Here is a 57,671-nt window from a genome sequence, read left to right as displayed (position 1 = left end):
AATTCGAAAAACATACTTATATTACAGAGAAATTAATATTCAAATTCGTACGAGATTATCCGCTCCCCTCTTATGAGAAAGCCCGAAATAAACAATGGCAACAATATCAAAAAGACATTCAAAAAATAAAGGAAGACAAATACGAGCGTCAACTCCTAAAGACCTTCGATGTTCTATCTTGGATCGAGAACAAAATAACCCGCCGATCTTTAGCGGAAATTCTCGCAGAAAAAAGTCAATCTTATTAAGTCCACCTTTGCTTAACCCTTTTCTTAGACCTTCAAGTCATGACGTATGTAAAACCCGGCTTTCCATAATACCACTCATCTGCTGCAACGCCCAATCCACCAATCCTTGGATATGGGGAATAAGACTTAATCCTCTTTCCGTTAAGCAGTATTCTACTCGGGGAGGAACTTCCGCATAGACCTTTCGTTCGATCAGACCATCCGATTCCAGCGTACGCAAGGTTACGGTCAGCATACGTTGCGATACATCCGCGATGGTTTTATGGATATCACTAAAACGCATGGTACCGTTAGCACTTAAAGTGATAAGCACTAGCATAGACCATTTATCTCCTAGCCGGCTCAATACGTCTCTCACGGGGCAATTCCCCGTCGGATGAAAGTTTTTCATTTTTTAACCTTTTCTATTTACTTGAATCTCAACAATGGTTACATCCATGTAAGTTCCTTATTTATAAGTGCCTTCTTGTTTTCTCTAAAAAAGGGGCTTACTTTTACGCCACAAAAGTAATAAACTTACGAAAAATAACTATTGTATCACTTAATAATTTACGATTATGGCAAAGAAAGTAGCAGTTTTAGCGGTAAATCCAGTAAATGGATTTGGTTTGTTCCAATATTTGGAATCATTTTTCGAGAATGGCATTACTTATAAAGTATATGCGGTAGCCAATTCAAAAGAGATCAAAACGAACTCTGGCATAGCTTTGACAGTAGACGATGTGATCGCTAATTTAAAAGGGCATGAAGATGAATACGACGCAATGGTATTCGCTTGTGGCGATGCGGTTCCTGTTTTCCAGCAGAACGCTAGCAAACAATACAATATCGATCTAATGGATGTGATTAAGAATTTCGGGGAAAAGGGTAAAATTATGATTGGACATTGCGCTGCCGCTATGCTCTTCGACTTCACCGGAATCACGGAAGGAAAGAAGCTAGCGGTACATCCGTTGGCTAAGCCTGCCATTAGCAAAGGACAAGCAACAGATGAGGATTCCGTAGTCGATGGCAATTTCTTTACAGCGAAAGAAGAACATTATATCTGTACTATGATGCCTCAAGTTTTGGAGGCCTTGAAGAAATAAGTTCTAGGACAAATAAAGCCAACTATTTGAACAAGACAAAATGTAAGGGAGGGACTATTCGCATAAATCCTCCCTTACAAATTTCAAATTAGTTAGAAAAATCGGTTACAATCCAATACCTTATCTGTACTTCCAAAGTATCTTAGCTTCATCAGCAAAGTATGTTAAGTCACTTTGCCGATAAAGTTAACTTCGTTGCCGATGTAAGTTGTCTATAACATATCCACCGGATTCTCATTCGCCGCCCTCCAACTTTGGAACGTGACCACTCCTACCGTCAGGATACTGATCCCTAGCAATGCGACAAAATAAATCAAATAACTGACAGGGACTTTCTCCATAAAATTACTGCCCCATCTCTCCATAAAATAATAGGAAACTGGAATCGCGATAACAAAACTAATGAGCAAGACCTTTAAATAGACTTTATTCAAACGATATAGTATCTCACTCACGGAAGATCCATACACCCGCCTTATACCAATTTCTCGCCGCTGATAGTGGACATCAAACAATACCAGACTTAAAATACCTGCCAATGCCATCCAGATAGATAAAACACTGGATAAAATAACCCGGTCGCCAAACTGGATTTCTTTTTCATACAGATGCCGGGAGAATGTATCGCAAAACTCAAAATCAGGTAAACATGAAGGGGAAAGTTCGTTGAGCATATTCCTAATATAAAGTAAAACATTCCCTTTATCAGCCCCCGGCATCAACTTTATATAAGCGTAAGGCATATATAATTCTTCATTCGTCACAAAAGCGACAGGATAAGTAGCTAGCGACTCCGATGCTTTATGTGTGGAAGCGATCACCACCTCATCCGTAAATCCTAATGCCCGGGCATCATTCCCCCAAAAGGTTTTCATACGGTCACCCACATGAAGGTTTAATTGCCTTTTCGCTTTTTGGTCAAAAACCAAAAGCAACTCTTTATTCCTCGCATCTTCCATCCTTGAGACACGTCCCTCGTTCGCGGTAATATCCATAAGGGATAAAAAATTAGGTGATACATTCAAATAATAGAAATAAATAGTCTCTCCATTAAACTCTGCGGCCCCGCCACGATTCTCATTGGTCGCTCCTATCTTACTAGCGGCGAAAGCCACATCCTCAATTCCCGCATAACCACGCAAACGGTTGGTAAGATTCTCTTTATATTTCTCGGTTATCTCCTTATTCAGCTCTACGACCACCACATTATCATTCCCGAAACCAAAGGAATGACTCCGCATTGTCTCTATCTGCTTATAAATAAACAGTGACAGGACGATCAATATAATTGAAACCGTATACTGAAAACCAACCAGACATTCCCGCATTCTTTTTCCCTTTGGAGACAAACCGAAAGAACCATTCAGCACGATTCGCTGAGGAATAGAAGTCGCATAAATAGCCGGATATGCACCGGCCAATAGTCCCGCACACAAAGCCATAAATAATCCACCCCCAAAAACTATTCCCTTCATATGAAAGCCTCCTCCAATGCAACCTTCATAAACCAATAACAGCAACAAGGATATAGCATAAGACAATAGCGCAAAAAGAAAAGACTCTAACCAAAGAAATCCACGCAACCGCCATACCGAGTCCCCTAGAATTTTGCGGATGTTAATACTTTTTATTCTTGCCGGAACCAATGCCATTGTAAAGTTTATAAAATTAATCACTGCTATCAATACCACTAGAAACGAAGCGCTAAACAACAAATCCGTTTGTCTTTTATTCCCTGATTTTATGTAAGTAACACTATTCATATCATTCATATAATAAATATCGCATAAATTCACCAAACGGGTCTGTACCTCTTGGAGCCTCTCGTATTGCTTGAAGGGAAATGCTTGGTTAAACTGGGAGCAAATGAGATCTTTTTGTGACGGATCATCTAAAAGGACATAACAAAGGAAAATCCAGTTATCCCAATCATCCATACAATAAGTCGACGATAAAGAAGTATAAATGGCATTATTCAATTGTGTGTTTTCCGGGAAATCTTTATAAACTCCTCCTACGACTAGTGATTTTCGTTCCTTGCTCCAAATCTCTTCTTCCGCAAGCAACTCCTTACCAATAGCCGATGACTCGCCAAATATCTTCCGGACCATACTTTCCGGCAAAAGGCATTTCTCCGGATCATCTAAGCAATCTAGTGAACCTTCCACCAATTGGAAGTCAAATATAGAAACGATCCCCGGAGTACAGGTTATCACCGGTTCCTTATAACCTTTGAGAATCTCGTCCCTCCCGATCGTAAAATAAACTTCCCCTACGTAAGGATTTATGATCGTACTTACCAATATATGTGGAGAAGACGAGGCAAATGCTTGGGCGAAAGGCAGGATTTGCGTAGGCCATTGACTTTTACTCGTTACACAATCCAATCGATAAATAACCTCGGCTTTCGAGTGTATTTTATCAAAAGTTCGTTCGGATTCCGTACGGATAGCTACGCTATTAAATAAAGTAAAGGCGATTACGAGGCCGCATATATTTAGTGTTGCCGCCATTTTATTTGCCTTCAACGTGATAATAAAATTTCGATATATAGAGTTCATGATACGCTTGTTTTTCGTATAAAATAAATTGACACAACTCTCCTCTATGCCCTTGAAGACAGGGCATAATCATGTCTAATTCAGCATACGACAAAGCACATAGCAAGAGTATCGTTCTTGCCAAAAGACGGATTTTAATCGAACATAACTTACCCTCCGTTCGTAAAACAACAAAGCTACCGACAGGGTAAACAAAGCGAGGAAAAAAGTCAATGAGGCAATAAGGTACAAAAGTTTCTCCCCAAAAGCGGAGAAAGACGTCAAAGGAGTTATGATTTCTTGAAAAGAGATGAAAGCAGCCGGCTCTTTATTCGCTATTGAAAATAAAGATGTAGAAGCACACACCCGTACCTCCTTTTGGGAGAAAGAATCGTTGGCGACCACAGTCAATGCGGCAAAAACGACCATGCACAAAAACATTGCCCTTAACCATTTCATAACAAGAACAAAATTGATCAAAGGCAAATGTATGGATTTTCACTCAATAAATCCAAACAATAAGCATGCAAATAACACGAATATGTAAATCATTGATTATCATCATCCTTAAAAACATGATTATATTTCTGAAAAAACACGTACATGTTTTCCACAAAAGTCGTACATCTTTTTCGGAAAACACGTACACGTTTTTACCGGGTCATACGACAGAAGACAAGAACAAATATAGAAATAGACAATAACCCTCCTTATCATGATGAGAATTTCCCTCATCAGTCCCGTGTAAGTTTGAGGCTATATCAAAACCCAAGCCCCAACTCAAAGGCGAACCGGAAACTATCCGTCGAGCCGAACCAAGAATATTTAGTGGTGAACTTATTCAAGAAAGTAAGCCAAATCCCGCCACCATAGGAAGTATGCCAACTATGGGAGCGCTCACCGGGAAACCAGACCCTACCATAATCAAAGCCCGCGAATAGACCATATTTTAAGGGAGTGAACGGATTCTTTAGTTTTCCCATGTCCAAGCGTAAATCCGAGTATTGGTAAAAGGATTGCTTTCCGATAAAACGGTTCTCACGGAATCCCCTTAAATCAATCGTGGCGGCTTGATAGAACTCATAGTCATTATCGAATAATACCGTTCCCTTCATCAAGGAGGCCCAAGTAAAACGATCCGAGAACCGTACGTTCCATGAAAGGCTTCCCTGCGCATAGGGGAAATTGCGTTCCGGCTTTTTCAAATTCATTTTCCATCCGGCCGTCCATTCGGTTTCCAATAGGGGAAGCCACGAATAAGGCTGTTTCGTTATCCGGTAAGTAGCACCAAGACCTACGAAATAATTCGTGCGGAAAATAGGATGATCTTCTCCATAAACCGTATAAATATATCGATCATCCGTACGTTTAGCCTTGTACATATCCAAAGAGCCAAAGAATGTCATCACCTCTTCTTTCCTCAAATCCATCTCGAAGGATGGATTAAACATATACGTCCGGAGCTTCACCCGGTTATAATTCTTTTTCTCCTCTTTATAGCCCGCCGTATTATTTCCAAATCCGAAGAAGTTCTCGAAGTTACGGGGTGAAGAGATGGAGGCATTTAGGTATAAACGTCTCCGGCCGTCATAATTAGGGAAGATACCTGCATACATGAACCCTTTCAAATAATTATACCCGATCCGATGCTGATAGGTGAATGGGGCTCGTTTAAAGCCATACATCGTATATGTAAAGAACGTACCCAAACTAATACCTTTATCCGAATCATATATTCCCCACGGGGTAAAAGATATCTTATGGTATTTTATCTTCTGGTAATCATATTTATAATCTTTATCATAGACATGTATTTTCCGGTTATGATTCAATTGGTATTGGTTCTCCCCCTCTCCGGAGATCAAGTATATCGGAAAATCTTTCCGTGTATTTCCCTTCACTTCAAACGTATCGTTTCCCGCAAGCCCATATAACCACAGTTCCTTGGTTTCCTTGCCGGAGAATTGTTGTTCCAACCTACAGTCTCCGGTCTCGGGATCATAAATCCGTAAAACAGTCCGGTCCGGCGCTTGCCGCTCGATCAAGAAATAATCGGATTGATTGGTTCCGGCAACCACTGGCGTACGTTGCAATAAGAGATAATATTGACTGGCAACCGCTTCCAACTCTAGCCTCCTTCGTTTCAACTTTCGTTTAATCAGTTCTATCTCATCATGTTTTACACCTTCCGGCAAATAAGTAAAAGCGCTATCGATCAAAGAGTCGGTCATCTGTCTCCGAATTTCTTGGGCTTGGCGTATCCAAACCGACTCATCACTGCGGCCTGCTACCGCCATATCCAGCGCAAAAGCTAGCTTATTGATTTTCTTTGTATCTTTTAAAATCAGGCTATCATAATTACAGATAAAATCCAACGATAACATCTTCAACATTTGCTTGAACAATACTCCGTCCACCTTCGTGAAAGCATGATTCCTATCGATCACGATCGGGGTATAAATTACGCTATCATTGACGGTATGTGACTGCCACTCCCAGTTTTCGTTCATCTTATTCCAATCTCCGGTCCACATATCGAAAATACGTTCCCGAATGTATAGATTTTGATCCGCCATATAGTTTTTACTCACTTGAAGGCTGTCTAGAAAGTCTTCCGTGGTATACAAATTAGACCTTAAATTAATATCCGGAACATTGATTAGATTGACCAGCCTATCTTGTATATCGCTGCCGTCCGCAACTGTGTCTTTCCGTATGTGGGAAGGAATATAGTAAATACGGGAGGGAGAAAAACTCAATCCCGCGGACTTCGCTAAATAATCTGCGACCAAAAAGGTATAGGGATTGATAATCGTATAAGCATCTCCTAAGAACTCATCCAAATATGTATTCTTAAAATCAGTCTTATTATATATTTCCCGGAAAAACTTCGACTCCAAGAAACTCGTAGAGCCACCCAAGGGCTTTAGTAAATACAATTGCTTACGCTTATTCTCCAACAATAATCCGTGAAACCCTTCCGCTTGCCCGACGATGTCCATCCCACCCCCCAACGTTTCTATCGTAGCCGAAGAAACCCTGATCGGGATCGTATAAAGGTGACGATAATGCCTCCCCCACATCCAATTATAGATCTTGCTTTTACCACTATCCGCTTGCGGATAAATGGACTTACGTACCCAATCTTGAGATTGGGAATAAAGCAAGCCGGGCATAAGCACAAAGAGTATGAGTATGATATATTTATAGGACGACCGCATGGACAATTTCTTTCTATCTCTGTTTTACTAATAACAGGGGTAAGACAAGAGTTGTTTTGTTTTTTTAGCCTAAGAGAAGAATCAAGGACTTGACGTATAAACAAGCGATAATTATATATTTTTGGTAGACAAATCTAAAATCATGCTATAAAACATTATTCAGAAAGGTTATAAATACAAAGAAGAAAGTTACTTTTACACGCAATTTCAATAATATTGATACGCATGAAGAACATAAATACACTGTCGGGCTTGTCTGTTGCTAACTTCAGCAAGCAAATTGACGGGAAAGAAACGGCGCTTTATACCCTGTGTAACAAGGTTGGAGCAGAGCTAGCGATCACGAATTATGGAGCGAAAATCGTCTCACTGATGGTTCCGGATAAGAACGGAAAAATGACCGATGTCGTTACTGGCCATAATTCGATTGAAGAGTACTTAACATCAGAAGAACCTTATTTCGGTGCCATTTGCGGTCGTTATGGAAATCGTATCGCCGCTGGAAAATTCACGATCGACGGTATTACTTATGACAAATTAGCCATAAATAATGGCCCCAATAGCTTGCATGGCGGAATCAAGGGATTCAATGCGGTCGTATGGGACGCCAAACAAATAGACGAGCAAACCATTGAGTTGAAATATACCTCCGCCGATGGTGAGGAAGGTTTCCCCGGAGAACTAAAGACAACCGTAACTTATCATCTGACAAATGAGAATGAGGTCGTTATCTCCTATCAAGCCTCTACGGACAAACCTACGGTCTTGAATCTAACCAATCATTCTTATTTTAACCTATCCGGTGCGGGAGACCCTTATATAGGAGACCATATCCTCACGATCAACGCCGACTATTACCTGCCTACAGACAATACGGCAATCCCGTACGGACCTAAAGAGAAGGTAGAAGGTACACCGATGGACTTCCGGACTCCTCATGAGGTAGGCGAACGAATCAATGACAATTTCGAACAGCTTATATTCGGTAAGGGATATGACCACACGTACATATTAAATAAAGAGGACAACGAACTTTCTTACTGCGCTCGCTGCTCCTCCCCCAAGACCGGTATCGTAATGGAAACTTATACGACTCAACCGGGCGTGCAATTATACACAGGTAACTGGATGACTGGGAATTTCGAAGGTAAGAACGGACAACGCTACCCGGAACGGGCCGCTTTATGTCTGGAAACCCAGCATTTCCCCGATAGCCCCAACAAACCGGAATATCCGACAACGGAACTCCGCCCGGGCGAGGTTTTCCAAAGTACTACTATTTATAAATTCAGTGTAGAATAAGAGAATAATTTAAGTAATCTAATAATCTAAAACAACAAAAAAGAAATGGAATCAACAGCAAAAAAGAATTACACATTGCCTATTATCATGATGGTGGCTCTCTTCTTCATGATATCTTTCGTGACGGGTCTACAGAACCCATTCGGTATCATCGTTAAGAACCAGTTCGCTGCCAGCAACTTCATGTCGCAGCTGGGTAACGCGGCTAACTTTATCGCCTATGCCTTCATGGGTATTCCGGCCGGTATGTTATTGCAGAAGATCGGTTACAAGAAAACCGCTTTGTTAGCGATCATCGTAGGTTTCTGTGGTGTAGGTATTTCTTATCTTTCCGGTGTGGCTGGTAGCTACGCTGTTTATTTGACAGGTGCTTTCGTGTCCGGTTTCTCTATGTGTATGTTGAATACCGTAGTAAACCCGATGTTGAACACGCTAGGTGGTGGTGGAAACAAAGGTAACCAATTAATTCAGGTTGCCGGTTCCGTGAACTCTATCGGCGCTACGATCGTTCCGGTATTGGTTGGTTATTTGATCGGTGACGCTGCTAAGGCTCAGATCAGTGACGCTAACCCGGCATTGTTCTTGGCTATGGGTATCTTTGCCATCGTATTTATCGTATTGTTCTGCATGCAAATTCCGGAACCGCATATGGTTAAGGAAAATGAAGCCAAGACTCCGGACAAGCACAGCGCACTTTCTTTCCGTCACTTCATTTTAGGTGCCATCGCAATCTTCTTGTATGTGGGTGTTGAAGTAGGTATTCCTAACTTCATGAACTTGTTCGCTACTTCTCCTGAGATCGGTATCGATCCTACAGTAGCCGGTTCTATCGTGGGTACATATTGGTTCTTGATGATGATCGGACGTCTGTTCGGTGCCTCTTTCGGAGCTAAGATCTCTAGTAAGGCGATGTTGTCATCAGCCGCCACGGTAGGTATGATCTTTATCTTGATCGCTATCTTCGCCCCTGCTACGACAAAAGTTAGTATGCCTGTATTCTTGTCTGATATCTCTTTCGGTATGGTTGAGGTTCCGGTTGGAATCATGTTCATGGCTCTTTGTGGTTTATGTACTTCCATCATGTGGGGTGGTATCTTCAACTTGGCAGTAGAAGGTTTAGGTAAATATACGGCAGCCGCTTCCGGTATCTTCATGGTAATGGTTTGCGGTGGAGGTATTCTTCCGTTGATCCAAGGAGCTGTAGCCGACGCTGGCGGTTTCATTACTAGCTTCTGGGTGGTATTCCTAGGATTGGCATATTTGCTATATTACGCTTTGATCGGTAGCAAGAACGTAAACAAAGACATTCCTGTTGAATAATAAGGACAGGACATAATATGATAAAGAAGAAATTATCCGGCAGAGTTATCTGAATGGGTAATTTCTTCTTGTTTATTCAATTATTTACCTTAATCAAATTAAGTATCATGCAACAAAAAATCAGAACTAAATTTAAAGAGTTATTTAATACCGAAGGTAGCTTATACACATCCCCGGGACGTATTAACTTGATCGGTGAACACACTGATTATAATGGAGGTTTCGTTTTTCCGGGTGCTGTAGATAAAGGGATGATCGCCGAGATCAAACCGAATGGGACGGGTAAAGTCCGGGCGTTCTCCATCGACTTAAATGATTACGCTGAATTTGGCTTGACCGAGGAGGACGCTCCTTCCGCAAGCTGGGCAAGATATATCTTTGGCGTATGCCGGGAGATTATTAAACGAGGTGGTAATATCCAAGGTTTCGATACCGTATTCGCTGGAGACGTACCTCTGGGCGCTGGAATGTCTTCTTCCGCCGCATTGGAAAGTACTTATGCTTTCGCATTGAATGACTTATTCTCATTGAATATCGATAAATTCGAGTTGGCTAAGATCGGTCAAGCTACAGAACATAATTATTGTGGCGTGAATTGCGGTATCATGGACCAATTCGCTTCCGTATTCGGCAAGGCCGGAAGTTTGATCCGCTTGGATTGCCGTTCTTTGGAATATAAATATTATCCGTTTAATCCGGTTGGTTACAAACTCGTGTTATTGGATTCGGTCGTTAAGCATGAGTTGGCATCCTCAGCCTACAACAAACGCCGTAAATCCTGCGAGAACGTGGTAGCCGCCATTCGCCGCAACCATCCGGAAGTAGAGTTCTTACGTGACGCTACGATGGAGATGCTGAACGAGGTAAAAGCGGATGTCAGCGCAGAGGATTACATGCGTGCCGAATATGTTATCGAGGAAATCCAACGTGTACTCGACGTATGTGCCGCTTTGGAGAAAGGCGACTATGAGACTGTCGGCGAAAAGATGTACGGCACGCATCAAGGTATGAGCAAGCTTTATGAAGTTAGCTGCGAGGAACTGGATTTCTTGAACGATATCGCCAAGGAATGTGGTGTAACGGGTTCTCGTGTCATGGGTGGAGGATTCGGCGGTTGTACGATCAACTTGGTTAAGGATGAGTTGTACGACGATTTCGTGAAGAAAGCCTTCTCCGCTTATAAAGAGAAGTTTGGCCGTGAACCTAAATTATATAATGTAGTAATCAGCGACGGAGCACGCAAGCTCTGTTAATCTTTAAAATCCATAAAACGATGTCAGCAGCTTTTTATCAAGACGAAGTAAAATTCTATGTTGCCGTAGATTGTATCATTCTAGGGTTTAACAATAAGGAGTTGAATGTTTTATTATACAAACGTTCGTTCGAGCCGATGAAAGGACAGTGGTCTCTTATGGGAGGCTTCGTGAAATCCGGGGAAAGCGTGGATGAAGCAGCATCACGGGTATTAACCGATTGCACGGGCATCGAGCATCTTTTTATGGAACAAATAGGGGCTTACGGAGATGTATCGCGTGACCTAGGGGAGCGGGTTATCTCCGTAGCTTACTATTCCTTGGTGAATATGAATGATTTTAGTCCCGAGATCTTGGAAAGCCATAACGCTACTTGGACCAAGATATCCGAGCTTCCCGACTTGATTTTCGACCATAACCAAATGATAAACGATACGTTGTCCGTCCTTAAAAAGAAAGCGGCAAGCCGCCCTATCGGTTTCAATTTGCTTCCCGAGCAATTTACCTTGCCCCAACTACAGACATTGTATGAGGCCATCTACCAAACCCTTTTAGACAAACGAAACTTCCGCAAAAAGCTAAACGCCATGGATATTCTGGAAAAACTGGATATCAAAGACAAGAAAAGTTCTAAACGAGGAGCTTTCCTCTACAAATTCAACGAGAAAAAATACAACAAATGGGTTGAACAGGGTTTTGACTTCTCGCTCTAATCCGAATGATGTATACCCGCAAGAATAAGGCGCTCAGCGGGCTATCTTAAATATCTCTCAATTTATCAAAAATATAAGAAGATAGGAACCTTTACCGAAAAGGAATTGTTTGATTGATATAACGGCTCTTACAAAGAGTTTGATTATCTTTGCAGTCAAATAAATAATTCATCTGATAAAATGAACGATATTCAAGTAATGAACAAAGCAGCTGATAACATCCGTATACTGGCTGCGTCAATGGTGGAGAAAGCGAACTCCGGGCACCCGGGTGGCGCTATGGGTGGTGCAGACTTTGTTAACGTACTGTTCTCAGAGTTCTTAATATACGATCCCAAGAATCCCAAATGGGAAGGACGCGATCGTTTCTTCCTTGACCCGGGGCATATGTCTCCGATGCTTTATTCCGTACTGGCTTTAAGCGGCAAATTCACATTGGATGAACTTCAACAGTTCCGCCAATGGGGAAGCGTTACTCCGGGACATCCTGAGGTAGACGTTATGCGTGGTATCGAAAATACGTCCGGCCCGTTGGGACAAGGACATACTTATGCGGTAGGTGCGGCTATCGCAGCTAAATTCTTGAAAGCACGTCTGGGTGAGGAAGTAATGAACCAGACTATTTACGCATATATTTCCGATGGAGGTATCCAAGAGGAAATCTCCCAAGGTGCCGGACGTATCGCCGGAACTTTAGGACTGGACAACTTGATCATGTTCTACGACGCTAACAACGTACAGCTATCTACCAAGGTAGAAGACGTCGACGCGGAGAACGTAGCCATGAAATACGAGGCTTGGGGCTGGAAAGTCATTCAAATAAACGGTAACGACGTAAACGAGATCCGCAAGGCTTTAAAAGAGGCTAAGGCAGAGATCTCCAAACCGACTTTGATCATCGGTAACACCGTTATGGGGAAAGGTGCTGTCGGCGCTGATAACAGCTGTTACGAGAATAAGGTATCTACTCACGGACAACCTTTATCCGCGGCAGGAGCTTCCATCGCAGATACGATCAAGAACCTAGGAGGCGATCCGGAACATCCGTTCGCAATCCTTCCTGAGGTAGCCGAATTATATGCCAAACGTGCGAAAGAACTGGAAGTAATCGTCGCCGAGCGTTACGCCGTGAGAGACGTCTGGGCGAAAGCTCACCCGGACTTAGCGGCTAAGATGGAGCAATGGTTCTCCGGTAAGGCTCCTAAAATCGACTGGGCCGCAATCGAGCAGAAAGCGAACCAAGCGACCCGTGCCGCTTCCGCTACCGTATTAGGTGTGCTTGCTACCCATGTAGAAAACATGATCGTAGCTTCCGCCGACCTTTCCAATTCCGATAAGACAGACGGCTTCTTGAAAAAGACTCATGCTTTCGTGAAAGGCGACTTTAGCGGAGCTTTCTTCCAAGCGGGTGTAGCCGAGCTTTCTATGGCTTGTATCTGTATCGGTATGTCTTTACATGGTGGCGTGATCGCCGCTTGCGGTACTTTCTTCGTATTCTCCGATTACATGAAGCCTGCGTTACGTATGGCCGCATTGATGGAGCAGCCCGTTAAGTTCATCTGGACACACGACGCTTTCCGTGTTGGAGAAGACGGACCTACGCACGAGCCGGTAGAGCAAGAAGCTCAAGTTCGTTTATTAGAGAAATTGAAGAATCATAAGGGACACAACTCCATGTTGGTACTTCGTCCGGCAGACGTTGTGGAGACAACAGTCGCATGGAAACTAGCGATGGAGAACGTTTACACTCCTACCGCATTGATTCTTTCTCGTCAGAATATCACAGATCTTCCCGCTAAGGAAAACCGCTATCAAGAGGCTTTGCAAGCGGAAAAGGGTGCCTATATCGTCAATGAAGACGCTAATGCGGATGTAATTCTTTTGGCTTCCGGTTCCGAGGTATCGACTTTGGTCGAGGGCGCCGCCCTGCTTCGTGCCGATGGCATAAAGGTTCGTATCGTTTCCGTACCTTCCGAAGGTCTATTCCGTTCACAAAGCAAAGAGTACCAAGAATCCATTCTTCCCGCAGGAAGCAAGATTTTCGGCTTAACCGCTGGTCTTCCGGTTAATCTGGAAGGGTTGGTAGGTCCTAACGGCAAGGTATGGGGACTTGAATCCTTCGGTTTCTCCGCCCCTTACAAAGTATTGGACGAGAAATTAGGTTTCACGGCTAAGAACGTTTATAACCAAGTAAAAGAATTATTAGCATAAAGATGGGTATAGTAGGTTTGTGTAGCGATCACGCTGGTTTTGAGTTAAAAGAATATATAAAGACAATCCTCGATGAAAGGGGATTGTCTTATAAAGATTTTGGAACTTATTTCTCTGACAGTTGCGATTATCCGGATTTCGCCCATCTGATGGGCAAGGCCGTAGAAGCTGGCGAGGTTTATCCGGGAATAGCTGTCTGCGGTACAGGGAATGGCATTAGTATGACCTTGAACAAACATCGGGGTGTCCGTGCCGCCTTATGCTGGCAAGAGGATATCGCAAAACTGGCACGTGAGCATAACGACGCGAACGTGTTATCAATGCCCGGTCGTTTTATCAGCAAGGAAGAGGCTAAGAAAATCGTTGAGATATTCTTGGATACACCTTTTGAGGGTGGTCGCCACCAACGTCGTATAGACAAGATCCCTTTGTAAAGTCCGCGAAAAAGTCACTTTATAAAATAAAGAAGGCTCTCCCATGGTTCGCTTACCATTCGGAGAGCCTTTTCGTATCACCGTTTAAACGGCAACGTACATATAATAGATGACGGATGCCAAATTTGAAGACTTTCTACTATTAAACATTCGATCTCGCTTTTTGTTCTTTCCATTTAGTTAAAAATGTACGGGCTACCGTCGGGAATAACTCCAGCAACAGTATTTCTTTCTCATTCTCAGCCAATAACACATCCAAATCCTCCAATACAGGATTCTCTTGCATCACGTAATGGGAACCGTCGTAAGGCACCTCATTTTGTACGCCGGTGATTTTCAACCGGAACGCCGGATCTACCGGAATCGGCGTCTTGCCATACTCTCCTTTTACCAAGGCGATAAACTGGTTGGAAGGATTACTATACATCGGGCGGCCTTTCAGCTCATCCAGCGCACAGGAAACCGCTTGCGCCCCGATAATCTGGCTCGTAGGCGTCACCAACGGAGGCAAGCCGGCATCCATCCGTACTTGCGGAATGAGCGACATCGCCTTCTCCAACAAGTCGATCTGCCCTAATTGCTTCAACTGGGCAACCATATTTGTGTACATACCTCCCGGGATCTGCGCTTTTTTCACCAACTCGTTCGGCTCGGGGAAATCAAAATACTCCTCGATCGCACGGCAATAAAGCAGCAAATCGTCCTCCTTATCTTTCCGAGCGGCCTCGATGGCATCGTTGAAGAAGCGGTCGATCTCGGCGGGGAAACTATCCTCTACGGGATTAAAGGGTCTCGGGAATTTCTTAGCGGTATTGAATGCGGAAAGTTCCTTGCGGATCGTCAATAATTCCTTGTTGATCTTAGCGATCGCATCCATATCAAGATCCAGCTCGATACCCAATTTCTTGCAGAAGATATAGACCAGCTCCACGGCGGGAGCGGCTGGTCCTCCGGCGAAGTTCCATATATTCGTATCAACGATATCCACCCCATTGATAATGGCGGATACGACCGACGCCAATCCGTAACCGGGCGTACAATGCGTATGAAAATCCACCGGTACTTTCAAGCTCTTCTTGAACAATCGCACCAATTCCGCCGTACGAGCCGGAGGTATCAAACCACTCATATCCTTCAGGGTGATCATATCTGCGCCCAGCGACTCCAGTTGAAGGGCCTTGTTTAAGAAATACTCATTCGTAAAAACAGGCTTATGCAAGGGCCGTCCATGCAAGGCGGCTTTTATACGTTCTACCGGGGAATGGTGAGGATCTATCGTATAACAGATGGCACAGTCGGCCTTTCCCCCGAATTTCTTCACATAACGGATCGTGGATTTCACGTTATCCACGTCGTTCAAAGCATCGAAAATACGCATGATATCGATACCGGAACGAATCGAGTTCCGGCAAAAGCCTTCTATAATCTCGTCGGGATAAGGATTATAACCGAATAAATTACGCCCACGGGAAAGAGCGGATAGCTTTGAGGAATTACCTATTTCCGCTTTGATGATCTCTAAACGATCCCACGGATTCTCACCTAAATAACGCATCACGGAATCGGGAACCGCCCCACCCCATACTTCCATGGCATAAAAGCCTGCGTCTTTGTAGTAAGGAAGTACACGGTCTATTTGCGCTTGAGACATTCTTGTAGCGAATGCCGATTGCTGACCATCGCGAAGAGTCAAATCACGAATCAATAATTTACGTATCATACCAAATTTGTTTAGATCATTTTAGTCAATATTCTGATTATATAACAGGATCTAAACAAATTTGATAAAGATTACGGGGTTAATAATAACCAATTTTTCTAAAACCTCAGTCTTTTACTTCCACAACGATCATTACGGGAAAGTGGTCGGAAGGAGTGCGGGCCTCGTATTTGCTCAATGACACCTCTTTCGGGAAATTACCGTTTTGCTCCTTCTGGGCGCTTTCTTTCACCTCGGAGCGATAGGTATCCGTTAAGATTCCATACTTCTTCACCTCAAACTCCTTGGTCAAGAAAAGATGGTCGATACGGCTATCGGTCTTGCGGTCCGGATGGAAACCGTTGAAGGTACCATTCGGGGCATAGCGGAAATCTGCGATCTCATAAGAGTCACGCATGATACCGGAACCATCTAACAACTGATAGGACTCACTTGTTTGGTCCACGTTGAAATCGCCGGTAAGGATAGCGGGAAGTTTCTTGGGGAACTCCTTGATCTTCTCCAAGATCAGCTTGGCGCTCTCGGCACGTGCCTGTACGCCTACATGGTCCATGTGAAGGTTGAAGAACAAGAAAGTGAAACCGGTTTGCTTATCCCGGAACTCACCCCACGTACAGATACGGGGAAGGACGGCATCCCAGCCCTTATTCGGACGGTCGGTGATCTCGGATAGCCAGAAATCGCCATGCTCCAAAACCTCGAACTTGTCCGTGCGGTAAAAGATAGCCGAATGCTCTCCCGCCCGCTTACCATCGTCACGTCCCACACCGATATAATCATATCCGGGCATGGCTTGCCTCAAGTCCTGCAATTGCGGATATTTGCCCTCTTGGGTACCAAAGATATCGAACCCGTGAAATTGTACGATCTGGGCGATGTAGGGATAGCGTTGTCCCCAACCGTTACCGTTCGTGGAATCGCCGCCGTTGGCGTTACGCAAATTATAGGTGGCAACCACCATTGTCTCCGCCTGTAAGGTTAATACGGCGCAAAAAAGAAAAATAAAAGAATAAATAACTTTCTTCATGATCTATGTTTTTAATTATCCTCGAAAGCTGATAATATCGGACGGGCGATCCACACCTGCGGCTGCGGTACGTCCAATAGGTAAGCCATCGTACCGGCGATATCATATACCATCGTGCTCTCCGGGATCTTGAAGCCTTTCTTTACGTTCTTTCCATAGAAAACGATCGGGGTTTGCATCTCGTTCATCGTCTTGCCACCGTGACCGGTCTCGATACCGCCGTGGTCGGCCGTCAGTATAACCACCGTATCATCCATGATACCCGCCTCACGAACGGCGTCCATCACTTGCGTCAAGCAACTGTCCAAATGATTCACCATGGCGAAATACTCCGGGGAACTCCATCCCTTGCCATGTCCGGTACCATCCGGCTGATCGTATATAATCGCGCAAAGGTTCGGCTTCTTCTCCTTGATATACTGAACGGCTACCGGGGTACATCCGTTCGGGTTCTCAGCCGACATCGGGGCATGCTTACGGAAGCTCATGGCCAAGGTATCCACCAGATAATTCATGCCTTCCCACTCATAGATATAGCCAATCTCAGCCTCGGGAGCCTTATCCCGGTACATGCCGAAGATATTCGGGAAACGGTTGTCGCTATTCACGACACGGGAAGGAAGCTCCGGCGTACGAGATCCCCACTCCGTATATCCGTGCAACTCCGGTCCTGCTCCCATAAACATGGAAGCCCAATTACAAGCACTCGACGAAGGCAGGATCGAACGATTCTCTAACGTGGAAGCACCTTCCGCCATCATCTTACGGAAAGTAGGCATATCCGCCCCATTATTCAAGCAATGGGCGCTCAAGCCGTCGAAACCAATCAAGATTACATGCTTTGGCAGATTCTTCTCTTTCAAAGGCACTTGCTGAGGTGCCGTATTACAGGCGCTCAGGCAGTATGCGATTACCGCACAACAAATAAATAAGATTTGCTTTTTCATCTTACCGTGTTTTTCTTTTATGATTAATATTGAAGTATCTTAGATTCCGTCAGACAAAGGTACAAAGTTTAACTAAAGTTCAAAAAGATCATTTATCTTTGTGGCTTAATCTAATCTTATTTTCATAAATACGTATGTACAAACATTTCCTGACAAGCGTATTGCTTGTATTTTTCATGCTATCCTGTAGCAAACCTTCCCCTTTTGAGGGAAAGATGCGAGAAAGCGTACAAACCTCCCTAAGCTGGAGAAACGACACGACCGGTATCTGGGAAACAGCCGGCTGGTGGAACTCGGCGAACGTATTGACCGCCACCATTCGCTACGGCGCCGTAACCAAAGATCCGGCCATCCCATCTGTCATAGAGGATGTATTCGAGAAAGCCCGTCATTACCAAGTAGGCGTAGACTCAACCGGTACTCCCCGTTATTGCGACAACTTCATCAATGATTATTACGATGACGAGGGTTGGTGGGCATTGGCATGGATCGAGGCCTCCAAACTGACCGGAGAGAAAAAGTACCTAGATATGGCCGAGATCATATTCGATGATATGACAACTGGCTGGAGCGACGCTTGCGGAGGTGGCATCTTCTGGAAAAAGAACCCTTTGCATTACAAGAACTCCATAGCGAACAACCTGTTCTCCCTGACAGCTATCCGATTATATAAAGCGACCCAAAATCCGGCGTACCTCGACTGGTTCAAGAAGAACGTGGATTGGTATATGCGAACTGGCATGATCAATACGGACATCTACCAAATCGAGGACGGCACGAAAGACGATTGTACCCCCAACCGCAACGCCCACTACACGTATAACCAAGGCGTAGCCATCGCTGTCTTAGCCGAGATGTATCTCCAAACCAACGATAAATCTTACTTGGAGCTAGCGGAAAAGATCGCCGACGCTACCATTACCACGCAATTGGTAACCGACGAGGGTATACTTCGTGAGATGAAGCCCGAGATCGATGATAGCAACGACGGTGTCCAATTTAAGGGTATCTTCATCCGTCATTTAGCCTTCCTGTATGACCTAACCAAGAAACCAGCCTACAAGGATTTCATCTTGAAGAACGCCGAGTCCATCATCACGAGAGATTACGACCCGGCCTCCAAAAGCTTCGGTTGTTATTGGTACGGCCCTTTCCACAAGGAAAGCTCGGCAGCAAACGCTTGCGCTTTGGAGTGCGTGATAGAGGCTTATGAGTTAACGAAATAGGTATCCGGGGAGACGCAGCTTGTCATTATTCACACAGCCAGCGGGCGATATTCCGCTCTGGCTCCCCGGAGCTGGAACGGATGTCACGTAGGGCTCTGGCTCATTGACAAAAAAAACGGGACGGCGGACATCTCCGCCGTCCCGCCCAAAAGAGACAGCCTTATCTCTGTTTGTATTCATGTCAAGGTTGGTTGTTTACTGATAACGGGGCCATATAAACCCTGTTTTTCATATCGTGCACAAACATAAGACTTCTTTTTCACAAAAGAACAAATTCCTTCTTCTTTCTAGAAATACATGCTTTATAACATACCACACTCCCTCTCGGTTGCTAGCGTGGACTTCTATTACAAAGGATAGGCGACGCAGCACGCTACGTCTCCCTCCGCTTTCTTTTTACCAATAATAGGTCTCCATAATCTCCTTCATCCTAGGAGTATTCGTGTCCTCATCCTTAACATCTTTCCGCAGCTTCAGCATCTCCTCCTTCATTTGCCGGATGATCTTGGCGTATTGGGGATCGTTGTAAGCGTTGTGATTCTCACGAGGATCGGATTGAAGGTCGTAAAACTCCCATGCTGGTGTCGTGGTCTTATCCTCCGAACCAGTCATATTCAGACGGTCGCCATAGAAAAACATCAGTTTATACCGCTCATTACGGATACCCATATGGGCCGGACGGTTCGAATGTTGGGTCCAATAACGATAATACATCTCCTTACGCCAATCCCTTGGGGTATTTCCTTTCAGATTATTGCGAAAACTATGGCCCTGCGATTCTTTCGGGGTCTTCACGCCTGCGTAATCCGCCAGCAAAGAGGCAAAATCCACGTTCAAGATCATATCCTTATTGCGGGTCCCTGCCGGGATCTCTTTCGGGTAACGGATCACGAAAGGCATACGTAGAGACTCCTCATACATCATACGCTTATCGAAGAAACCATGCTCTCCTAAGAAATAACCTTGGTCGGATACGTACACCACGATCGTATTATCGGCGATTCCCATATCGTCCAGCGCTTTCAATAACTTCCCGATATTATCGTCGATCGTAGCCCCGCAACGCAGATAGTCGCACACCAATTTCTGGTAAGCGGCGCTACGGGCGGCAGATCGATGCATGCCCTTCGTCGTAAAAGGCAACTCCGGATACCGGCACCACCATTTATCAGGGTCTTGCGACGCCACGTCCCAACGACGAGCCAACTCCTCCAAAGGCTGTCCGGAGAAGGTACGTCCATTCGTCTCCGGCCCCCAATCAAATAAGTTCTCCGGTTCCGGGAAAACAACGCCGTCATACAAATGCCTCATCCGTTCCGGAAAATCCCAAGGTTCGTGTGTAGCCTTGAAATGACAACACATCATGAAAGGCCGGTCCTTATCGGCCTCTTTCATCCAGCGGATCGCCTTATCCGTCACGATATCCGTGGAGAAACCTCGTACCCGCTCCCCGAAATTACGCTCACCCGGCCAAGGGTCCGTACAGTTTATGAAAGTAGGGTCCCGGTACTCGCCTTGGTCATGAAACACGGAATAGAAGTCGAAACCTTGCGGTTGCGTTTTCAGATGCCATTTACCGACCAAAGCGGTCTGATAGCCTCCCGCCCGCATTTGCTTGGCGATATTATCCTGCTCCGGATCAAAGGAATCACTTAACGTGTAAACACCGTTCACGTGACTATAGGCTCCGGTCAAGATCGCCGCACGACTAGGGGAAGAGATCGAGTTCGTACAAAAACAATTATCTAACACGCAGCCCTCCGCAGCCAAGCGACGGATATTCTCGTTCCGGGCATAATCACCCAACACCCCCCCGTAAATGCCCCAAGACTGGGAAGTATGATCATCCGAAAGGATAAACAAGATATTGGGACGTTCCTCTTGCGCCGGTTTATCGGCGGCAAAGAGGAACTGCCCGTTCCCCGAAAGACAACAGGCAGTCATTCCGATACTTATGATCGATTGTTTCATAGGTCATGACGTTTTTTCCCTTGTACTAGACCCGGTTCCCTACGCTCCGTTCCCTTTACGCGCGTTAGGTTATCCCCTAACTCATGACGTTTCAGGTCGGCGATCTTCATCAACTTCGCGGCTTCCTCAGGATACTGGGTGATCACGTTATAACGCTCTCCCGGATCACGGCGCAAGTCATACATCTCAGGTTTCATGATCTCCAGATTCGTCAACTTACCCGGCTGGCCGTCGTTTCCCGGCTCATAAGCCCCGTAAGTAACGTATTTATGAGGGAATACCAGCTTAAACATACCGTCCGTGACAGCCTCCAAGTCATTCTTGTTATAATAATAGACAAAGGATTCACGAGGATTCGCATCTTTCTTGCCCTCTATCAATGATAAGATACTAACGCCATCAATCTTGCGAGTAGGCAGCGGGGCCTGCGTGATCTCGGCAAACGTAGGAAGAAGGTCGATATTAGAAGCTAACTTATTACAAGTCGTGCCCGGTAACGTCTTACCTTTCCAGTACATGATACAAGGAACCCGGTTACCACCATCAAAGGTCGTAGCCTTTGCCTCACGTAACCCACCGGCTGAACCGGCATGATTCCCGTAATTGGTCCAAGGACCATTATCGGAAGTCAAGATCACCAACGTATTATCTTCCAAGCCCAGCTCACGCAATGTCTTGAATATCTCACCTACACTCCAGTCGATCTCCATCATCACGTCGCCATATAAACCCTGCTCGCTCTTTCCCTTGAATTTATCGGAAATGGCCAACGTTTCCCTTGAATTTATCGGAAACGGCCAACGGTACATGGGGCATATTATGGGCCAGATACAAGAAGAAAGGCTTATTCTTATTCTTCTTGATGAAATTAACAGAACGGGTGGTATAATCCGTAGTCAACCGTGTTTGGTCCGTATTATAACCGATAATCTCATTTCCGTCATAAGTCGGCAAATCCGGGAAATTAAATACCTCACCTTGTTGCGGGTGGAATGGCCACATATCGTTAGAATACGGCAAACCATAATACTCATCGAAGCCATTTTGCAAGGGAAGAAATTCCTTTTGGCTACCTAAATGCCATTTACCGAAGATAGCGGTACTATATCCTTTCTGTTTCAATACCTCTGCGATCGTCATCTCATCCGGATGGATTCCGTAGTTCGAATCCGGTCCCGGAGCGCCGGCGAAACCGATACGATTCGGATAGCAACCGGTCAACAAGCCGGCACGAGACGCTCCACTGATCGGCTGTCCCGCCAAGAAGTGTGTAAAACGAACGCCTTCCGCCGCCATTTTGTCGATATTCGGAGTGGTATATCCGTAAGCCCCATTAAAAGAAAAATCTCCGTACCCCACATCATCCAAATTAATCAGGACGATATTCGTGTAATCAGCGGCTATGCCTGCCATTGAAAAGGCTGAGGCGGCCGTCAGTAACATTAGTTTATTCTTCATGATATTATTTATTGATATATTGGCTTTTAATTAAACAAATATAAACATACATAATCAGACGTTCTTTCTTTTTACATTTTTTAAAGCAAGAATAGTCCTAGGATTATCACTTTTCTAAAGAACGCTCAAAAGCATCTCTCATCGCTTGCAACTCCTTTACTTTCTCGGGATATTGATCTTTGAAATTCATATGTTCCGTGTTATCCTTTTCTAAGTTGGAAAGGAACAACTCATTAAGGACCTTCTCTCCCTCCGGAGTCACGTCATGGGGATTCGCTATTAATTTCCATTCCCCGCAACGGACAGCCCATTGCTTCCCAAAATCAAAATGAAGTGCCTTATGAGGAGAAGGTTTGGAACTGTCTTTGATAAGTGGGAGTAAGCTCTTTCCATCCACATCCATCCCTTCCGCTGAAAGACCGCATAATTCGACCAAGGTAGGAAACCAATCGATATTCATCGCAACCTGATCACGTACCTCACCTTGTGGCAGCTCCTTGGGCCAGCAGATGATAGCCGGAACCCGGATACCTCCCTCAAACAAAGAGAATTTTCCGGCCCGGTAAGGACCGCTATAGCCTCCTCCTCTAAAAGTACGTTCCTCCATGCTATGCCCGTTATCCGATTGGAAGATCAAGATGGTATTATCAGCCAACCCCTCGGCAGCCAAGAAGGTACGTAACTCCCCTAAATAATCATCGAAAGTAGAGACAAACGCCGCATACATTCTTCTGGGATTAGGTAGGTCCGCATAATAATCCAACCATTTCTCGCTGGGCTGCAATGGGTAATGAGGGATATTTACCGCCCAATAGATAAAGAACGGTTTCTCTTTATCTTCCGTAGCGAATTTCTTGATCTCTTTCAGGTTCTCTGCGGCGAAAAAGTTGCCCGGAGAATAGATCTCCCTCTCATTCTGCCACAAATCATGCCGATTCGGGCCACCCCAATAATAGAAATGGGAATAATTATCCACACATCCTCCTCGTATTCCCCAAAAGTAATCGAAACCCTGTGCATTCGGACCCTGTTCTATACGGTCGCCCAAATGCCATTTTCCGATTAAGGCGGTACGGTAGCCATTCGATTTCATCCGCTCGGCCATGGTCTCTTTCTCTACTGGCAAGAAACTATTCCCTCCTGCGTTCACCGTAAGTCCCGCACGTTTGGCGAATTGCCCCGTCAATAAGGAAGCCCTTGACACCGAGCTAACCGCCGCCCCATAAAACTGGGTAAAGCGAACCCCCTGATTTGCCAAGGCATCCATATGCGGAGTACATAAATCTTTCGCCCCAAAGCAATTCACGTCCAATGATCCATGATCGTCCGTATAAATCAAGATCACGTTCGGATGAGTCGACTGAGCCTCAACGATACCAGCGAGCAGAAGCCCGCCGGTAGTTAAAATAAGTTGTTTTATATTCATGATTTATTTATTGAATATCATTTTTAGATGTACTACTTCCAAATATTCCACCAATCTTGCCAATCCACATGCTCCTCGGTCTTTCCTTTCTCGAAAGATTGTCTGTAATCCTCCACATTCTCTTTCAAGCACTTTTCTAATCGCTCCATTTTTTCGGGATAAGCCGCCGAAATATCATTTTTCTCACTCGGATCTTTCGCTATATTATATAATTCATATTTTCCTTTTGTATAATAAAGTTTATAATCCATATCGATCACGGCCCCTTGATAACCAGAGCAAAAAACTAGAGGCTTCATCCTTTTAGTTTCATGCCTCATTAGCTTAGGCCAGAAAGACTCACCATCCAGTACAAGCTCCTTTCTATTGGATACATTCGCTATATCCAATAATGTCGGCATATAATCCACGGTAGAACAAGGGACTCCCAGTTTACTACCTTTCGCCAATTTCGCCGGCCAACACATAAGCGATGGAACCCGTATCCCTCCTTCATAAAGAGAGCGTTTTTTACCTCGGAAATTCCCGGGAGAACCCGGAGTCTCCAATTCCGGACCATTATCACTACAAAAAAGAATTATGCTATTCTCATATATATTTTTTGCCTTTAAATAATCCACTAAACGTCCTATCTGCTCGTCTAAAGCCGTAATACAGCCATAATAATTCCGTTGTCGCATATCTAAGTCCTTATATAAAGCAACATGCTGGGGACCAGCCACACAAGGTAAATGAGGAGCATGAAACCAAATCACACTAAAAAAAGGTATACCTTCTTGAATAGAACGCTCCATAAAAGGCAATGCCCTATCCATTATGATCTTGGAATCATCTCCTTTGAGATCTTCTGTGGCCTTAGTGCCATCTTTATCCCAATAAGCGGTTCCATAGGCCCGGCTAGGTTCTCCCTCACGAATATAGTCCCAAAAACAGCCATCATTCTGAATCGGCTGTATCATCGGATCAAACGTCGGTACTTTTGATTCCGTAATAAAAGACTCCTCAAATCCGTGCCAAGAAGGCGGATTATACAAATGTTTATTATCCACACTTCCACGGTTCGCATCTTTTTCCTTGTACGTCAACGTACCTAAATGCCATTTTCCAAAAAGCCCTGTCGTATATCCATGCTCTCTTAGTAACTCGGGAAGTGTGACTTCCCTTTTTCTCAGTATTCCCACATTCGCAGAGAACACACCGGTTCGGAAAGGATGCCTTCCGGTCAATACACTCGCCCGTGTCGGGGATGAGAGAGGAGCGGCAGAATAAAATCGCTCCATAATCACCCCGTCTGAAGCCAAAGCGTCCAAATAAGGTGTTTTAATTATGGCATTCCCATTGAATCCAACATCTCCCCAGCCCATATCATCTGCCATAATTACGATAATGTTCGGGCGCTCATTAGAAACCGCACTATAAACATCCAAGGCAATTAGGCATAATCCACATAATACTATCTTATTCATAAGTAAAATCCATTGAAGTAATACAAACAGCTATCCAAAATGACATACTTTTCAGAGTGCCAAATCACTAGTAGATTAACCGGAAGGCTTATCCCCACCTTCCGGTCAAATACCTCATAAATAACGAATCAATCCCAGCTCGGATTTTGCTCCAAATTTGGATTTAAGACTATTTGATTATAGGGAATCGGCCATAGATAATCCCGTTTCGGATTGAAAGAACGTTTTACGACTTCAATCCCCTCATAATTATGCATCATGCCGTTATTCTCCTTCTCCGCCGTCTTCCAACGTAAGATATCTGAATAATACAGACCTTCGAAAGTTAATTCGATACGGCGTTCACGACGTATCACTTCACGCATCTGATCTTTTGTTAAACCTTTCGGTACTTCCGGCATATTGATATCCGGACGTTTACGCAGTTGATTGATAGCATCATAAACTGATTGATCCGGTCCATTCGCCTCATTTTGGGCCTCGGCATATGTCAATAAAACTTCCGCATAACGAATCAAGATAAAGTTAAAAGCAGAGCGTTCGACCAAAGGAATCGTTACATCATCCTCATAGGAAGTATATTTCTTTACACCAAAGCCTGTAGTCGCCACATCTTCCTTTGTGATCGTCTTTCCTAAATATGGATAACCAATACAAACGATTGATTTTAATAAACGGGGATCACGATTCTCATACGGTTGGTTCGGATCATAAAGGGGAGACTCTTCGATCGTCTTGCCATCTATGCAAAGATAGGTATCAACTAACTCCTTCAAAGGAGCCGGACGATTCAAACGCCAAATGTTTGCGTCGTAATCTGTCGGATACTCAGGCAACTTAGCTTCTATGTTAAAGATTACCTCGCTATTATGCTTATTAGCCTCACTAAAGAAATGACGGTAATCATTAAACAACTGATATACGCCAGACTCAATCACTTGCTTAGCAGCCTTGGCTGCCTCCGCCCAACGAGCATTATATAATAACGTACGTGCCTTTAACGCCCCGGCAGCCCCTTTAGTAGCACGCCCTAAGTCCGAACTGGCATAATTATCGGGTAATACAGCAATAGCATCATCTAAGTCCTTGACTATTTGATCAACCACATCCTCTTTTGAATTACGAGGAAGTTCGGCTTGCTCGTCAGCGTTCGGAGCATCTATGATTAAGGGAACACCGCCAAATTTATCAACCAAATTCAGATAATAGAAAGCCCGTAAAAACTTCGCCTCACCTACCATCTTCGCTTTTTCAACCTCATCCATATTTACACCTCCGACGTTAGCGATGAAAGTATTCGTACGTCCGATACCGATATAGCAATTCTTCCATAAACTACCAATTAGAGCCGTAGTAGATAAATGCTCACCCTTCCCTATCGCTTGCGTACCATTCGCTTCATTATAGGGCATCGAATTAGCTGTCAGCATATCGAATTCCATCGAATGTAGCGAACGCCAAGGCCTTAAAGCATTATAGCATCCCATCAAGCCTGCGCTTGCATGCTCTTTTGTCTTCCAAAATGTCTCGGTAGAATATTGATCGGAAGGATCTACATCCAACCAGCTATCGCAAGCGGTTAAACACATACAAGCGACAGCCACACAGATAATTTTACATATATATTTCGTCATAGCATTATTAATTTAAAATGTGACATTAACACCTGCCGTATATGTCCGGACAGACGGATAAGCATACCAAGTATCTCCCTTTAGATCTTTCTCAGGATCAAAATCTTTCATCGGTGAGAACGTAAATAAGTTTTGCGCATTTACAAACACTTTCAATCGTTTAACCACACCATTCTTCAAGAATGAGGTCGGTACATTATAAGTCAGTTGTAAGTTCTTTAAGCGTAAGTAAGAGGCATTTCTCAACCAGAAATCATTGACACGGAAGTTCTCATTCAAGCACCCCTCATAGGTGGTCAAGATTGGCAAGGTAGCACTGGTTCCCCGTTCCGGAGTCCAAGCATCAGTCACCCACTGTTGCGGCAAACCACAACCAAACCATAAAGGAGTGGCGCCAATACGGTCGCCATATGTATAGACATCCGTCACACCTTGGAAGAAAGCACTCAGATCAAAGTCCTTATACCCCAAATTCAAGTTGAACCCATAAGTGATCTTAGGTATTACCCCACCACGTATCTGGCGATCATCTTCCGTGATCTTTCCATCACCATTCGTATCCTCAAATTTCAGATAACCCGGCTTTGTAGCAGCTGTCTGATACGGGCTGTTCTTGATTTCTTCCTCCGATTGGAAAATTCCGATAGCATGCAACATATAATAGGAGTCAATAGGTTTCCCCTCCTCTAAAATAAACTTACCATCAATTATGGTTTGGCCTTTCAAGCTAACGATCTTATTTTTCACGAAAGTCATATTTCCTGTAACCTCATATCTGAAATCCCCGATCTTATTCCGATAGCCAAGATTTAGCTCAAAGCCTTTATTGCTCACCTCACCAATATTACGGATCGGACCTGCTAAACCTCCAACTTGGTCGGGCAAAGTTACCTTTCTCAAAATGTCAGAAGTACGTTTATCAAAGAACTCAAATGAGAAATCCAAATTACCATTAAATAAGTTCGCATCTATACCTACATTCGTCATCGTAGTTGTCTCCCAAGTAATATTCGGGTCATTATATGCGGTAATAGCTGCTCCGGATCGCATCGTCCCATTTAGCGGATAGTTATAATCCGTTATCGAGCCATCATCATTTATCACTTTCAAATTCATCAAATCCACATAACGGAACAAGTCAATACGCTCGTTACCTAATTGTCCCCAAGAGGCCCTCAGCTTCAAATTGTAAATCCAAGGAATATCTTTCATAAACTCTTCCTCGCTCAAACGCCAACCGGCGGAGAATGAAGGGAAAATACCCCAACGATTACCCTTAGCGAAACGAGAAGAGCCGTCATAACGGAAGTTTCCTTCAAATAAATAACGATCTTTATAACCATAATTTACCCTACCGAAATAAGACATTAAAACGGATCTTGAGGAAGTTCCCGCTACGCTCGGATTGCTGGAACCAGCGTTCAACTCATGCAACTCATTACCTAAGAAGCCTTCTACTTTACCTGAGAATTCTGTCTTATCATCGCTTTCGAAACTGTAACCGGCTAAGATTTTTACGTCGTGGGCCTCATTGAACTTCTTACCCCAAGACAAGGTATTAAATACCGTAATCGCCAAGTCATTCTTATCTTTCTTGAAAGCATTACGTGTATTCTGTCCATCGTAGACTATCTTTTTCTCTTCATTTGTCTTCAACTGGTACTCATATACGTCTGGAGCAAAAAGCGACTGTAAATAATCATACTTATTCAAGCCCACATTCAAATTGTAGACGATATCGAAGGGTAGCTTATATTCCGCAGATAAATTAGCCAACATGCGTAATGACTTATGCTTATTCTCTCCTTCATCCGCTAATGCTAATGGATGGCGATAGATATTATGTCCGGGGGTACGAACAAAAGTATCCGCATACCGACCATCTGAAGTATATGTCGGATGAAACGCTTGCGCTTTATAAGTCATCTGAACCAAATTGGAGACTCCAGCTACCGGTTCATTATAGATCTTATAATGAGCGTTAATATTAGCGCCTATTTTTAAACGACTATTAATTTGGGCAGTTGTATTTACCGCCAATGTATATTTATTAGAATCCGTTCCACGCAATACTCCATCCTGATCCCCATAACCTAAAGATACGGAATAGGTATATTTATCATCTCCTCCGGAGAAACGCATATTATGCTCCATGATAAAAGCATTGTTATACATAATATCCAACCAGTCATTTTGCGGATACATGATCGGATCCGTCAACATACCTTGGCGATACTCCTCTATCAAATCATCGGCATAATCCACTGTCAATTTTCCCTCATTCCTTTGAGCTTGATTCCTCATCTCCATGAATACCACCGGATCATATACGAATTTAGGTAAGTAATTAGCCTGCTGTACACCGAAATAGTTATTATAATCAACAGTAAACTTCCCTTTTTTACCTGATTTTGTCTTCACCAAAACAACACCGTTGGCCGCACGGGAACCATAGATAGCGGAAGAGGCTGCGTCTTTCAAGACCGAAATACTCTCAATATCGTTAGGATTCACTGCTTCTAACGGGAATTCAATGCCGTCTACCAAAATCAACGGATCATTATTGTTCAATGTTCCTTGGCCGCGGATACGAATGGTCGCAGCATCAGAACCGGGTTGCGCTCCCGCTTGATTCACATAAACACCTTGTGTTCCTTGTAGAGCCTGTGTGGCATTGGTGATCGGGCGATTCTCCAACGTCTCGGCATCCAAAGAGGAGATCGCTCCTGTTAAATTTACTTTCTTCTGCGTTCCGTAACCTACGACCACAACCTCATCTAGCTTTTGGGTATCCTCGGACAGGCTGACTATCACTTCCGACGAATTACCGACTTGAACCGTACGGTCCGTATAACCAATATAAGATACGACTAAGGTCGCATTATCCGGCACCTCCAGACTAAAGTTTCCATCAATGTCCGTAATCGTTCCGTTCGTGGTACCTTTAACGACAACATTCGCTCCGATAATAGGTTCTCCCAAAGCATCTTTTACTTTTCCAGTAATCTTTCGCGGCGAAGATTGGAATAAAGCATTTGGATGTGAGACACTTGATATATTTCTTGATTTAATTATAATCTGCCGGTCTACGATCTTATATTGATACCCCGTATTTTTCAGCGCTTGCTCTAAGACCTCTTCCAACGAGGCATTGTTTACATGTACGCTCGTTTTCCTACTTACATTTACTTGATTATCATTCAAGAAGAACGTGTACTCACTATTTTTCTCTATTTCTTTTAGCACTTCCGATATACTACAATCCCGTTTATTCATGGAGAGCTTATAATTCTGTCCATAGGTAGAAGCGGATACAGTGCATGCGAAAGCCAAGGATAACAACGTGCTTATTTTCATGACTCGGTTTACTTTTCTGATTTTTTTCATAACTTTGTAATGTTTCTGATGAATAAATTAGCAGGTGCGTCGGCCTCTCAACTCCTAACGCCTGCCGTCAAGAACATTTGGTCAGGAGGAGAAACCTAGTTTTTCCTCCTGTTTTTTTATTAGACTCAAGAACTGTTAACAAGCATATCTCTTAGAATTTAATGTTAGACACTCATTTATCTCCCTCTATATATAGTTCATATTCACTGTCTTTCTCTCTGTATTTAATGGGCGACGTATTGCTTAACATAAACAGGATTCGCTCCAAGGACTCATCCCGTACCTTAAACGTAAACCGGTATTTCTCCGCTATCTCTTTCGGGCACTTTATCTTCCGTCCGTACCAAGGCTCCAAGCGGGTAAGGATCATGCTCAATCGTTCGTTCTCAAAACTGAGGACACCGTTGCGCCAACCTGAATAATTCTCGGCGTTGACCGTCTTTACTTTCACGGTATTCGCTTGTTTGTCGAAAACCAACATCTCGTTCGGGTTCAATATCACCTCACGCCTGTTCTTTACATTGGGGTCTCCCAAGCCGATCTTCACCTTGCCGTTTAGCAGGATCGTCTCCAACTTGCTCTCGGAATCATGATTGAAAACCTCGAAGGCCGTGCCCAAGGCCGTTACATCCATGTTCTTGGTATGCACGGTAAATGGTCTTTCCCGATCTTTCGCCACGTCGAAGAAGGCTTGCCCTTTTAATTCCACATCACGGGTCTTGCCATCGAAACTCTTTGGGTAGATCAATTGGCTATTAGGCCCCATTCTCACGGTCGTACCGTCCGATAAGGAAACTGACTCTATGCAACGGACACCGGAGGCCATTACATATATATATTGATCTTCTTTCGTATGAGACCAATAAACTACGCTTCCTACACCTAAAAGTAGCAATATGGAGGCGGCTATCGCCGTAATCTTATAGACCCAGAGTTTACGGACACCGTTTGTCGCCATTGTCCGGGCTATGATTCGTTCCCACATGCGATTCCCCACCATGGGATTCACGCGATCCGCAGCCTCGTCCCATTGGGAACGCATACGCTCTTCCACTTTGGGGTCACACAGCAAACGTTGCCGATCTTTCTCATCCAGAGCATCTCGCATCAACTTCTTCAATATCGTTCTCGTATCTTCGCTCATGTTTATTATTCTTGTTCTATTTATAAATACACGCCATGTTTTCCTTCCCCCTATTGGATGATAAAAAAATTTCACTTAGGTACGCAAGAAATACAATGGATCTTCCTTACATTCCATCCTTAATATTTATGTGCTGCCTGAAAAAGAAGACGAGCAAAACTAAAACTTAGGACGAAAAACAACCACAATCGTTATTATTTATCAAAGAAGAAAGACTATCTTTGCCGTGCTGCCGACAATGGGGTTAAAGCGATAACCCCTGTGTGGCACTAATTATAAATACGGCATTTTAAGATATTATTCCCGATACACAAATATCCCTATCAATTTCAAATCGGAATAATAGCAACAAAATGCCCATGTCGATTGTATATACCCTTGTATATAGAATATGACGTGGGCTGTTGTCTATTATTGATTTGAGGGGTATGGGGATATCCTGTGTATCGGATAGTAGCGACAGTTCCACGTTTTTTTATGATATCGTCGCTACATCATATTTATTCACGATAAAATACTTTTGAATATATTATGACAAGGCTAGACGTAAAAGAACAAATTCCCGATCAGGAGGCGACATCCTCCAAAGACAGTATATATATTAATGTACAAAGCCTGAAAGAGTATTCACGGCATATTATCGCCATGGCTAATGAATTTGACCGCCAAAAAGCCGTTATAACCAAGACCGAACTACAAATGACCACTCTTTTACGAACCTGTCGCCAACAAGAGTTAGAGCTTAGATCCCTGAAACTAGAGAACCTACGGTTATTGAGAACGATAAAAGACTTATCGGGGAAAGAAATCTCGCCTAATATCTATCTTCCCCATGAATTACCCCTAATCATTACGGACGATATCATGAATGTACTCTCCTTATCTCTCGTGAGCGATTTTGACCTAGACACCCGAACGATAAACATGTTACGAAAAATGGAAATCTATACATTGGAAGATCTGCTGCGATACACGAAAGATAAAGGACTACAAGTCCTACTAAAATACAGGGGATTCGGCGCTCATTCCTTAGCCCTCTTGAAGGAGAGCCTGATAAAAAAAGGCGTATTCGAACGCAGTGGCACTTCCGGACTCTATAAATACGTGACCTAGGAAAGCGCTAGATAAACCAGATAAGTAACATGATATTTTTCTTCAAGAACTTCAAGGCTTCGCTGATCTGGTTCTCAACGGTCTTCTCCGAAATATTGAGTTGGAAGGCTATCTCTTTATAGCTTTTATGCTCCTTCCGGCTTAGATTAAAGATAACCCGGCGTCTTTCCGGCAATTCCTCTATCAAATGATTGATATACTCCCCCAAGTTATAGGCGGTGATCTCTTCCTCTAAGTCGTAAGAGGTCTCCATAGCGGACAAGACCGTCATTTTATAAAAGTCTTCGTTCACGTTCTTCCGGTGCTGATTAAAGATCAAGTTACGGGTGATGACAAACAGAAGCCCCTTGAAGTTATCATCCTCCCGGATGAATTCCCTCGACTCCCAGACCTTGATAAACACCTCTTGTACCACATCCTCGGCCACATCCCGATTATTCAAATAAAGCCCGCAGAAATGATAAACCTTTTCCCAATATTGTTTATACAACATCGAAAAAGCCTCCCTATCTCCTTCTTTCAACGACTTTATAATTTGTCTCTCTTTCATTTAGCATCACATATCGTTTCGCGAAGATAATAAAATCATATACTAATAAAAGTTAATGATATCCCAGTTCTCCCGGACTTCTTTGTACTATTAATATAGCACGAGAAATAATGGAAGAAGAAAACAAACATATAAGCAATTTATTAATCCGATACGTAAATGGACTCTATACACGGAACGATATAGAGACCTTGCGGAAGTTAGCCTCATCCATAACGGAGCGAGCAGAATTAGAAAGCGAAATGGACCGGGTCTGGAGCGAAGCGCAGGACTTACCTCAATCCGATTCCCATAATCATCTGCTTTATAAGAAGGAGGCGCAAGACCTGTTGGATAAGACACGTAAAAGAGAAAGAAGAATCTCCCTATCCACTTTCATCAAGTATGCGGCGAGCATAGCGATTATCGTTTCCATAGGATTCGGAGCGAAACTATACCTAAATCATTCAGCGAAGCAGCATACATCTGCCAGCGACCATCTCCTAACGGAAATAAGCGTCAATCATGGCGAACATAAGCAAGTCACCCTTCCCGATGGCACGGTCGTTCATCTAAACGCCGGTACCGTCATGCGATACCCAACGGAATTTACCTCTGACATCCGTTTGGTAGAAATGGAAGGAGAAGCTTTTTTCAATGTCATGAGAGACGAGGGCAAGCCCTTCATCGTCCGTACCCGACAAGCCGACGTAAAAGTACTCGGAACCTCTTTCAACGTAAAAGCCTATCAAGAGGATGAGTTGATGGCCGTCAGCGTTCGGACCGGAAAAGTTGAGGTGGATATGCCCGAAAGCGTAATGCGCCTATTACCGAACGAGCAAGTAATCGTGAATAACGCGAATGGAGAGATCCTTAAAAAGAACGAGGACGTCCAAAAAGTAACGGCATGGTTGCAAGGCGGCCTTTATTTTAACCGGACACCTATTAGTAGCGTTGTACATGATCTGGAACGGATGTATAATCAAGCGATCGTACTCGATCCGAATAGCGTATTCGACGATTACATCTATGGCGAGCACGACAATAAAAGTCTGGAAGCCGTACTGAACGCGATTCAATATTCAACCGGCATCCGATACCGGACGGAAGGAAACCGGATCGTGTTATACAAAACGAGTTATTAACCTTAAAATCGATTTGTCATGAAAGATACGACCTAAGCATAGCCACATAAAAAAGGGAAACCGACCTCTGACCTTCGATCTCCCTTTATCTTTCCCGATATGTACACCCTTGGATTGGACCCCCTTGGAGATTACAGAAATCGGACTGTTTTTAAAAGTGTATAAAAACAACCTTTAAACATACAAAATTATGAACTTTCCAACTATTACTAGGTATAATTGGATGTGTTGTTCTATTATTTTAGTTTTTTTAGCGTTAAGCTCCCCTGAACCTCTGCAAGCGCAAGAAAATCAGAAAGAAAGAATAACAATTCAAGTCAAAAACCAACCCATACAGAAAGTCTTTGATGATTTGTCGAAGCAGACAGGATTAAAATTTTTCTATGGAGAAGCCATAGCGAACCGGAACGTACAGGTTAACCTAAAGTTCAAAAACGCTCCCGTCAACAGCGTATTGAACGAGATCACCCGGCAAGCCAATCTTTATTTTAAGCGGGAGAATAACACGATAGCCGTCAGTCTCGGAAACGCGGGCAACGCCTCCGTTCCGGTGACGCAAGACCGAAAAGTGACCGGTATCATTACAGATGAACGGGGCGAACCGATCATCGGAGCGAATGTCGTGGTAAAAGGTACGTCAAATGGTACAGTTACCGACCTGAACGGTCAGTACAGCATCGAGGCGAACGGTAAATCGATCCTACTCATATCCTACATCGGCTATTTATCGGAAGAAGTGGCCGTAGGCAACAACAAAACCCTCAATATCCAGCTAAAGGAAGACACCCAGAAGCTTGATGAGGTAGTCGTGATCGGTTACGGAACACAGAAACGAAGCAATCTTTCCGGAGCGATCTCGAAAATATCCTCCGAGGTAATCGACTCTAAGCCGGTTACAAATGTCCTGTCCGCCTTGCAAGGAGAAATTCCCGGTATGGTCGTTCAGCGAACATCCGGACAACCGGGTAACGAGGAATTCGACTTGAACGTGCGTGGCGCCTCCTCCACAAACGGAGGGAATACCCCGCTAGTCTTGGTCGACGGAATCCCCGGGGATATGAATATGATCAACCCGCAGGATATCGAGGCTATATCGGTATTGAAAGATGCCTCAGCCTCCATATATGGTTCCCGTGCCGCCGGAGGTGTTGTATTAATCACGACTAAGAAAGGAAAGAGCGGAGCACCGAAGCTTACTTACAACGGGAACTTGGCGATCACGAAAATGACCGGAATCATGAAAGCCCCGACAAATTATGAGATGGCGATTATGGATAACGAGGCGAACATACACAACGGTGCCGCCCCACTCTATACCCAAGAGCTTCTGGATCGCATCTTAGCGAACGATCCGAACCCTATCGACCATCCCACCCAACCCGGCTGGAAGCTCTTTTTCACGAACACAGACTGGATGGACGAGTTGCTGACCAATGGCGTACAACATCGCCATAACCTAACAATCTCCGGTGGAGGCGAGAAGTCTAACTATTACCTATCCGCCGGCTACAGCAAACAATTTGGCGTGGTAAAATACGCAGATGATAATAATACCAAATACAATCTGCGTATGAATTATGATTATCGATTGGCAAAGTGGCTAAAATTAGAGACAAAGGTATCTTTGGATAACCAGAAACGTACGGACATAGGAAGTAATGGCGCTTGGGTGATCGGCGAGGCGATGTTTGATATGCCGAACTTCCCGATCTATAACGCCAACGGAGAGTTCTTCACGCAAGGAGGCTGGAGCAACGCAATAGCGCTGGCCAAGGAAAGCGAGACCGCCACGTTCAATACCCGGGAGATGAACGGTAACTTTAGATTGATCGCCGATATCACGGACGGACTCGTGTTTAACGCTCAAGTGGGCTTAAACTACAAAAACAAGAATAACGAGGATATAGCGAAAGCCATCCCGCTCTATACATGGGACGGTGACATCAATTATTATACGGGAGCAGGTAGTCCCGAACAATCCGCTGTAGATCGTACGACCGAGGAAACCATCTATCAAAATTATACGGCTTACTTGAATTATAATAAGAACTTCGGACTGGATCATCATTTAGATGCCATGTTAGGTATGGCTTATGAGGCAGAAGAGGTCCGTATGTTCATGGCACGCCGAGATAATTTCATCACAGACGAATTATGGGAACTCAACCTTGGTGGCACCGGAAATATGAAGAACGACGCCAAAGCTGAACATTGGGCGACAAGCTCGGCTTTCGCCCGTATCGGATACAGCTTCAAGAATAAGTATATCTTGGAGACAAACTTCCGCTACGATGGTTCCTCCCGCTTCGCCCCGGGTAACCGTTGGAGAATGTTCCCCGGCGTATCCGCTAGCTGGCGTATCTCTCAAGAGGAATTCCTAAAGAGCTCTAAGGTATTCAACGAATTGAAACTAAGAGCTTCTTACGGACAAACAGGTAATCAAGAAGGTATTCGTCTATACGATTATATCCAGTTGCTAAAATTCAGGGACGACGGTTGGGGAACTAAATTGACCTATCCTTTCGGCAGCGGTTCACAAACACAAGCGATGGGGCTGGATGTCTTAGCCGGCGTAAATCGCACATGGGAGATCTTGGAGAATATCAACGCTGGTATTGATGCCGCTTTCTTAGACTCCCGCTTAGGATTCTCTTTCGACTACTTCGTGAAGATGAACAATAATATGTTGATCCCCGTAACTTATCCCAGTATGCTAGGGGCAACTCCCCCGGATACGAACTCGGGCAAATTGCGTACGAATGGCTTCGAGCTTACCTTAAACTGGACGGACAAAATCGGTAATGTCGAATATTCCGCACAATTCCAATTGAGCGACGCTAAGAACAAACTCGTGGAATACGGAGGCTCGGACACTTATGAGCTAGGCTTGAACAAGACGAGAGAAGGATATCCCATCAACTCCTATTTCGCCTATGTATATGATGGCGTAGTCAAGGACCAAGCGGATCTGGACGCTTACAAGAAGCTGGAAGGCGTACCCTCTAATATCGGTATCGGCGATGCCAAATTCAAGGATCTGAACGGCGATGGGAAAATCTCCACTTACGGTGATAAGGAAGGGGACGACGGCGACGCTAAGTATGTCGGCTCAACCACTCCCCGATATACATTCGGATTAAACTTGGGTGCCAAGTGGAACAACTTTGATATCAGCGTATTCTTCCAAGGAGTCGCTAAACGCACCTTGTTCCGTGAAGGTGAGTTCTCCATGCCTTGGAGCGACTGGTGGAGATATCCGCCTCAGTTCTATTACGGGCAAACCTGGAATGAGGATCGTCAAGACGCATATTATCCTCGTCTGACCCACGGCGATATCAGGCATTGGAACTACCAAGCGTCTACGATGCAAAAGATCAACGCCGCTTACGTACGCCTAAAGAACATCCAGATCGGATATACCCTGCCGAAAAGCTTATTGCAGAAGATCGGTATCGAGCGGACCCGTTTTTATGTAAGCGGACAAGACTTATTCGAGATACACGGGGTAAAAGGCGGTTGGGACCCAGAGTCTGACACCGGAGGTTTCAACTATCCGTTCCAACGTTACTACTCATTTGGTATCGACTTGACTTTCTAAGGTTTTCTATTTAATAAAACGAATATTATGAAACGATTCAATATAATTATCACGTTATCCGCCACCTTAGGACTATTCAGTTGTGAGCTGGATAAAATGCCAATGGATCAAGTGTCGGACGCTGTATTCTGGCAAAAGCCGGCCGACTTTGAATTGGCCGCCAACGATTTCTATTTTGGGCTCCAAGAGGTCTCCCAATATATAGACATGAACTCGGATATCGCCTTTGGTTCCGGCACGAACGATGTCAGCGACGGTTCCTATCTGGCCCCGGTCAACTCGGATGATTGGGACAACCCATGGAAATTTGTCCAATCTACCTCTTATTTGCTTAAGAAAGCGGAGGAATCCGGTTTGTCGGACGAAGAGATCGGACGTTGGAAAGCAGAAGCGCATTTCTTCCGTGCCTACAACTATTGGAAATTGGTGAAAACTTATGGAGGAGTGCCTAAGATAGACATCCCGTTAAATACCTCCTCGGAGGAACTTTACACACCTCGTTCCAGCCAACAGGAGATTATCGATTTTATTATCGAGGACTTGGATAAGGCCATTCCTCTCCTTCCGAAGCAAAGCGGACTGACCGCTGAGGAATTAGGACGTACCACGCAAGGGGCGGCATTAGCTCTCAAGGCCCGTGCAGCCTTATTCGAAGGTACTTGGCAAAAATACCACGGGATGGCAGACGCAGGCAAATACCTCGACCTAGCTATCCAAGCGGCCCAAGCCATTGTCGATTCCAAAGAGTATGAACTATATCGCGAGAAAGGAGAACTCAGTTACAAATATCTTCATATCCTAGAAGGCGACGACAGCAAGGAAGTCTTGTTGGCTAGACGGTATTACAAATTGAGAGCGACTCATAACTGGACCCGGGAACTATTATTAGGTGCCATGGTACCGACAAAGAACCTTGCGGACGTATACCTTTGTACCGATGGTTTACCTATCGATAAATCCAAGTTGTTCAAAGGATTCCAAACCCAGACAAGCGAATTTGAGAACCGGGATTCCCGGATGGCGCAAACGTTTGTCGTACCCGGTAGCGAGATATTCTCGGAAGGGGGCGGATGGGCAACCGTAGAGCCGGGATTCATCGGTAACAATTCCACCCGGACCGGATACATGATCCGCAAGTTTATGGATGAAACGCTGGATGCCGTACAATTCATTGGGGAATACGATTTCAAGGAATTCCGTTACGGAGAGGTCCTATTAATCTTGGCCGAAGCTTTATACGAGAAGAACGGACAAATCACGGACGATCAGTTAGACATCACCATCAATGATCTGAGAAACCGGGCGAATATGCCTCACCTAACCAACGCTTTTGTCTCCGCCAACGGACTGAATATGCTGGAAGAGATCCGGCGTGAGAGAACCGTGGAACTGGCATTCGAAGGATATCGCCGGGACGACCTACGTCGTTGGGGCACGGCGGAAACGGTTCTTCCCCTTGCGATCCGTGGCGTGAAATTCGTGGGTACGGAGTATCAACAGAAATTCCCGGAGTTGGTGATCGGGCAGGATATACAGGTGGATAGCAATGGCTTTATCATCGCCCAACCCGCATCCGCCCGCAAGTTCCAGACACCGAAGCATTGGCTGTCACCGATACCTTTGCAACAGGTACAATTGTCGAAAGGAACCTTGGAACAGAATCCGGGCTGGTAAGGGTTTTTCCAAGAATAAGCGACTATATATATGAGGGTAGGCCCTACCTATACGAGAAGGTAGGGCCTACCTATCCGGGAGGGGAATCCCATTTAAATATGAATTATCTTAAATTTTTATAGCATGAAGAAATACTTTTTAGCGGTAGCTAGTTTTTTTATTTATTCTCATATCAGTCTAGGCCAAGTGTATCCGGGGCAGATGGATTCCACGTTTGTCCCTGTACGGAGTCATCACTATGACCCGGAGTTAACATTTGATTTTTGCGTGAATGAACCCGCTTGGAGCAATCAGGCGGGTATCCATTCCGCCTTCGGATCGACCGACCGGCTTTATTTCCGGAAGGAAGTACCCGTAAACCATGACAACGATTTATCATCTTCCTACTCTACGACCGTTTGGAGGGGGGAAAGAGCGAATGCCCAGATATTGGTATGGTCGTCAGAAGCGTTGGAACAAGTACGTGTCTCTACGCAGGACTTGAGGAGCGCCGAGGGAAACATCATCCCGAAAGATCGGATTACCTTCGAGTTGGTGCGTTACGTATTGTCCAATTATCCGTATGCCGAGAAAAAAGCCATCTGCGGGGAATCTCCCTACAAATCCGGTTTCCTGATGCCAGACCGTTTCGAGACGCTGGACCGCTTCGATCTCCCTTCCCAAACCACCCGTCCGGTATGGATGATGGTGGATGTGCCGAGAGGAACCGTTCCCGGCACGTATAAAGGACAGGTGGAGGTGCGGGCGAAAGGCAAGGCTCCTCAACTATTGAATCTGGAGATCGTGGTGCAAAACCAGTTGCTCCCCTATCCGAAAGACTGGAAATACCGTCTGGACCTATGGCAGAACCCGTGGGCCGTGGCATGGTACAATCACGTGGAACCGTGGTCACCAGAACATAAAATGCTTCTCAAGCAGCATTTGAAGCATTATGCCGACGCAGGTGGTACCTACATCACGACTTATGGAGTACATTCTCCTTGGTCCGATAACTCCTATATGATCGAGGGGGGTATGATCGAGTGGATCAAGAAAGCAGACGGCACATGGGCCTTCGACTACAAGATCTTCGACGAGTACGTAGAATTAGCAATGGAATGTGGCATCGACGAGGCAATCACCCTCTATACCCCGATTCCTTGGGGATTCCGTCACCGCTATAAGGACGAGGCTACGGGCGATTATTCTTATATCAACTGGGCGCCAAGCTCAGAGGAATTCAAGAAGATGTGGAATATCTTCCTCACGGATTTCAAGTTCCACATGGAAGCTAAAAGCTGGTTGGACATCACCTATATCGGAATCAACGAGAATCCGATGGAAGAGACCTTAGCGGCTATCCATGTCGTGCGCAACCATGATAAATGCTGGAAGATCACTTACGCCGGCAATTGGCATAAGGAATTGGACGGACTGCTGGACGATTATTCTTTCCTTTACGGAGAGGAACCTACCATCGCCGAGCAAAAGGCACGGGCCGCCACCGGACGCACGTCCACCGTATACGTATGCTGTAACCCGCCGATCCCGAACAACTTCGTGTTCTCACCTCCTATCGAGGGACGTTGGATCAGTTGGTATGTAATGGCGTATGGGTACGACGGCTTCTTGCGATGGGCTTACGACGCTTGGCCGGAAGATGCCGATCGCGACGCACGTCATGGCTCTTGGGCAGCAGGCGATTGCTACATGGTATATCCGGGAGGCAAAAGTTGCATCCGCTTCGAGAAAATGAGAGAAGGTATCGTGGATTTCGAGAAGGTCCGTATCTTACGGGAACTGACCGCCCAATCGGGTAACGCTCAAGCTCAAGGCTTATTGAAGCAGCTAGACCAACATTTGTCTATCTTCCCGAAAGAGAAAGAGTTCGATGAGAACAAGATCTCGGCGGATGTACGTAAGGGTAACCTCATCATCCGTCAACTGTCCGATCTTTTGGCGAAATAATGGGCTTATATAGCAGGAAAGACATGAAAGCATATCGTTTAATCCTATCACTCATGGCAAGCGTAGCCGCAGGGCCGGCCTTCTCGCAAACAACAGGTGTTGTTTGCGAGAAGTTCGACCAGATACAGCTGACGCACGTATTGACGCCCACCGGCCCGCTACCGACCGCCTTGGATCCGAATGGCGTATACCCCTATATGAGTTATAGCGAGACCTCAAATCGTCCGGTGCCTAAAAGGTACCGGATGATCTCGCTAGAGAACAAGAAAGTCAAGGCTATCATCTGCCCCGATCTTTGCGGGAAAGTAATATCCCTCACTCACAAGGAGAGCGGCAAGGAGGTCTTGTACAGACCGGACGTAATCAAATACACACGGATATTACCCCGCTTCTATTTCGTGGCCGGGGGGATCGAGGTCAGTTTCCCGATCTCCCACTCTCCCACGCAAAATGAGCCGGTGCTTTACCAGATCGATCACACAGAAGACCGCACATATGTAACATGCGGAGAACGGGAACCTCATTACGGTATGCAATGGTCCGTAGAATATTCCTTAGGAGATAAGGACGAGTGCCTTACACAAAGGGTTGTTTACTACAACCCGGGAAAGCAAGCCTATCCATGGATGTCATGGTCCAACGCCGCCCTTCCTTGCGCACCGGATACCCAATACGATTTCCCGAACGGGACCGTATTATCCCATGCCTCCACGTTGGACACAATCGACTGGAAAACCGAAGGAACCCATCACGAACGGGATATCAAAGAGATGACCGGCTACTTCTGGAAAACGAAAGACGTGAATGCTTTCGGGGCCTACACTCCCTCCTTGGGCAGCGGGCTCTATCATATCGCCGACGAATCCAGTACGCCCGGTATCAAGCTATGGAGTTATGGCGTAGCCGGCGACAAGGAATGGTCCATGCTCAGTACCCCCGACCGGCAGCCTTACGTAGAAATCCAAGGTGGCCCGATCAGCGACCAATCTATCAAGCTCGAATTGCGTCCCGGCGAGAAAAAAAATCACGTAGAATATTGGATACCGACAGATCATCCTTTGGATATCTATTCCTTAAAGGTTCCGGCATTAAGGCTTCGCCCGATTGATCGCATCCCGCTATTCGACTGGGCCCGGAAGAATGAATCTTCCATCTGGATCGCCTTAGCCGATGCCTATAAGAATAAGTCCACGCTTCCCGCCGCCCCCTATCCGGAAGACGGGCAGTGGGCTCCATCCGGCATGGAAGATCTGGACGATGCTTTTCGTTGGGCGATCCAAATATCTCCCCGGCCGGAACGGGATTATTGGCAATTCCACTATGGGACTTGGTTGGCTGGAAGAGAACGTGTAGAGGAGGCGATCGAACAACTATCCATTCCGGATATCGATCTGGCGAAAGCTTTATTGGCAAGGCTATATGTTCGTCGGCAGGCGTGGGAAAAGGCGAGAGATACTTACGCCGCTATCCCCGAGACCTCGTGGTTGAACCTACATCCCCAGTTGGTTATCGAGCGGGATAAAGTATTAAAGAAGTTTGGAACAGAGGCTTTATCGGAACGGGAAAAATGGCTGGATAAGATAAACGCGTCCTCTGATGAATGGGTGGTCGAGCGAAAGGTACAGCTACTGATTGATAAGAAGCAATATCAAGAAGCCAAGGATTTATTACTATCCACCCGTTTCCAGAAAGTGCATCAAACTTACACCCGTACGGGACTTTGGGAACAGATCAACGAAGGCTTGGGCCTCTCCCCGCAACCTGTACCGGAACAACTCGGCGAGGATCGCTTAGCCCGGTTCGGTGCCTATCGGGAATATGAATAAAGGGAGGTGTGTGTTTAGAGCAGTAGCTTCATATAAGTCTCCGCATATTTAGCCAGAAACGCCCGGATCACTTTCAAGGCCGTAGAGATATGTTGTTGTACCGTATATACCGAGATACCCAAACTGTCGGCTATCTCCTTATGGGATTTCATATCTTTACGGCTCATATCAAAAACCCTTTTTTGTTGTGGGGTCAACGTTTCAAGCGCCTTATCCAACAATGCGTTTAAATCCGTATCCAATACCGAATCCTCCGTCTCGTTCGTGCTATCCAATGAGGCGGACCGTATCTTATCCCTCAGCTCCAACTCACGATCCAGTCCCGCCAACAGGTTTAAGATCCGATTTTTCACGATCGTATACACATACGGGCCAAAAGGTACATTCGGGTTCAAGAAACGGCGATTCTGCCAAATAGAGGCGAAAGCATCCTGAAAAACATCTTCCGCCATATCCCGGGATTTAAGGAATTTCAAGGAAAACCACATCAAGCGATCCTTATACAGGGCATATAATTCACAAAAGGCCGACTCGTCCCCTTCTAGCAAGTCCGCCACAAGCCTTCTTTCTTTCTCTGAATCAATGTCTGCCATTCGACTTATTCTCCCACTTCGATTACATAGGTTCAAATGTATGCAAAATTCCCAAAGGTAAAAACAAATTGAACCAAAATCAGCAACTCCATCATACAGCTTTATAAACTCGCGATAACAAACATCTTTGCTCATTCGGAAATAATCATGTATTTTTGTCTGTTCATTTAAGAAAGGATGATGTATTGATGAAAGTTTGTATCGCCGAAAAGCCGAGTGTGGCCCGGGAAATCGCGGAAGTATTAGGGGCAACCCAACGAATGAATGGGTATATCGAAGGAAACGGATATCAGGTAACTTGGACATTCGGGCATTTGTGTACCCTGAAAGAACCGCATGAATACGCGGAGAACTGGAAACGCTGGAGTCTGGGGTCACTACCTATGATCCCTCCCCGGTTCGGTATCAAACTAATCGAGAATCCTACGTATGAGCAACAATTCAAGGTAATCGAGAGCCTGATGCAAAATGCCGAGATGGTCATTAACTGCGGTGATGCCGGCCAAGAGGGAGAGCTGATCCAACGCTGGGTCATGCAAAAGGCAGGTTGTAAATGCCCGGTCTACCGCCTTTGGATCTCCTCGCTTACGGAGGAGGCGATCCGGGAAGGTTTCCAAAAACTCAAAGAACAGACGGAATTCAATAAGTTATATGAGGCCGGGCTATCCCGTGCCATCGGCGACTGGTTGCTGGGGATGAACGCCACCCGCCTTTATACCTTGCGCTACGGGCAGAACCGGCAGGTATTATCGATTGGCCGTGTGCAAACCCCAACGCTCGCCTTGATCGTAAACCGGCAAGCCGAGATCGACAATTTCAAGCCGGAACCCTATTGGGAATTAAAGACCATTTACAGGAATACGACTTTCTCCGCCACGAAAGGTAAGTTCACGAAGAAAGAGGAAGGCGAGGCTTTTCTGGAGAAGGTAAAGGAACAGGATTTTACTGTTACCAGTATCACCGAGAAGAAAGGGAAGGAATTCGCCCCCCGCCTATTCGACTTGACCTCGTTGCAGGTGGAATGTAATAAGAAATTCGCGTTTACGGCGGACGATACGCTAAAGTTGATCCAATCGCTCTACGAGAAGAAGGTGACAACCTACCCACGTGTAGACACGACTTTCCTTAGTGATGATATCTATCCGAAAGTTCCCAATACCTTGAAAGGGTTGGTGGATTATACGGAGCTTACCGCTCCTTTAATGAATCAGAAATTGCCGAAGAGCAAGAAAGTGTTTGATAACTCGAAGGTTACCGATCACCATGCGATCATCCCTACCGGAGTCCCCGCCCGCAATCTTACGGATACGGAACGGAAGGTGTACGATTTGGTAGCCCGTCGTTTTATCGCCGCCTTTTATCCGGATTGCGAGATATCGACCACTACGGTCTTGGGTCAAGTGGATAAGGTAGAATTCAAGGTGACTGGAAAGCAAATCCTCAAACCGGGTTGGCGTGTCGTATTCGGAGCCGAGCAGAAAGATCCGGAGGCTGAACCCACCGAGGAAGAAGGCGTATTACCCGATTTCGTGAAAGGAGAAAGCGGCCCGCATAAACCGATCTTGAAAGAGACTTGGACCCAGCCTCCGAAACCTTATACGGAAGCTACTTTATTGCGGGCGATGGAAACCGCCGGTAAATTAGTGGATAATGACGAGCTGCGGGATGCCTTAAAGGAAAACGGTATCGGCCGCCCTTCTACCCGTGCGGCGATCATCGAGACTTTATTTAAGCGTAATTATATACGAAAGGAACGTAAGAATCTTTATCCCACCGCTACCGGTGCGGAATTGATCGGCACGATCCATGAGGAACTGCTGAAAAGCGCGGAGTTGACGGGTCTTTGGGAGAAGAAACTTCGCCAGATCGAGCGGGGAACTTATGAGGCCCGAACTTTCCTTGATGAGTTGAAGCAAATGGTAAACGAGGTCGTCATAAACGTCCTTTCCGACCAAACCCGGCGAACGATTACGATTGAGGATACGTCTAAAGCAGCTAAAGAAACTCCCAAAGACGAACCCAAGGAGAAAAAGGAAAAGAAACCTCGTAAGCCTCGTGCCAAGAAAGAGAAAGAGAAAACGGAGGCTACTCCTGAATTGGAGCTTCCATCAACGGATAAGCCCGTTTGCCCCATCTGTCACAAAGGCTCTATCCTCCGGGGCAAAACCGCTTATGGTTGCTCCGAATACAAGAATGGATGTACGTTCCTCTTGGATTACGCTACGTATGGAAATAATTTAACGGATGAGGAGTTAGGTACGGTTATCAGTAAATTAAAGTCTATTTAAAATATGAGAACAGAATGGTTTCCTCTGGTAAACGAGGAAGGTGAGACGATCGGAAAGGCTACTCGCAAGGAATGTCATAGCGGAAGGAAGTTGCTACATCCCGTAATCCATTTACATATCTTTAATAAGGATGGAGATCTATATCTACAAAAACGTTCCATGAACAAGGATATACAACCGGGAAAATGGGACACGGCCGTAGGTGGGCATATTGATTATGGAGAAAGCGTGGAAGAGGCCCTGCGCCGTGAGGTTCGTGAGGAATTGGGCATTACCGATTTCACGCCTGTCTTCATCAAACGTTATATATTCGAGTCTTCCATAGAGAAGGAATTGGTAAACAGCTTCCGGACCACTTACGATGGCCCCATCACCCCCGATCCCGAGGAACTGGACGGAGGACGTTTCTGGCCGATCGAGGAGATCAAAGAGAATCTGGGGAAAGGCGCATTCACCCCGAATTTCGAAAAGGAATTCACCGCTATTTTCCTATAGGATAAAAACGCTACACTTCAGCTAGAATAGTTATTCAAGAGCCTGTTTATTCTTCGTAAGATACAGTTACATTCCACAAACCACGGCGTGAACTGTACAGACCACGACGTGAATTATACAAACCATGCTATGGTCTGTACGATTCACGCCGTGGTTTGTGGAATGTAACTATATATGATTATCTTTATATATAGTAAATAAGATGTTTTGTCCTATAGTAATCGACCTATTATATTATAACTGTAACTCCATATGTATCTTACCTCGAAACCTAACAATCTTTGCCTAAAGCACTAATACCTCTACCTTAAATCTAATGTTTGTTCAGACCTTAAAACTAATCCTATATATTAATGTGTGGTTTATACATATCTTGCGCCGTCAAACCGCATTCCTTTTTCATACGGATACAATAATCGAGCGTTCCTACCTCCGGCGTGATATTGTTGGAACCGAACGTGAACTTTACACCCGCGGCTTTCGCTTTCTGAATGATCGCTTTATTCGGAATATGATAAAGCTCATTTATCTCCAAAGCCTTTCCACTTTTTGCCAAGGCATTCACGAAACGGTCGATACGCTCTTCTGTCCAAAACATATCATATCGGTCACTCATCGCATCGGGAAGGAAACAGGAATTCACGTACATATCGACCGGCTCTTCCAAGACAGAACAGATACGATCCAACATCATATCCATATATGCTTGCTCATCGTCGATAATCACTTCCTTGTTTACCCATAGGTGCGTACGCCGCCCCTTATGATCCAGAAACGTCATGGCATCGGTAAACACATAGTCAAAGCTGTTGCGGGCCGCCTCCGAAAAGGTTGTTACCCACTCACGTCCTTCCGCTTGCATAGCCAAGATAAAGGGTTGGGTACGCATGGTATCCAGATAATTATACAACTCCGTATCGTTCGTGATCGAGAAGCCGATGCCACAATTGATAGCCAAGCCATAATTAACACCCGTCTGGCGTGACTGCCGTGCGGCTACTTCCTTCGTCAATCCACCTTTTAAATGAACATGATAATCAAGCACGGGGAAGTCCTCTTGGTGCAAACGAATAATCTCGTCCGTCTGCTCATCCACGGCATTCGCCCATTGAGCGGGAATGTCTATTCCTTTCGCGCTGAACGCCTCTAAAGAGATATTCTTAAACTGAAGATTTCCACGTCCCGTACCCACCAGCGAGATAGTACCTTGGGATAACAATGCTTTAGCGTTCTCCTTCAAACGGAAAGGTTTGGAAGGCTCTATATATTCTACGACAGTCTCACCATTAATCCGCACCCGGACAAGCCGTCCTTCTACCCGGATATTCATCTTGAACCATTCGTTCTCTTTCACGAAACTCTTCGTCAGGTTCCGGACCGACACCAAGCTACCCGTCATCCGCCACCAAACCGGATCTTCCCGATCGTTGTTCAAGGCGATACGGTATCCTTTACGATCCGTAGCGTCCGTATGGATACCAATATAACCTTTGCCACCGGTCGTGGTACGTACATCCATATCTAACTCGAAGTTCGTATAGCCTTTGCCATCGTTCAACAAAGCACGGGCGTTGGAACCGGCCAACGTAAGGATATCATTTTGTATGACCACGACGCCGGATGTCTTCCATGCGTTGTGATCGACCGTATCGGATACGTTCTCTTTCGTAAATCCCGTGAACACCAAACAGGCGATCACGGCGGCAATCATTAATTTAATCTTCATGGCATCTCTTTTTAAAAGTTATGCCGCAAATGTATCCGGGAATAAGAAGCAAAAAGAAGATTGATATAAAAATGTAGACAGTATGATCCGCTATCCTATTAAATACAAATCAGTTAATAAAGATCACCATCCTAAAAAATGTAGATTGATTATAACGGATTCCGGTTAATCCCGATCCTCATCACCCAACCTTCAAACTCATCACGAGGCACTAACGCCTTATTACGTACCTTGGTCCGGTAGTTATAGATCGTACTCAACGAACAACGAAGAAAAGCGGCTATCCTTACGCTGTCCGTAACCCCCAACCGCATCAAGGCGAATATACGAAGTTCCTTATTCAACAGATCCTCCGATTTCAAGACGATACGTTCCTCGGGCTGCAACAAAGCGTTGAAGTCCTTGACAAACGTAGGATATAATCCAAGAAAGATTCGATCGAAGTTGACATAAAGCGTTTCCACCTCATTCTCCACCATACGGGTCGAACGGAGCATCTTGAATAACTCGTCCAACTGTTTATTCATCGCCTTCTTCTGTAGCGATTTCTGGTAATCCTCCAGTTTATTAATATAGGTGGAGCAGAGATCGAGGAAATGAGCGATGTATTCCTCCTTGATATGGTTTGACTCCGATAGCTGTATATTTCGCTCTTGCAATAAATTATTCGTCTCGCTTATCTCTCCATTCAACTTTACCAAACAGGCATTGGTATTAACCAACTCTTCTCGTATCGCTGAGATCTTCCGCATCTGCCTATACACATAGGCAAGAGAAAGGATCAGAAAGAGCGTCAATAGGCTGATCAACAAGAAATAAGTCATCAATTGCCTTTTGCCCTGAGCTTCCCGTGTCTGATAGGAAGCATTAATGATAGGATAGAATTTAGAGATCTCATTCATGCGGAACTGTATATTGCAAGTAACGGCACCTTCTCCGCAGACCTCGCCTGTCCGTGAGCCAGATATTTCTGCGCCAGATTTATCTTATACCGATAAGAGGCCGTATCTAAGACAGACAATAACGAATCCTTGTATAAATCAAGTTGTTTCCTATATTCAAAAGAATCCAGATTCGTACTGTAATAAGAGAAAAACGAATAATAAGCCTCATAGAAATCCTGTTTCTGCTCTTTAGACAGCAACTCACGGTCTATGCTTCGCAACAGACTTTCCGACTCACGGTACATCCCGGAGAAAGCATAAAGCGTAGCCAGCCGTAAGCGGGAAGTATAGATGCGTGCCGTATCCTTCATAAATGACGCTATCTCCATATTCCGCTTTATGTAATAGATGGCCGAGTCTTGTTGTATTTTCTTGAATTCCTCGTATAATTGGTGGTTGATCTCATATTCCTGCCACAACGATATCTTGCTCAAGAGAAACATGTCCTTTAGCTGCGTGATCCGTTGCTCCCGTTGCTGCAGATAAAAAGATCTATTCAAGACAGCTTCATCCAGCTCCTTGGCCAACGTGTCCCCTCTCAGCCCTCCCCATGCGAAGACCTGAACCATCCCGACAATTAGAAATAAGATTACCTTTATTAGTTTATTCATTACACGAACTGAGAATTATCCAAAAGAAAAGGGTTCAGTCAAATCAACAGAGTATAAATAGCTTACCTCGGCTGAAGACTGAACCCAATATTTTAAAACGCCCCGAAAGGGTGTTATTTACACATCTCGTTGATGATCTGTATTAATTGACCGCCTAATTCCTCGGCTTCCTCCATCGTATGGGCCTCAGAGTAGATACGGATGATCGGTTCCGTATTGCTTTTACGCAAATGAACCCATTTATCCGGGAAATCGATCTTCACTCCGTCGATATCCGTAATATCATATTGAGAGAACTTCTCTTTTACTTTCGCTAAGATAGCGTCCACGTCGATCTCCGGCGTTAACTGGACTTTTTGCTTGGAGATAAAATACGGAGGATAAGAAGCCTTCAACTCGCTCGTCTTCATCTTCTTCTTTGCCAGATGAGTCAGGAACAAGGCGATACCTACCAAAGCGTCGCGTCCGTAATGGCTGGCCGGATAGATCACTCCACCGTTGCCCTCACCACCGATCACGGCATTCGTAGCCTTCATCTTGGTAACCACATTTACCTCGCCTACAGCGGCGGCATTATATTCGCAGCCATGAGCACGGGTAACGTCACGAAGCGCACGGCTGGAGCTCAGGTTACTTACCGTATTACCCGGAGTATGGCTTAATACGTAATCACTGACAGCGACCAAGGTGTATTCCTCGTTGAACATCTCGCCATTCTCGCAGATAATCGCCAAACGGTCTACGTCCGGATCCACTACGAAACCGACATCCGCTTTCGCATGTCCCATCAAATCGGAGATCTCTGTCAAGTTTTCCGGAATGGGTTCCGGATTATGAGAGAAGTTTCCATGAGGAGCGCAATGCAGCTTGAAGATTTCCTTCACGCCCAACGCATATAATAAATCAGGGATCACGATACCGCCTACGGAGTTCACACAATCGATAGCTACACGGAAATTAGCGGCCTTAATAGCCTCCACGTCCACGAGATCCAGATTCAAGACACTCTCAATATGTTTTTGCTTATAAGTCGCATTCGGGATTACCTTGCCCAAATGATCCACGTCGGCGAACTCGAAGTCCTCGGCGGCAGCTATGCGTAATACCTCAGCCCCTTCAGCGGCATTCAAGAACTCACCTTTCTCATTCAAAAGCTTCAAGGCATTCCATTGCTTCGGATTATGACTGGCGGTAAGGATAATACCTCCGCAAGCCCCTTCCATAGCTACGGCCAATTCGGTAGTAGGAGTCGTGGCCAGATCGATATCCACCACATCAAATCCCATACCGGTAAGCGTTCCTAGGACGACTTGTTTAACCATCGGACCGGAGATACGTGCGTCACGCCCTACAACGATCTTATTGGTCTCCACTTTTGTGTTTTTTCGGATGAATGTAGCATAAGCGGCTACAAACTTAACAATAGCTAACGGATTCAATCCGTCTTCCGGGCTACCGCCTATTGTACCGCGAATACCGGAAATAGATTTAATTAGTGTCATAAGTTTTCTTCAAATATATATTCTAGAATTTCGTAATATACAGGTTGACCGTTTGATTGATCATTATAGGCTCCTCTTTTGAAAGGCACTATCATTTTCACTTTAGCCCGATCTCCAACATACTTCAAAGGCTCTTGCATTCCCTCACTTACATAATAATAAGAGGGATCATAAGGTGAATTCTTCGAATAATCCCCATATGTAAAAGCGATAGGAGAAGTTCCATTACTATGCGGGCCATAGTTCTCAATAGCGACAATGGTAGAATCCATGAAGTAACTCATCTTACAACGGTACAACATTTTCGTCTTATATTGCACCGCTCTCTGATCGCTTCCCTTATCAATAATATTCAAATAGACACCATTATCCAAGAGCACAAACTGATTTTCCTTAAATACGCTATCAGCAGGAAAATCATCTAAGATCTCAAGGCCCTTATCATCGATAAAACGCTCGATTGCCTTTTTCTCATCTTTCAACATATCCGTGTACGACTTTGTCTTGCTACAAGAGATAGCAACTAATGCGGCACACAGAATCAACAGGATATTAAAACCTTTCTTCATTTGTTAGTCTTTAATTGAATGAATCGCAAATGTAAATAATCTTCGTCAAACCTTACGCATGTTTGCCTAAATCTTCTGATTTATTAGGATTAAATTCCTGTAAACCTTTCTCAAACACGGCTACGGCCTCAGATAAAGAGCCATAGAACTCACCTCCGGACGCATTTTTATGTCCACCCCCGTTGAAATAAGTAGAGGCAAACTGGTTGCAAGGGAAATCGCCCACAGAGCGAAGCGATACCTTTATATAATCGCTGTCCTCACGAATAAAGACACTAAAGCTTACGTTCTCTATGCTTAGCGGCAAGTTCACGAAGCCTTCCGTATCTCCTGCCTGGTACTGAAAACGATCCAGTTCCTCTTTCGATAACGTGATAAGAGCCGCCTGTTGTTCCGGATAAACCCTCATCTTCTCATACAACACATATCCCATCATACGTAAACGGCACTCGGAATAGACCTGATTCACCTTACGATAGATCAAATCCTTATCAATCCCCTTCTTGATCAATTCGCTGACGATCGTATAAATCTCCGGTTTATTCGAATTATAGGTGAACGATCCCGTATCCGTCATCATACCCGTATAGATACAAGCGGCGGCATCCCGATTCAATAAATCGAACATCCCCATACGACAAATAAAACGGAAGATCATCTCACTGGTAGAAGACATCTCCGGATACGACATCGTCACACGACAAAAATCTGCGGGGTTCAGATGATGATCGATCATCACCTTGCGGCCTTCTGAGGCGATCACCGCCGGAGCCAGTTTCTCGATACGTTTGGGTTCATTGAAATCGAGGCAGAAAATAACATCCGCTTCCTTGATCAATTTCTCGGCGAAATCCGGATATTTCTCATGTATCACGACATCCTTAGCGCCCGGCATCCATCTATAAAAAGAGGGAAATGCATTCGGTACCACTACCGCTACATTATCCTTACCGTAAGCGGATAGGAAATGATATAAACCAAGGGATGAACCTAATGCGTCGCCGTCTGGTGAGACATGCGTCACGATAACAAAACTCTCGCCTTTCTCTACGTATTTTTTGGCTTTCTGAATCTTCTCTTCTTGAATGATTTTAGTGATCATATAATCTTTTTGTTTTCACCCCCAAAGGTACGACTTTTTTAGTTTCCGGCTATCAAAAAAAGTTCAATAAGGATCTTTACTGATATTATTAACAAAAGGGTTAAGGCGGCTAACAAAACTTTTGGTTCCCGTATCTTCATATATATCAAGCATAAAACAAGAAACCCATAACCTCCTAGCATCTCAAAGAAGCTAAAACGACCCGTAATCGTCGCATAAGGCATAACGCTAAACACGTCCACTACCCTTACCATGCCATGAACCAGCCCTTCTACGATCTTCTGTATCCAGTCATATCCATAGAAATCCACCGGATAGCCTAACCACAAAAAGGCAAAAGGAATCAAAAACATAGCCAAGAGAGTGACCGGTAGATTCGTAAACAAGAAAACTGTCGAAAATTGTCCAAAATAATAAAAACAGAGCAAAGCAGTACCTATCTGTGCAGCAATAGACACCGTAATCCATTCCCAAGGCATGGCCAACAAAGGATTTCTCACCACTATCCATTCCTTGAAACGAGGCACTAGGAATAAAATAAAAAACACAGCCAAATAGCTTAACTGAAAACCGACATCAAACAGATAATACGGATTATAGGCCAGCATACAGAAAGCGGCGGCGGCCAATGTATTATATCCATCCGTAACACGCCTAAGCGCCCTTCCTGTTAAATATAAAGATAGCATCAAGGCTGCCCGTACCGCCGAGGGCGCTAATCCTGTGATAAAGACAGACCCCCAAAGACTTCCCACCAGAATGATATAACGAACCCAACGTCCTATCCCCCATCTTGGCATAAACGAGCAAAAGAAAGATAAGAATCCACAAATCACGGCAACATGAAAACCGCTCACCGCTAATATATGAGACACGCCCGCCAAAGAGAAGCGCCTTTTCGTTTCCCGACTCATCGCTTTCTTATATCCCAATGTCAATGTAGCCAAAATAGATTTCTCCTCATCAGATAAACGCAAACGATCAAATGTATTTACCAAAGAATATTGAGCCTTGGTAGCCAATAAATCTAAAGAAGAAGCAGGCTCATTTACAAGCGCTATACGCCGGTCACTATACCAACAGACCTCAACCGCCAAACATACAATCAAAACGGAGACTATAGCTCCCCATATCCAACGGGAATCGTATTGCAACTCAGCATGCCCTTGCCCCCACGAGAACCCCAAAAAAAGAAAAACCAAAGCAGATAAAACCCCTAAAACATATAGGAGCGAAGAGGCAGGTAAAAACGCATAGCATAAAATTCCGGTTATCCATAAAAAAAGCGGCCGTACAAAAGGCCGCTTTTGTATTTCCTCAATCATGATAGTTAGGTTTTGTGATATATTAATATGTTCTACAAAGCTTTCAAGTCTTTAATTGTTTGTATCGGATCTGGAGATTTGAATACGAAGTTACCGGCGACTAACACATTGGCACCGGCGTCAACCAAGCGCTTCCCCGTCTCTAAATTCACCCCGCCATCTACCTCGATCATAGTACTCAATCCCTTCCGGTCTATCATTTCTCGTAAACGAGCCACCTTATCTACGGAATGCTCAATGAAACGTTGACCACCAAATCCCGGATTCACGGACATCAATAAAACCATGTCCACATCTTGGATAATATCTTCCAATAAGCATATGGGCGTATGCGGATTCAAGGTGACACCCGCTTTCATGCCCGTTTCCTTAATAGCCGCTACCGTCCGATGCAAATGGGTACATGCCTCATAATGCACGTTCATCATATAGGCTCCCGTAGCCGCCACTTCGGGGATAAACTTCTGGGGCTCCACGATCATCAAGTGCACATCCATCGGCTTCTGGCATATAGGCTTTAATGCGTTAAGTACCGGGAAACCAAACGAGATATTCGGCACGAATACCCCATCCATAATATCCAGATGCAACCAATCGGCATCACTTTTATTTATCATCTCCATCTCCTTCCGCAAATCCAGAAAATTAGCGGAAAGCAGGGAAGGCGCTATCAAATGCTTCATAATCTTGTCTTTTGTTTTTACAAAAGTACACAAAAAAAGAAAGAGAACCTAATAATATAGATTCTCTTTCCGTAATTCTTAGTTCAACACATACCCGCAGAGCTCCGGACGTACAGCCGGTTCCGCTTGATAAGCCCTCGCAAACTGTTTCAAGAAATCCATCGTTTGCTTCCGAGGCGAACTTTTCGCCTCCGGGGCACTTTTCACTTTTTTCTCCAAATCATCCATGCATTGCGTAGAAAGCTTCCTCATAGGCACCTCTATTTTTATCTTGTTTGCTAATAAAACGTAGGGACCTAAGACTTATTGCATGGAAAGAAAATTATTTTACACCATAGATAGCTCGATACGGTTCTCATCGGCCATACGGCGCATATTCAAGATAGCGTAACGCATACGCCCTAAGGCCGTATTGATGCTAACCCCCGTGATATCGGCGATTTCCTTAAAACTAAGGTCTTGATAGTAACGCATCTCCAACACTTCACGCTGGTTATCCGGCAAATGCTTTACCAATTTCTTCACGTCAGACAATACTTGATGGCGCACGATATTATCCTCTATCGTACCATCGCAAAGCTTGATATTATTAAATAAGTCGATTTCTACCTCATCATTCGAGATCGTGTTTTCGCAACGTTCTTGACGGAAATTATCGATAATCAAGTTATGGGCAATACGAGTAATCCATGCCTTAAACTTGCCGTTCTCAGTATAGCGACCTTGTTTTATAGTCATGATAACCTTCACGAAGGTCTCTTGAAAGATATCCTCCGTAAGCTCTTTGTTACGTACTATGAAATAAATGTAAGAATGAATGCTACTTTTGTATCGATTTAATAAAATATCGAAAGCGGCATTATTACCTTCTGCATAAAGGACAACCAATTCCTCGTCGGTCATCATTTTTAAAGTCTTCATTACTTTCACATTTTTAGTTTATTCGAGTAATGTTTATGCTATAGGCGATGGGGTTTAACTGTTATACAATGTTATTTATGGAAGCAAAAGAACGAAAAATATTTTAAACCAACAAACATTTTATTTCAAATTATAAAAAGAATGTCCCCTGCCCGCACCTTTAACGTACGAACAGGGGACTTTACTGATCTAAAATATATGTATATTAGAACTTGTATCCCAATGTCAAAGCTACACGAGTCGTGTTTGTTTTCATCGTGGCGGGTTGGGCTTCGAGGAATGGTTTCGGATCATCTCCCGCAAACATATTAGAGAACGCATAAACATCTTCCTTATGCGTACGGAATACACAAGCCAAGTCCGTATAGAAGTTCGGGGTGAAGCGATAACCGATACCTACCGTATAATTCATGACCCCTTTATCGATCGTATAATTAGGAATCGTACCAACCGTAAAGACCTCTTTCTCTCCATTCTTCAGTTTATCCTTGATCGGACTATCGCTGTAGGCGACACCTGCTCTTACGGCAAATTGAGGAGTAACCTTTACCTCCGCACCTACACGGATCGTATTCATTGACTTGAAATTATCCGTTATATCTTGGTTAGTATACACGTTACTGCTACCATCCGTTTGATACATACGCATATTCTTATAATTCATCAACTCGTAATCAACGCTTATCAAAGCGGTCGTACCCAAGATAGCGGCGGCACTAAAGATCCATTTATCCGGAGAACGGAATTCATAGTCATAATAAGCATTATTAGGGGTAGCGGCATCTAGTTTACGCTCCTTCATCTCCCCTTTATCCATAAAGGTCAGATAAGAACCGGCCTCACCATAATAGCGATCTGTCATCTTATACCATGTAGGAGAATTATAAGCCACACCCAAACGAAGAAAATCGGCGGGACGAACAATGGCACCCACATTAAATGAATACCCGGTACCATCCGTATCCAAGTAATTATCTAAGTATAAATTATTGCCGTTCGTAAATTCCTCATCATACGATGACTGATATCGATAGTTCAGATCCGTAATCGCAACCGTAGCGCCAAGCATCACAAGTTCCGATATATTTATACCGAAAGCCAAATCATATTGATCCACGGAACCTCGCTCTGAAACTTTTAATTGACCTCCTTGCAATAAATATGGACTCCATTGCCCATCCGCATTATTATCTCCGAACGCACTATAATACTCTTTATCATTATCGTTATATGAATCCATATAACCGGCATTGTATCCTAGAATAGATAGCCAATCACCCAAGTCTTGATTGTTATAAGGATTATAGTCCTTATCCTCCCCTAACAGTCCGCTAGGCATTCCTG

At 44.7% G+C, this 57,671-nt stretch carries 44 protein-coding genes and 1 pseudogene (1 of these 45 running past the window's edge); 18 read left to right on the top strand and 27 right to left on the bottom strand.

What is annotated here, in order from left to right; genetic code table 11:
* On the top strand, positions 1–248 hold the 3' portion of the coding sequence (locus tag QVP94_RS02555; RefSeq protein WP_022191892.1) for a BT2802 family ribose utilization protein. The gene continues 1,279 nt to the left of window position 1, outside the view; only the last 248 of its 1,527 coding nucleotides appear in the window; the start codon falls outside the window, past its left edge; it ends in the stop codon at positions 246–248.
* Positions 249–285: 37 nt separating this feature from the next.
* Here the strand turns inward: QVP94_RS02555 and QVP94_RS02550 are convergent, their stop codons facing one another.
* Complete coding sequence (locus tag QVP94_RS02550; protein ID WP_005858079.1) at positions 286–639, bottom strand: winged helix-turn-helix transcriptional regulator; 354 nt, start codon at positions 637–639, stop codon at positions 286–288.
* A gap of 166 nt (positions 640–805) precedes the next feature.
* Here QVP94_RS02550 and QVP94_RS02545 point away from each other — a divergent pair, with 166 nt between their 5' ends.
* Complete coding sequence (locus QVP94_RS02545) at positions 806–1,336, top strand: DJ-1/PfpI family protein (protein ID WP_022191891.1); 531 nt, start codon at positions 806–808, stop codon at positions 1,334–1,336.
* A gap of 212 nt (positions 1,337–1,548) precedes the next feature.
* Here the strand turns inward: QVP94_RS02545 and QVP94_RS02540 are convergent, their stop codons facing one another.
* Entirely contained in the window at positions 1,549–3,897 is a 2,349-nt protein-coding gene (locus tag QVP94_RS02540) for an ABC transporter permease (protein WP_022191890.1), read from the bottom strand.
* A gap of 289 nt (positions 3,898–4,186) precedes the next feature.
* Between QVP94_RS02540 and QVP94_RS02535 the strand changes: the two genes are divergently transcribed.
* Positions 4,187–4,423, top strand: coding sequence for a hypothetical protein (locus tag QVP94_RS02535; RefSeq protein ID WP_022191889.1), 237 nt, complete (start codon positions 4,187–4,189; stop codon positions 4,421–4,423).
* Positions 4,424–4,637: 214 nt separating this feature from the next.
* On the opposite strand, the gene QVP94_RS02530 is transcribed toward QVP94_RS02535, so the two are convergent.
* A complete protein-coding gene (locus QVP94_RS02530; protein WP_022191888.1) occupies positions 4,638–7,097 on the bottom strand; it encodes a ShlB/FhaC/HecB family protein in 2,460 nt (819 codons plus the stop codon).
* 225 nt (positions 7,098–7,322) lie between these two features.
* Between QVP94_RS02530 and QVP94_RS02525 the strand changes: the two genes are divergently transcribed.
* The 6 genes from QVP94_RS02525 (at position 7,323) to rpiB (ending at position 14,330) form a co-directional block, all read left to right on the top strand.
* Entirely contained in the window at positions 7,323–8,399 is a 1,077-nt protein-coding gene (locus QVP94_RS02525; RefSeq protein ID WP_005866355.1) for an aldose epimerase family protein, read from the top strand.
* Positions 8,400–8,444: 45 nt separating this feature from the next.
* Positions 8,445–9,719 (top strand): MFS transporter, encoded by a 1,275-nt coding sequence (locus tag QVP94_RS02520; RefSeq protein WP_005866353.1) that lies wholly within the window; start codon positions 8,445–8,447, stop codon positions 9,717–9,719.
* A 107-nt stretch (positions 9,720–9,826) separates the two neighbouring features.
* Positions 9,827–10,972, top strand: a complete 1,146-nt coding sequence (gene galK, locus QVP94_RS02515; protein WP_005858095.1) for a galactokinase — start codon at positions 9,827–9,829, stop codon at positions 10,970–10,972.
* 20 nt (positions 10,973–10,992) lie between these two features.
* Positions 10,993–11,685, top strand: a complete 693-nt coding sequence (locus QVP94_RS02510; RefSeq protein WP_008779607.1) for an NUDIX hydrolase — start codon at positions 10,993–10,995, stop codon at positions 11,683–11,685.
* 180 nt (positions 11,686–11,865) lie between these two features.
* The gene (locus QVP94_RS02505; RefSeq protein WP_022191887.1) at positions 11,866–13,896 is read left to right on the top strand and encodes a transketolase family protein; all 2,031 of its coding nucleotides are present in this window, start codon (positions 11,866–11,868) and stop codon (positions 13,894–13,896) included.
* Positions 13,897–13,898: 2 nt separating this feature from the next.
* Positions 13,899–14,330 carry a ribose 5-phosphate isomerase B gene (rpiB, locus tag QVP94_RS02500; RefSeq protein ID WP_022191886.1) on the top strand — a complete coding sequence of 144 codons (432 nt, stop codon included), beginning with the start codon at positions 13,899–13,901 and terminating at the stop codon, positions 14,328–14,330.
* Between the two features lie 142 nt (positions 14,331–14,472).
* Here rpiB and QVP94_RS02495 read toward each other — a convergent pair whose 3' ends face one another.
* The 3 genes from QVP94_RS02495 to QVP94_RS02485 form a co-directional block, all read right to left on the bottom strand.
* Positions 14,473–16,050 (bottom strand): hydroxymethylglutaryl-CoA lyase-like TIM-barrel protein, encoded by a 1,578-nt coding sequence (locus tag QVP94_RS02495; protein WP_022191885.1) that lies wholly within the window; start codon positions 16,048–16,050, stop codon positions 14,473–14,475.
* A gap of 106 nt (positions 16,051–16,156) precedes the next feature.
* Entirely contained in the window at positions 16,157–17,077 is a 921-nt protein-coding gene (locus QVP94_RS02490) for an endonuclease/exonuclease/phosphatase family protein (protein ID WP_022191884.1), read from the bottom strand.
* A gap of 11 nt (positions 17,078–17,088) precedes the next feature.
* Entirely contained in the window at positions 17,089–18,024 is a 936-nt protein-coding gene (locus tag QVP94_RS02485; RefSeq protein WP_005858107.1) for an alkaline phosphatase family protein, read from the bottom strand.
* A 134-nt stretch (positions 18,025–18,158) separates the two neighbouring features.
* Between QVP94_RS02485 and QVP94_RS02480 the strand changes: the two genes are divergently transcribed.
* Complete coding sequence (locus tag QVP94_RS02480) at positions 18,159–19,250, top strand: glycoside hydrolase family 76 protein (RefSeq protein WP_022191883.1); 1,092 nt, start codon at positions 18,159–18,161, stop codon at positions 19,248–19,250.
* Here QVP94_RS02480 and QVP94_RS02475 read toward each other — a convergent pair.
* The 8 genes and pseudogenes from QVP94_RS02475 to QVP94_RS02440 form a co-directional block, all read right to left on the bottom strand.
* Positions 19,239–19,430, bottom strand: coding sequence for a hypothetical protein (locus QVP94_RS02475; RefSeq protein ID WP_288213159.1), 192 nt, complete (start codon positions 19,428–19,430; stop codon positions 19,239–19,241). The genes QVP94_RS02480 and QVP94_RS02475 overlap by 12 nt on opposite strands.
* 216 nt (positions 19,431–19,646) lie before the next feature.
* Positions 19,647–21,221: a sulfatase family protein gene (locus tag QVP94_RS02470; protein WP_022191882.1), complete on the bottom strand. Its 1,575-nt coding sequence runs from the start codon at positions 21,219–21,221 to the stop codon at positions 19,647–19,649.
* A pseudogene (locus QVP94_RS02465) lies at positions 21,218–22,679 on the bottom strand (sulfatase family protein). Before QVP94_RS02465 ends, QVP94_RS02470 begins: the two are co-directional and overlap by 4 nt.
* A 106-nt stretch (positions 22,680–22,785) precedes the next feature.
* On the bottom strand, positions 22,786–24,105 hold the full coding sequence (locus QVP94_RS02460) for a sulfatase family protein (protein ID WP_022191879.1): 1,320 nt from the start codon (positions 24,103–24,105) through the stop codon (positions 22,786–22,788).
* 32 nt (positions 24,106–24,137) lie between these two features.
* Complete coding sequence (locus QVP94_RS02455; protein ID WP_022191878.1) at positions 24,138–25,571, bottom strand: sulfatase family protein; 1,434 nt, start codon at positions 25,569–25,571, stop codon at positions 24,138–24,140.
* A 128-nt stretch (positions 25,572–25,699) separates the two neighbouring features.
* Positions 25,700–27,205 (bottom strand): RagB/SusD family nutrient uptake outer membrane protein, encoded by a 1,506-nt coding sequence (locus tag QVP94_RS02450; protein WP_022191877.1) that lies wholly within the window; start codon positions 27,203–27,205, stop codon positions 25,700–25,702.
* A gap of 12 nt (positions 27,206–27,217) precedes the next feature.
* Positions 27,218–30,592 (bottom strand): TonB-dependent receptor, encoded by a 3,375-nt coding sequence (locus QVP94_RS02445; protein WP_288213158.1) that lies wholly within the window; start codon positions 30,590–30,592, stop codon positions 27,218–27,220.
* A gap of 172 nt (positions 30,593–30,764) precedes the next feature.
* A complete protein-coding gene (locus tag QVP94_RS02440; RefSeq protein WP_022191875.1) occupies positions 30,765–31,736 on the bottom strand; it encodes a FecR family protein in 972 nt (323 codons plus the stop codon).
* A gap of 531 nt (positions 31,737–32,267) precedes the next feature.
* Between QVP94_RS02440 and QVP94_RS02435 the strand changes: the two genes are divergently transcribed.
* Positions 32,268–32,849, top strand: a complete 582-nt coding sequence (locus tag QVP94_RS02435; protein WP_008774243.1) for a hypothetical protein — start codon at positions 32,268–32,270, stop codon at positions 32,847–32,849.
* A 7-nt stretch (positions 32,850–32,856) separates the two neighbouring features.
* On the opposite strand, the gene QVP94_RS02430 is transcribed toward QVP94_RS02435, so the two are convergent.
* Positions 32,857–33,399: an RNA polymerase sigma-70 factor gene (locus tag QVP94_RS02430; RefSeq protein WP_022191874.1), complete on the bottom strand. Its 543-nt coding sequence runs from the start codon at positions 33,397–33,399 to the stop codon at positions 32,857–32,859.
* 110 nt (positions 33,400–33,509) lie between these two features.
* Here QVP94_RS02430 and QVP94_RS02425 point away from each other — a divergent pair, with 110 nt between their 5' ends.
* From QVP94_RS02425 to QVP94_RS02405, 5 genes are all read left to right on the top strand, one after another.
* Positions 33,510–34,523, top strand: coding sequence for a FecR family protein (locus QVP94_RS02425; RefSeq protein WP_022191873.1), 1,014 nt, complete (start codon positions 33,510–33,512; stop codon positions 34,521–34,523).
* A gap of 190 nt (positions 34,524–34,713) precedes the next feature.
* The gene (locus tag QVP94_RS02420; protein WP_022191872.1) at positions 34,714–38,121 is read left to right on the top strand and encodes a TonB-dependent receptor; all 3,408 of its coding nucleotides are present in this window, start codon (positions 34,714–34,716) and stop codon (positions 38,119–38,121) included.
* 27 nt (positions 38,122–38,148) lie between these two features.
* On the top strand, positions 38,149–39,795 hold the full coding sequence (locus tag QVP94_RS02415) for a RagB/SusD family nutrient uptake outer membrane protein (protein ID WP_022191871.1): 1,647 nt from the start codon (positions 38,149–38,151) through the stop codon (positions 39,793–39,795).
* A gap of 123 nt (positions 39,796–39,918) precedes the next feature.
* Entirely contained in the window at positions 39,919–41,742 is a 1,824-nt protein-coding gene (locus QVP94_RS02410; protein WP_022191870.1) for a DUF4091 domain-containing protein, read from the top strand.
* A 23-nt stretch (positions 41,743–41,765) separates the two neighbouring features.
* Positions 41,766–43,568, top strand: a complete 1,803-nt coding sequence (locus tag QVP94_RS02405) for a DUF5107 domain-containing protein (protein WP_156682401.1) — start codon at positions 41,766–41,768, stop codon at positions 43,566–43,568.
* Between the two features lie 14 nt (positions 43,569–43,582).
* Here QVP94_RS02405 and QVP94_RS02400 read toward each other — a convergent pair whose 3' ends face one another.
* Positions 43,583–44,161, bottom strand: coding sequence for an RNA polymerase sigma-70 factor (locus tag QVP94_RS02400; protein ID WP_005858137.1), 579 nt, complete (start codon positions 44,159–44,161; stop codon positions 43,583–43,585).
* A 188-nt stretch (positions 44,162–44,349) separates the two neighbouring features.
* Here QVP94_RS02400 and QVP94_RS02395 point away from each other — a divergent pair, with 188 nt between their 5' ends.
* Together QVP94_RS02395 and QVP94_RS02390 are read left to right on the top strand one after the other, a co-directional pair.
* Positions 44,350–46,449: a DNA topoisomerase 3 gene (locus tag QVP94_RS02395; protein ID WP_022191868.1), complete on the top strand. Its 2,100-nt coding sequence runs from the start codon at positions 44,350–44,352 to the stop codon at positions 46,447–46,449.
* A 3-nt stretch (positions 46,450–46,452) separates the two neighbouring features.
* Positions 46,453–46,944, top strand: a complete 492-nt coding sequence (locus tag QVP94_RS02390; RefSeq protein WP_009017132.1) for an NUDIX hydrolase — start codon at positions 46,453–46,455, stop codon at positions 46,942–46,944.
* Between the two features lie 343 nt (positions 46,945–47,287).
* Here QVP94_RS02390 and QVP94_RS02385 read toward each other — a convergent pair whose 3' ends face one another.
* The 11 genes from QVP94_RS02385 to QVP94_RS02335 all read right to left on the bottom strand — a co-directional run.
* Positions 47,288–48,670, bottom strand: a complete 1,383-nt coding sequence (locus QVP94_RS02385) for a DUF1080 domain-containing protein (RefSeq protein WP_022191867.1) — start codon at positions 48,668–48,670, stop codon at positions 47,288–47,290.
* A 149-nt stretch (positions 48,671–48,819) separates the two neighbouring features.
* Complete coding sequence (locus tag QVP94_RS02380) at positions 48,820–49,572, bottom strand: DUF6377 domain-containing protein (RefSeq protein ID WP_022191866.1); 753 nt, start codon at positions 49,570–49,572, stop codon at positions 48,820–48,822.
* Entirely contained in the window at positions 49,569–50,225 is a 657-nt protein-coding gene (locus QVP94_RS02375) for a SusR-related protein (protein ID WP_022191865.1), read from the bottom strand. The genes QVP94_RS02380 and QVP94_RS02375 overlap by 4 nt, the downstream gene beginning before the upstream one ends.
* 113 nt (positions 50,226–50,338) lie before the next feature.
* Positions 50,339–51,727, bottom strand: a complete 1,389-nt coding sequence (glmM, locus tag QVP94_RS02370; protein WP_005858149.1) for a phosphoglucosamine mutase — start codon at positions 51,725–51,727, stop codon at positions 50,339–50,341.
* Complete coding sequence (bamK, locus tag QVP94_RS02365) at positions 51,724–52,296, bottom strand: BamK family beta-barrel-assembly machinery protein (RefSeq protein ID WP_005858151.1); 573 nt, start codon at positions 52,294–52,296, stop codon at positions 51,724–51,726. The genes glmM and bamK overlap by 4 nt, the downstream gene beginning before the upstream one ends.
* Positions 52,297–52,348: 52 nt before the next feature.
* Positions 52,349–53,398, bottom strand: coding sequence for a DHH family phosphoesterase (locus QVP94_RS02360; RefSeq protein ID WP_005858152.1), 1,050 nt, complete (start codon positions 53,396–53,398; stop codon positions 52,349–52,351).
* 38 nt (positions 53,399–53,436) lie between these two features.
* On the bottom strand, positions 53,437–54,723 hold the full coding sequence (locus tag QVP94_RS02355; RefSeq protein ID WP_022191864.1) for a ComEC/Rec2 family competence protein: 1,287 nt from the start codon (positions 54,721–54,723) through the stop codon (positions 53,437–53,439).
* Positions 54,724–54,755: 32 nt separating this feature from the next.
* Positions 54,756–55,406, bottom strand: coding sequence for a ribulose-phosphate 3-epimerase (gene rpe, locus QVP94_RS02350; RefSeq protein ID WP_005858155.1), 651 nt, complete (start codon positions 55,404–55,406; stop codon positions 54,756–54,758).
* A 78-nt stretch (positions 55,407–55,484) separates the two neighbouring features.
* On the bottom strand, positions 55,485–55,658 hold the full coding sequence (locus QVP94_RS02345; protein ID WP_005858156.1) for a hypothetical protein: 174 nt from the start codon (positions 55,656–55,658) through the stop codon (positions 55,485–55,487).
* Positions 55,659–55,733: 75 nt separating this feature from the next.
* Positions 55,734–56,327: an RNA polymerase sigma factor gene (locus QVP94_RS02340; RefSeq protein WP_005858157.1), complete on the bottom strand. Its 594-nt coding sequence runs from the start codon at positions 56,325–56,327 to the stop codon at positions 55,734–55,736.
* 205 nt (positions 56,328–56,532) lie between these two features.
* The coding region (locus tag QVP94_RS02335; RefSeq protein ID WP_288213157.1) for an OmpP1/FadL family transporter at positions 56,533–57,671 on the bottom strand (1,139 nt) is incomplete at its 5' end.

It is taken from the genome of Parabacteroides sp. CAG:2 (assembly GCF_000436315.1).
GTDB lineage: Bacteria > Bacteroidota > Bacteroidia > Bacteroidales > Tannerellaceae > Parabacteroides > Parabacteroides distasonis.
This window is presented reverse-complemented; position numbering and strand designations above follow the sequence as displayed.

What these genes read in the sequence shown, in the direction of transcription:
- QVP94_RS02550 (WP_005858079.1), bottom strand. Translation starts at nt 639, where the DNA reads ATGAAAAACTTTCATCCGACGGGGAATTGCCCCGTGAGAGACGTATTG.
- QVP94_RS02545 (WP_022191891.1), top strand. Translation starts at nt 806, where the DNA reads ATGGCAAAGAAAGTAGCAGTTTTAGCGGTAAATCCAGTAAATGGATTT.
- QVP94_RS02540 (WP_022191890.1), bottom strand. Translation starts at nt 3,897, where the DNA reads ATGAACTCTATATATCGAAATTTTATTATCACGTTGAAGGCAAATAAA.
- QVP94_RS02535 (WP_022191889.1), top strand. Translation starts at nt 4,187, where the DNA reads ATGAAAGCAGCCGGCTCTTTATTCGCTATTGAAAATAAAGATGTAGAA.
- QVP94_RS02530 (WP_022191888.1), bottom strand. Translation starts at nt 7,097, where the DNA reads ATGCGGTCGTCCTATAAATATATCATACTCATACTCTTTGTGCTTATG.
- QVP94_RS02525 (WP_005866355.1), top strand. Translation starts at nt 7,323, where the DNA reads ATGAAGAACATAAATACACTGTCGGGCTTGTCTGTTGCTAACTTCAGC.
- QVP94_RS02520 (WP_005866353.1), top strand. Translation starts at nt 8,445, where the DNA reads ATGGAATCAACAGCAAAAAAGAATTACACATTGCCTATTATCATGATG.
- galK (WP_005858095.1), top strand. Translation starts at nt 9,827, where the DNA reads ATGCAACAAAAAATCAGAACTAAATTTAAAGAGTTATTTAATACCGAA.
- QVP94_RS02510 (WP_008779607.1), top strand. Translation starts at nt 10,993, where the DNA reads ATGTCAGCAGCTTTTTATCAAGACGAAGTAAAATTCTATGTTGCCGTA.
- QVP94_RS02505 (WP_022191887.1), top strand. Translation starts at nt 11,866, where the DNA reads ATGAACGATATTCAAGTAATGAACAAAGCAGCTGATAACATCCGTATA.
- rpiB (WP_022191886.1), top strand. Translation starts at nt 13,899, where the DNA reads ATGGGTATAGTAGGTTTGTGTAGCGATCACGCTGGTTTTGAGTTAAAA.
- QVP94_RS02495 (WP_022191885.1), bottom strand. Translation starts at nt 16,050, where the DNA reads ATGATACGTAAATTATTGATTCGTGATTTGACTCTTCGCGATGGTCAG.
- QVP94_RS02490 (WP_022191884.1), bottom strand. Translation starts at nt 17,077, where the DNA reads ATGAAGAAAGTTATTTATTCTTTTATTTTTCTTTTTTGCGCCGTATTA.
- QVP94_RS02485 (WP_005858107.1), bottom strand. Translation starts at nt 18,024, where the DNA reads ATGAAAAAGCAAATCTTATTTATTTGTTGTGCGGTAATCGCATACTGC.
- QVP94_RS02480 (WP_022191883.1), top strand. Translation starts at nt 18,159, where the DNA reads ATGTACAAACATTTCCTGACAAGCGTATTGCTTGTATTTTTCATGCTA.
- QVP94_RS02475 (WP_288213159.1), bottom strand. Translation starts at nt 19,430, where the DNA reads ATGAATACAAACAGAGATAAGGCTGTCTCTTTTGGGCGGGACGGCGGA.
- QVP94_RS02470 (WP_022191882.1), bottom strand. Translation starts at nt 21,221, where the DNA reads ATGAAACAATCGATCATAAGTATCGGAATGACTGCCTGTTGTCTTTCG.
- QVP94_RS02460 (WP_022191879.1), bottom strand. Translation starts at nt 24,105, where the DNA reads ATGAATATAAAACAACTTATTTTAACTACCGGCGGGCTTCTGCTCGCT.
- QVP94_RS02455 (WP_022191878.1), bottom strand. Translation starts at nt 25,571, where the DNA reads ATGAATAAGATAGTATTATGTGGATTATGCCTAATTGCCTTGGATGTT.
- QVP94_RS02450 (WP_022191877.1), bottom strand. Translation starts at nt 27,205, where the DNA reads ATGACGAAATATATATGTAAAATTATCTGTGTGGCTGTCGCTTGTATG.
- QVP94_RS02445 (WP_288213158.1), bottom strand. Translation starts at nt 30,592, where the DNA reads ATGAAAAAAATCAGAAAAGTAAACCGAGTCATGAAAATAAGCACGTTG.
- QVP94_RS02440 (WP_022191875.1), bottom strand. Translation starts at nt 31,736, where the DNA reads ATGAGCGAAGATACGAGAACGATATTGAAGAAGTTGATGCGAGATGCT.
- QVP94_RS02435 (WP_008774243.1), top strand. Translation starts at nt 32,268, where the DNA reads ATGACAAGGCTAGACGTAAAAGAACAAATTCCCGATCAGGAGGCGACA.
- QVP94_RS02430 (WP_022191874.1), bottom strand. Translation starts at nt 33,399, where the DNA reads ATGAAAGAGAGACAAATTATAAAGTCGTTGAAAGAAGGAGATAGGGAG.
- QVP94_RS02425 (WP_022191873.1), top strand. Translation starts at nt 33,510, where the DNA reads ATGGAAGAAGAAAACAAACATATAAGCAATTTATTAATCCGATACGTA.
- QVP94_RS02420 (WP_022191872.1), top strand. Translation starts at nt 34,714, where the DNA reads ATGAACTTTCCAACTATTACTAGGTATAATTGGATGTGTTGTTCTATT.
- QVP94_RS02415 (WP_022191871.1), top strand. Translation starts at nt 38,149, where the DNA reads ATGAAACGATTCAATATAATTATCACGTTATCCGCCACCTTAGGACTA.
- QVP94_RS02410 (WP_022191870.1), top strand. Translation starts at nt 39,919, where the DNA reads ATGAAGAAATACTTTTTAGCGGTAGCTAGTTTTTTTATTTATTCTCAT.
- QVP94_RS02405 (WP_156682401.1), top strand. Translation starts at nt 41,766, where the DNA reads ATGAAAGCATATCGTTTAATCCTATCACTCATGGCAAGCGTAGCCGCA.
- QVP94_RS02400 (WP_005858137.1), bottom strand. Translation starts at nt 44,161, where the DNA reads ATGGCAGACATTGATTCAGAGAAAGAAAGAAGGCTTGTGGCGGACTTG.
- QVP94_RS02395 (WP_022191868.1), top strand. Translation starts at nt 44,350, where the DNA reads ATGAAAGTTTGTATCGCCGAAAAGCCGAGTGTGGCCCGGGAAATCGCG.
- QVP94_RS02390 (WP_009017132.1), top strand. Translation starts at nt 46,453, where the DNA reads ATGAGAACAGAATGGTTTCCTCTGGTAAACGAGGAAGGTGAGACGATC.
- QVP94_RS02385 (WP_022191867.1), bottom strand. Translation starts at nt 48,670, where the DNA reads ATGAAGATTAAATTAATGATTGCCGCCGTGATCGCCTGTTTGGTGTTC.
- QVP94_RS02380 (WP_022191866.1), bottom strand. Translation starts at nt 49,572, where the DNA reads ATGAATGAGATCTCTAAATTCTATCCTATCATTAATGCTTCCTATCAG.
- QVP94_RS02375 (WP_022191865.1), bottom strand. Translation starts at nt 50,225, where the DNA reads ATGAATAAACTAATAAAGGTAATCTTATTTCTAATTGTCGGGATGGTT.
- glmM (WP_005858149.1), bottom strand. Translation starts at nt 51,727, where the DNA reads ATGACACTAATTAAATCTATTTCCGGTATTCGCGGTACAATAGGCGGT.
- bamK (WP_005858151.1), bottom strand. Translation starts at nt 52,296, where the DNA reads ATGAAGAAAGGTTTTAATATCCTGTTGATTCTGTGTGCCGCATTAGTT.
- QVP94_RS02360 (WP_005858152.1), bottom strand. Translation starts at nt 53,398, where the DNA reads ATGATCACTAAAATCATTCAAGAAGAGAAGATTCAGAAAGCCAAAAAA.
- QVP94_RS02355 (WP_022191864.1), bottom strand. Translation starts at nt 54,723, where the DNA reads ATGATTGAGGAAATACAAAAGCGGCCTTTTGTACGGCCGCTTTTTTTA.
- rpe (WP_005858155.1), bottom strand. Translation starts at nt 55,406, where the DNA reads ATGAAGCATTTGATAGCGCCTTCCCTGCTTTCCGCTAATTTTCTGGAT.
- QVP94_RS02345 (WP_005858156.1), bottom strand. Translation starts at nt 55,658, where the DNA reads ATGAGGAAGCTTTCTACGCAATGCATGGATGATTTGGAGAAAAAAGTG.
- QVP94_RS02340 (WP_005858157.1), bottom strand. Translation starts at nt 56,327, where the DNA reads ATGAAGACTTTAAAAATGATGACCGACGAGGAATTGGTTGTCCTTTAT.